General features: G+C 53.9%; 45 protein-coding genes and 1 rRNA gene (1 of these 46 running past the window's edge). 31 read left to right on the forward strand and 15 right to left on the reverse strand.

All coding sequences use genetic code 11. From position 1 onward, the window contains the following. Positions 1–218 precede the first annotated feature (218 nt). The 7 genes from rrf (at position 219) to IE076_RS20400 (ending at position 10,632) form a co-directional block, all read left to right on the forward strand. Positions 219–333: ribosomal RNA gene (gene rrf / locus IE076_RS20370) — 5S ribosomal RNA — on the forward strand. A gap of 685 nt (positions 334–1,018) precedes the next feature. Continuing rightward, complete coding sequence (locus IE076_RS20375) at positions 1,019–3,532, forward strand: cation:proton antiporter (RefSeq protein WP_189438642.1); 2,514 nt, start codon at positions 1,019–1,021, stop codon at positions 3,530–3,532. A gap of 343 nt (positions 3,533–3,875) precedes the next feature. After that, a complete protein-coding gene (locus IE076_RS20380) occupies positions 3,876–4,910 on the forward strand; it encodes an LLM class oxidoreductase (RefSeq protein ID WP_189438643.1) in 1,035 nt (344 codons plus the stop codon). Between the two features lie 180 nt (positions 4,911–5,090). Continuing rightward, entirely contained in the window at positions 5,091–5,660 is a 570-nt protein-coding gene (locus IE076_RS20385) for an ImuA family protein (protein ID WP_209009345.1), read from the forward strand. Continuing rightward, a complete protein-coding gene (locus IE076_RS20390) occupies positions 5,650–7,086 on the forward strand; it encodes a Y-family DNA polymerase (RefSeq protein WP_244649742.1) in 1,437 nt (478 codons plus the stop codon). Before IE076_RS20385 ends, IE076_RS20390 begins: the two co-directional genes overlap by 11 nt. After that, positions 7,083–10,406, forward strand: a complete 3,324-nt coding sequence (locus IE076_RS20395; RefSeq protein ID WP_189438645.1) for an error-prone DNA polymerase — start codon at positions 7,083–7,085, stop codon at positions 10,404–10,406. The genes IE076_RS20390 and IE076_RS20395 overlap by 4 nt, the downstream gene beginning before the upstream one ends. Positions 10,407–10,452: 46 nt before the next feature. Then, positions 10,453–10,632 (forward strand): hypothetical protein, encoded by a 180-nt coding sequence (locus IE076_RS20400; RefSeq protein ID WP_189438749.1) that lies wholly within the window; start codon positions 10,453–10,455, stop codon positions 10,630–10,632. A gap of 591 nt (positions 10,633–11,223) precedes the next feature. Here IE076_RS20400 and IE076_RS20405 read toward each other — a convergent pair. Further along, the gene (locus tag IE076_RS20405; protein WP_189438646.1) at positions 11,224–11,943 is read right to left on the reverse strand and encodes a LuxR family transcriptional regulator; all 720 of its coding nucleotides are present in this window, start codon (positions 11,941–11,943) and stop codon (positions 11,224–11,226) included. A 1,073-nt stretch (positions 11,944–13,016) separates the two neighbouring features. Between IE076_RS20405 and IE076_RS20410 the strand changes: the two genes are divergently transcribed. The 5 genes from IE076_RS20410 to IE076_RS20430 all read left to right on the forward strand — a co-directional run bounded on the left by IE076_RS20410 (position 13,017) and on the right by IE076_RS20430 (position 19,235). Further along, positions 13,017–13,913 carry a LysR family transcriptional regulator gene (locus tag IE076_RS20410; RefSeq protein WP_189438739.1) on the forward strand — a complete coding sequence of 299 codons (897 nt, stop codon included), beginning with the start codon at positions 13,017–13,019 and terminating at the stop codon, positions 13,911–13,913. Between the two features lie 104 nt (positions 13,914–14,017). Beyond that, entirely contained in the window at positions 14,018–14,494 is a 477-nt protein-coding gene (locus IE076_RS20415) for a formate dehydrogenase subunit gamma (RefSeq protein ID WP_189438647.1), read from the forward strand. Then, positions 14,494–16,050, forward strand: a complete 1,557-nt coding sequence (locus tag IE076_RS20420) for a formate dehydrogenase beta subunit (RefSeq protein WP_189438648.1) — start codon at positions 14,494–14,496, stop codon at positions 16,048–16,050. The genes IE076_RS20415 and IE076_RS20420 overlap by 1 nt, the downstream gene beginning before the upstream one ends. 4 nt (positions 16,051–16,054) lie before the next feature. Further along, complete coding sequence (fdhF, locus tag IE076_RS20425) at positions 16,055–18,925, forward strand: formate dehydrogenase subunit alpha (RefSeq protein WP_189438649.1); 2,871 nt, start codon at positions 16,055–16,057, stop codon at positions 18,923–18,925. A gap of 91 nt (positions 18,926–19,016) precedes the next feature. After that, positions 19,017–19,235 (forward strand): formate dehydrogenase subunit delta, encoded by a 219-nt coding sequence (locus IE076_RS20430; RefSeq protein WP_189438650.1) that lies wholly within the window; start codon positions 19,017–19,019, stop codon positions 19,233–19,235. Positions 19,236–19,313: 78 nt separating this feature from the next. Here the strand turns inward: IE076_RS20430 and IE076_RS20435 are convergent, their stop codons facing one another. From IE076_RS20435 to IE076_RS20445, 3 genes are all read right to left on the reverse strand, one after another. Beyond that, a complete protein-coding gene (locus IE076_RS20435; RefSeq protein WP_189438651.1) occupies positions 19,314–20,111 on the reverse strand; it encodes an enoyl-CoA hydratase-related protein in 798 nt (265 codons plus the stop codon). Between the two features lie 73 nt (positions 20,112–20,184). After that, a complete protein-coding gene (locus IE076_RS20440) occupies positions 20,185–21,036 on the reverse strand; it encodes a carbon-nitrogen hydrolase family protein (protein WP_189438652.1) in 852 nt (283 codons plus the stop codon). A 22-nt stretch (positions 21,037–21,058) separates the two neighbouring features. Beyond that, positions 21,059–21,937 carry a MurR/RpiR family transcriptional regulator gene (locus tag IE076_RS20445; protein WP_189438653.1) on the reverse strand — a complete coding sequence of 293 codons (879 nt, stop codon included), beginning with the start codon at positions 21,935–21,937 and terminating at the stop codon, positions 21,059–21,061. A 607-nt stretch (positions 21,938–22,544) separates the two neighbouring features. On the opposite strand from IE076_RS20445, the gene dctP reads away from it, so the two are divergent. The 16 genes from dctP to IE076_RS20525 all read left to right on the forward strand — a co-directional run bounded on the left by dctP (position 22,545) and on the right by IE076_RS20525 (position 40,474). Beyond that, entirely contained in the window at positions 22,545–23,579 is a 1,035-nt protein-coding gene (gene dctP / locus IE076_RS20450; protein WP_189438654.1) for a TRAP transporter substrate-binding protein DctP, read from the forward strand. An 80-nt stretch (positions 23,580–23,659) separates the two neighbouring features. Next, positions 23,660–24,262: a TRAP transporter small permease gene (locus IE076_RS20455; protein ID WP_189438655.1), complete on the forward strand. Its 603-nt coding sequence runs from the start codon at positions 23,660–23,662 to the stop codon at positions 24,260–24,262. Next, the gene (locus tag IE076_RS20460; RefSeq protein WP_189438656.1) at positions 24,259–25,548 is read left to right on the forward strand and encodes a TRAP transporter large permease; all 1,290 of its coding nucleotides are present in this window, start codon (positions 24,259–24,261) and stop codon (positions 25,546–25,548) included. Before IE076_RS20455 ends, IE076_RS20460 begins: the two co-directional genes overlap by 4 nt. 547 nt (positions 25,549–26,095) lie before the next feature. Further along, positions 26,096–27,460, forward strand: a complete 1,365-nt coding sequence (locus tag IE076_RS20465; protein WP_189438657.1) for a TolC family outer membrane protein — start codon at positions 26,096–26,098, stop codon at positions 27,458–27,460. Positions 27,461–27,718: 258 nt separating this feature from the next. Further along, positions 27,719–28,627, forward strand: a complete 909-nt coding sequence (locus IE076_RS20470; protein WP_189438658.1) for an alpha/beta hydrolase family protein — start codon at positions 27,719–27,721, stop codon at positions 28,625–28,627. A gap of 370 nt (positions 28,628–28,997) precedes the next feature. Next, positions 28,998–30,230, forward strand: coding sequence for a branched-chain amino acid ABC transporter substrate-binding protein (locus IE076_RS20475; protein WP_189438659.1), 1,233 nt, complete (start codon positions 28,998–29,000; stop codon positions 30,228–30,230). Positions 30,231–30,300: 70 nt separating this feature from the next. Continuing rightward, on the forward strand, positions 30,301–31,233 hold the full coding sequence (locus IE076_RS20480) for a branched-chain amino acid ABC transporter permease (RefSeq protein ID WP_189438660.1): 933 nt from the start codon (positions 30,301–30,303) through the stop codon (positions 31,231–31,233). Beyond that, positions 31,230–32,507, forward strand: coding sequence for a branched-chain amino acid ABC transporter permease (locus IE076_RS20485; RefSeq protein ID WP_189438661.1), 1,278 nt, complete (start codon positions 31,230–31,232; stop codon positions 32,505–32,507). The genes IE076_RS20480 and IE076_RS20485 overlap by 4 nt, the downstream gene beginning before the upstream one ends. Further along, entirely contained in the window at positions 32,504–33,274 is a 771-nt protein-coding gene (locus tag IE076_RS20490; RefSeq protein WP_189438662.1) for an ABC transporter ATP-binding protein, read from the forward strand. Before IE076_RS20485 ends, IE076_RS20490 begins: the two co-directional genes overlap by 4 nt. 20 nt (positions 33,275–33,294) lie before the next feature. Further along, positions 33,295–33,990, forward strand: coding sequence for an ABC transporter ATP-binding protein (locus IE076_RS20495; RefSeq protein WP_189438740.1), 696 nt, complete (start codon positions 33,295–33,297; stop codon positions 33,988–33,990). Positions 33,991–34,062: 72 nt separating this feature from the next. Further along, positions 34,063–34,899, forward strand: a complete 837-nt coding sequence (locus IE076_RS20500) for an IclR family transcriptional regulator (protein WP_244649743.1) — start codon at positions 34,063–34,065, stop codon at positions 34,897–34,899. Positions 34,900–35,061: 162 nt separating this feature from the next. Continuing rightward, the gene (locus IE076_RS20505) at positions 35,062–36,258 is read left to right on the forward strand and encodes an acyl-CoA dehydrogenase family protein (protein WP_189438663.1); all 1,197 of its coding nucleotides are present in this window, start codon (positions 35,062–35,064) and stop codon (positions 36,256–36,258) included. A gap of 9 nt (positions 36,259–36,267) precedes the next feature. Continuing rightward, positions 36,268–37,404 (forward strand): acyl-CoA dehydrogenase family protein, encoded by a 1,137-nt coding sequence (locus IE076_RS20510; protein ID WP_189438664.1) that lies wholly within the window; start codon positions 36,268–36,270, stop codon positions 37,402–37,404. After that, on the forward strand, positions 37,404–38,180 hold the full coding sequence (locus IE076_RS20515) for an oxepin-CoA hydrolase, alternative type (protein WP_189438665.1): 777 nt from the start codon (positions 37,404–37,406) through the stop codon (positions 38,178–38,180). The genes IE076_RS20510 and IE076_RS20515 overlap by 1 nt, the downstream gene beginning before the upstream one ends. A 349-nt stretch (positions 38,181–38,529) precedes the next feature. Beyond that, positions 38,530–39,159 (forward strand): hypothetical protein, encoded by a 630-nt coding sequence (locus IE076_RS20520; protein ID WP_189438666.1) that lies wholly within the window; start codon positions 38,530–38,532, stop codon positions 39,157–39,159. Positions 39,160–39,259: 100 nt separating this feature from the next. After that, a complete protein-coding gene (locus IE076_RS20525) occupies positions 39,260–40,474 on the forward strand; it encodes a multidrug effflux MFS transporter (RefSeq protein ID WP_189438667.1) in 1,215 nt (404 codons plus the stop codon). Positions 40,475–40,596: 122 nt separating this feature from the next. Here IE076_RS20525 and IE076_RS20530 read toward each other — a convergent pair whose 3' ends face one another. Beyond that, positions 40,597–41,994 (reverse strand): glutamine synthetase family protein, encoded by a 1,398-nt coding sequence (locus IE076_RS20530; RefSeq protein WP_189438668.1) that lies wholly within the window; start codon positions 41,992–41,994, stop codon positions 40,597–40,599. A 359-nt stretch (positions 41,995–42,353) separates the two neighbouring features. On the opposite strand from IE076_RS20530, the gene IE076_RS20535 reads away from it, so the two are divergent. Next, the gene (locus IE076_RS20535) at positions 42,354–43,745 is read left to right on the forward strand and encodes an aspartate aminotransferase family protein (protein ID WP_189438669.1); all 1,392 of its coding nucleotides are present in this window, start codon (positions 42,354–42,356) and stop codon (positions 43,743–43,745) included. A 57-nt stretch (positions 43,746–43,802) separates the two neighbouring features. Here the strand turns inward: IE076_RS20535 and IE076_RS20540 are convergent, their stop codons facing one another. From IE076_RS20540 to IE076_RS20565, 6 genes are all read right to left on the reverse strand, one after another. After that, positions 43,803–44,660 carry a carbohydrate kinase family protein gene (locus IE076_RS20540; protein ID WP_189438670.1) on the reverse strand — a complete coding sequence of 286 codons (858 nt, stop codon included), beginning with the start codon at positions 44,658–44,660 and terminating at the stop codon, positions 43,803–43,805. Beyond that, on the reverse strand, positions 44,657–45,715 hold the full coding sequence (locus tag IE076_RS20545; RefSeq protein WP_189438671.1) for an ABC transporter ATP-binding protein: 1,059 nt from the start codon (positions 45,713–45,715) through the stop codon (positions 44,657–44,659). Before IE076_RS20545 ends, IE076_RS20540 begins: the two co-directional genes overlap by 4 nt. A gap of 4 nt (positions 45,716–45,719) precedes the next feature. Next, positions 45,720–47,207, reverse strand: a complete 1,488-nt coding sequence (gene argH / locus IE076_RS20550; RefSeq protein ID WP_189438672.1) for an argininosuccinate lyase — start codon at positions 47,205–47,207, stop codon at positions 45,720–45,722. Beyond that, positions 47,204–48,082, reverse strand: a complete 879-nt coding sequence (locus tag IE076_RS20555; protein ID WP_209009349.1) for a carbohydrate ABC transporter permease — start codon at positions 48,080–48,082, stop codon at positions 47,204–47,206. The genes argH and IE076_RS20555 overlap by 4 nt, the downstream gene beginning before the upstream one ends. A gap of 1 nt (position 48,083) precedes the next feature. Further along, on the reverse strand, positions 48,084–48,977 hold the full coding sequence (locus tag IE076_RS20560; protein WP_189438673.1) for a carbohydrate ABC transporter permease: 894 nt from the start codon (positions 48,975–48,977) through the stop codon (positions 48,084–48,086). 176 nt (positions 48,978–49,153) lie between these two features. Continuing rightward, the gene (locus IE076_RS20565) at positions 49,154–50,407 is read right to left on the reverse strand and encodes a sugar ABC transporter substrate-binding protein (protein ID WP_189438674.1); all 1,254 of its coding nucleotides are present in this window, start codon (positions 50,405–50,407) and stop codon (positions 49,154–49,156) included. A 235-nt stretch (positions 50,408–50,642) separates the two neighbouring features. Between IE076_RS20565 and IE076_RS20570 the strand changes: the two genes are divergently transcribed. Both IE076_RS20570 and IE076_RS20575 read left to right on the forward strand, forming a co-directional pair. After that, the gene (locus IE076_RS20570) at positions 50,643–51,770 is read left to right on the forward strand and encodes an ROK family transcriptional regulator (protein WP_244649744.1); all 1,128 of its coding nucleotides are present in this window, start codon (positions 50,643–50,645) and stop codon (positions 51,768–51,770) included. Between the two features lie 9 nt (positions 51,771–51,779). Next, positions 51,780–54,173 (forward strand): PIG-L family deacetylase, encoded by a 2,394-nt coding sequence (locus IE076_RS20575; RefSeq protein WP_189438675.1) that lies wholly within the window; start codon positions 51,780–51,782, stop codon positions 54,171–54,173. Between the two features lie 52 nt (positions 54,174–54,225). On the opposite strand, the gene IE076_RS20580 is transcribed toward IE076_RS20575, so the two are convergent. The 4 genes in view from IE076_RS20580 to IE076_RS20595 are tightly spaced (each overlapping or abutting the next) and all read right to left on the reverse strand, a layout consistent with a single transcriptional unit that may run on beyond the window. Next, positions 54,226–55,356 carry an ABC transporter permease gene (locus tag IE076_RS20580; RefSeq protein WP_189438676.1) on the reverse strand — a complete coding sequence of 377 codons (1,131 nt, stop codon included), beginning with the start codon at positions 55,354–55,356 and terminating at the stop codon, positions 54,226–54,228. Then, a complete protein-coding gene (locus tag IE076_RS20585) occupies positions 55,353–56,270 on the reverse strand; it encodes an ABC transporter ATP-binding protein (RefSeq protein WP_189438677.1) in 918 nt (305 codons plus the stop codon). The genes IE076_RS20580 and IE076_RS20585 overlap by 4 nt, the downstream gene beginning before the upstream one ends. After that, positions 56,267–57,217 carry an HlyD family secretion protein gene (locus IE076_RS20590; protein WP_189438678.1) on the reverse strand — a complete coding sequence of 317 codons (951 nt, stop codon included), beginning with the start codon at positions 57,215–57,217 and terminating at the stop codon, positions 56,267–56,269. The genes IE076_RS20585 and IE076_RS20590 overlap by 4 nt, the downstream gene beginning before the upstream one ends. Beyond that, a protein-coding gene (locus IE076_RS20595) for a CerR family C-terminal domain-containing protein (protein ID WP_189438679.1) crosses the window boundary here: on the reverse strand, positions 57,210–57,671 show its 3' portion. Its footprint extends 246 nt past the window's final position; 462 of the gene's 708 nt are visible here — the last part of the coding sequence; the start codon falls outside the window, past its right edge; its stop codon occupies positions 57,210–57,212. The genes IE076_RS20590 and IE076_RS20595 overlap by 8 nt, the downstream gene beginning before the upstream one ends.

Here is a 57,671-nt window from a genome sequence, read left to right on the forward strand (position 1 = left end):
GGGTGGTAACATCCGAAGCTGAGCCTTACTAATAGCTCGATCGAGCTTGATCACTCCCATTAAGCTATAATCATAAAATGACACTTTGAAAAAAGTGTCAGAAACAATAAGCAAAACAAAGCTTCAACAAAGACCAGTTCATAAAACATACTCAGATCAACCTGACGAGCGATAGCGAGACAGATAAGTTGACCTGACAAATATGTGCTTTATTCCTGCCCGGTGGCTATGGCGGGGCGCCCCCACCCGATCCCATCCCGAACTCGGAAGTGAAACGCCCCTGCGCCAATGGTACTTCGTCTCAAGACGCGGGAGAGTAGGTCACCGCCGGGCATGAATAATGCACATATCTCCTCAAAAATACGCAGAACATAAGACACAAACAAAAGCCCCCGATGCTACAAAGCACGGGGGCTTTTGGCGTTTAAGCATCATCCCCTCAAACAATCTAAATGTGCCGCGCTCAATCGAGTGAACGCGTTTGCGTTGCTTTGTGCTAGTTTGCGTTTGTTACGTGAAAACTGAGCTGCTTTGCGTTGCTATGTGCAGAATCTGGAGACCGGCTGGAGTTGCGGGGCAGCTCCCCAGAATTTGAGGAGGGGGATATCTTTTTCTAGTGAAGAACGTAAAGAAACAAATCCCCAGGTTGACGCGGAACTCTGTTAGAGCAATGCAAAAAGTTACTCTCCTTAAAACACCATTCCGAACCTAATCGGGCCGATATGTTTGATGTGAGCCCGGCATATCATCCAAGGCTGCCTACGACGGTCTATCTGCCCAGTGCGTCGTCCTTGTTGTAGGAGAGGAAGACAATTTTCTACTTAGGTGCTCAAGAAGTTTGAGAACCCGTGGATGCAGAAATTTCTTCCAGATGCTGCGGCTTAAGACGATAGTCAGCAGTTTGCTTAGCGTTTTTTCTGCGTAAACGACACCCTCTCCATATTTTCCGCGTCAACTCTATTTGCAATTTCAATTCATAACTGTTCCAGCTTTGGAAAAACTAGGGTACATGCGTGTCATGGATATCGTTCTAATCACCACGGTCATCGCATCGCTATTCCTTATTATTGGTGCAGCAGAGCCGCTTTCGGTGCGCCTGCGCTTGCCCTATACTGTGATCCTTGCAGCACTTGGGATATTGATTGGGTCTGGCGCGATTTTTTTCTTGCGCACAAACCTCACCGATGCGCTCAATCCCGTGGCCGAGGCCATTCTCGCGCTGCCCATACGCTCGAATGTCTTTTTGTATGTTTTCCTTCCCACGCTCCTGTTTCAAGCAACTTTGGGAATGAATCTGCGACGGATGCTGGATGACTGGGTTCCGATCATCGTTTTGGCCGTCGTGGCCGTCATTGTGGCAACCTTGAGTGTCGGATATGCTTTGTCGTGGGCCACTTCTTTGCCTTTGGCGGCGTGTCTATTGATTGGTGCCATTGTTTCAACGACAGATCCTTCGGCAGTTGTTTCGATTTTTCGATCTATCTCGGCTCCACGCAGGCTGTCCCGTATCATCGAAGGCGAAAGTCTCCTGAACGATGCGGCGGCGATTGCCCTTTTCGGCTTGTTCATGAGCTTTGTCATGGTTGGCGTGCCAAACCCACAGCTTGGTGGTGCACTCGCTCAGTTTCCATTTCTCATTATAGGCGGTGCACTGACCGGCTGGTTGGCAGCACGCATTGCAGCCTCGATTATGGCTTTGTTCAGTTCGCATGAACTTGCGCTTATTTCGGTCTCTGTTGCCTTGCCCTACCTTGCATATATTGGGGCCGAACAAATCGTTGGGGCATCCGGTGTCATAGCTGTCGTCGCGGCGGGCATTACGTTGAATTTGGCTGGTCCAGGCCGTTTTCCGCCCCAATCCTGGGTCAACCTACGCGAAGTTTGGGATTTGCTGGCGCATTGGGCAGGCGCACTCATCTTTATCCTTGCGGCACTGCTGATCCCACGTCTGCTTGAAGGTGTCGAACTCAGCGATTTCATTTTGATTGGTGTCGTTGTGATTGCAGCGGTGGCGGCGCGGGCGCTGATGCTTTATGGGCTTCTGCCACTCCTGTCGCTGCTGCGGGTATCACCAGTTGTCGAGCGCCCTTATCGAACTGCTATTCTATGGGGAGGATTACGGGGAGCCGTCACCCTAGCATTGGCGCTCGCTGTGACCGAAAGTATCCTCGTGCCGGCCGAGGTAAAGCGCCTTGTCGGTATTCTGGCCACCGGTTTCACATTATTCACACTGCTTGTGCAGGGCTCGACATTGCGCCTGGTCATTAAATGGCTGGGGCTTGACCGGCTTTCACCGATTGACCAAGCTATGTCGCGGCAGGTGGTTGCTGTTGCACTACAAACAGTGCGTGAAAATGTGGCGCGCACGACTGATGAATACGCCCTGACTCGTGACGTCGTCCGCACCGAGGCTAAGAGGTTCGGCAGTCGACTGGATGAGGCCGTGAATAACGCCGAAGGCAGCGATGATATTCTCGACCGGGACCGCGTCACTTTAGGCTTGATTGCGCTTGCTGGCTTCGAGCGCGACATGATCCTTCAAAAAGTACGGGAACGGACAATATCCGCCCGCATGGCAGAACAGACATTGCTTGACGCGGACCGGCTGATTGAAGGTGCGCGCGTTGGTGGGCGTAGTGGTTATCAACGCGCGGCACGGCAGTCCGTGGCTTATGGCCGTGCCTTGCGTAGCGCTGTGGCGCTTCACGCGCGGTTTGGTCTGTCGTCTCCGTTGGTGCGGATGACCGCAGACCGTTTTGAGCGGTTGCTGTCGCAGCGGCTCATCCTGCGCGACCTTGATGTCTTCATTGACGGCCGAATACGTCGTATTCACGGTCGCCGCATTGCCGCCATGCTTCGCAACTTGTTGTCGCGCCGCATTGAAATGGTAGAGACGGGGCTAGATGGCTTGCGACTGCAATACCCGGGATATGCAGAGGAATTGGAGCGCCGCTTTATCCGTCGTACAACATTGCGACTGGAAGAGCGGGAATACGTATCCATGCGCGAAGACGGTTTGATTGGGGAAGAGGTTTTCACCACGTTGATGCAGGACCTGACCAAACGCCGTGCGGCGGCAGAAGGCAGACCATCACTTGATATCACCCTCAAACGTTTAGAACTCGTTAGACAATTTCCTTTGTTTGCGGACCTTGATGATAAGGCAGTACGGCAGCTGGATCGCGCCTTAAAGTTCCGGTATGTCAGTCCGGATGATATCATCGTGGGAAAAGGGAACCCGACGAAGAATGTGTTCTTTATTGCGTCCGGTGCAGTCAAGTTGCAGAGTGCTGGCCAAACATGGTGGCTGGGCAGGGGGGAAATGTTTGGCCAAGTGAGTATTCTCATGAAGAATGCCCGCCGGGCTCAAGCGCATGCGATTGCACCTACCACCCTGCTTGTCCTCGATATTGGACGGTTTCGGGCGCTCCTGAACAAGAGTGCTGCATTGCAAAACGCTGTACGTGAAAGCGGCGAGAAGCGAGGGATTGATCCTGAAGTGCTGCTGGGTGACGTTAAGAGAACCGCCTGATGACAAACAGGCGTTACTACTGAGCCATAACTGAATTCAGAAACCAAGCATCATCCATGCAACGGTTACGGTGCCTTTTTCAGCGTTTTGAGAAACAGCCCGGAAGCCGACGTTTGCATTGTGCTTTGGATTGCGGGCTTTGAGCTCTGCGCTAACATTGTGCTTGGCCCTTTGCATCCGAAACAACCATAAACATATCCAGATTTTCGCGTCATAAAAGAATGGCCGTTTTGTCCGACATTTGTTCGCCATATAAAGCCTCAAGTCTTCCTCTAAGGAACTTTTGTTCATTTCCAAAGGCTCTTTGGAATGCAGGGTTCATTAGAGTGAAGGCATTGATACTATGGGACGTTCGGAAGTTGACTTTGATTTACCTAGCTCATTGAAATCACACCCCGGTTTCAGGCGTCTCTTTTCTCCGGGCAAGATGACAGTCGGGCTGATGTTTCCCATTGAACCGTTATATGGGCATCTCTTCCCGCGCATGATTGAAGAAATCAGGCTCGCCAAGGCAGCTGAGGATGCCGGGTTTGGTGCCTTATGGTTTCGCGATGTTCCGCTGCATGATCCCAATTTCAAGAATATCGGCCAAATCTTTGATACCTGGATATGGCTAACAACGATCGCTGCCCATACCAATCAGATCGCTCTTTGTACTGGTGCGCTTGTGCTTCCCTTGCGCCATCCGATTCATACGGCGAAAGCTGCTGCCTCACTGGACATTTTATCTGGTGGGCGGTTTGTTGCCGGGATGGCATCTGGTGACAGAGAGATCGAATACCCAGCCTTTAAGATAGACTATGACAAACGCGGGGAATTGTTCCGCGAACACGTGGCTTATTACGAGCATATGTTGAAAGAGCACTTTGTTGAGTTTGAAAATGGCTATGGTCATTTAAAGGATGCGGACCTCATACCAAAACCGCAAAGTGAGAGAATACCATTGCTTGTGGTAGGGGAAGCGCGCCAGAAAGTGGAGTGGACTGCTGCTCACGCTGATGGTTGGGCCATGTACTTTCGTGAGCCAGAGGTGCAACGTGAGCGTGTTCAGATGTGGAAGGATGCCTGCCACTCAGCAGGTGTGAGCGTTTTTAAACCCTTTGTGCAAGGTCTAAATTTGGATCTCGTGGAGGATGCAGATGCCACGCCGGAGCCCATCAATGGCGGCTGGAAAGTGGGGAGCAAGCACCTTTTGGAGAAGCTGAAGGCCTGTGAAGCCGCAGGAGTGAATCATACATTTATATATTGCTGGGATTGTAATCGGCCGACGCACGACATTATTGAAGAGCTTACGGAAACTATTCTCCCACATTTCCCTGTAGACACTTCAGTACCAACACGAAGCATGAAGGCCTTTGATCCTGACAGTGGGTCCTAATGGAAAACAGGTTGTCTGGCTGAGCTAGATGGGAGCTGGATACTTTCCCGATATTGTTTCAAGACCTTAGGTTTTTGGGATGAGTGCGCGACCTTGTGGTCCTTTGGATTGTGAGTGAGTAGTTTACGCTGGTGAATTTTTGTTCTTGATATGTTCTCATTGCTGCGGGATAATTGCAGGATGATGACAGAGTTCAAGCAGCTTTTTCCGCTTCAGGTTGGGCGGGTTCATGAAGCGTGTGGTTCCGGAGCCATTGCATTTGCGGCGATGGCGTGTGGGCAAGCGGGGCTGCGTGTTTTGTGGCTTCAGGTGGGGTGGCAGAGCGAGCAGCTTAATCCAATGGGATTGGTGCAGTTCATGTCTCCTAAGAATCTGATTGTGGCTCAGGCGGAGAACCACACGGATTTGCTGGCATGTACAGAAGATGGCTTGCGTTCCGGTGCCGCAAATCTGGTGGTTGCCGAGGTTACTCAAACGCTGGATTTGACGGCGGGCAGGCGTTTGCAGCTTGCAGCTGAACAAGGCGGCTCCACGGGAATTCTGGTTATTCCTGAAGGGGCTGGCAGCAATGCAACGCAGACGCGTTGGCACTGTTCTCCTATATTCCGGGGAAACCATAAAACAGAAGAGAACTTGACTCTTCAGCACTGGCAGCTCATTAAGAACAAAACAGGAACATTGAATAATTGGAAGGTGTATTGGGATGCCAAGGCGCATCGTGTCATTGTGGTTTCCGAGGATGGCCAGTGATCGCATTTTGCGCTCGCATCCTATATCTGCGCCTTTTGCTGTGACCTCTTATGAGAAGAGTACGGAACGATTATATTGCCTCAACAGCAAAGCGATACGGTTGGGGTTGGCTCCGGGGATGGGGCTGTCAGATGCGAAAGCCTTGTGTCCTGATTTGCTTACCCGAGCAGCGGATCATTATGCGGATGACAGGTTTTTAAAACTGCTGGCGAGATGGGCAGATCGGTACTGTCCCTGGGTCGGTTTTGATGGGCATGATGGCTTACTGCTTGATGTTACGGGTTCAACCCATTTCTTCAGCAGTGAAGCTGACCTGCTGGATGATATTCACGACAGACTCTACAGTTATCAGCTCAACGTGCGCTCCGGGCTGGCTGGCACCATTGGAGGGGCGTGGGCTGTTTCTCACTTCAGCAAAGGGGTTGTGCCAAACGGGCAGCTCAAGGCAGCTCTGAGCCCGCTTCCTGCGGCTGCTTTAAGGCTGGATGAAACAACTTGCGCCACTTTGCAGCGCCTTGGCCTGCGCACCATTGGGGATCTGCTGGCGACCCCGCGCGCCACATTAGGGCGCCGGTTTGGGTTGCCCTTGATGCGCCGTCTTGATCAGGCGCTTGGTGATCAGGCCGAGCAGGTTAATGCTGTTGCTCCGGATGTCTCTTATGCTGCGCGGTTGAATTTTCCTGATCCTATCGGCCTTTATGATGATGTGGCGGCGGCTCTGGAGCGATTGCTGCACCGTATTTGTGAGAAGCTGAAGACGCAGGAGATGGGTACGCGGGTGCTGCTGATGACGTGTCAGCGTGTTGACCGGGCCAGCGTGCAGGTGGAGCTTCGCCTTGCCCGTCCCATGCGCGATGCGGCGACTATTCTGCCACTGTTTGAACGCAGTGTGCGGGAGATTGATGCGGGGTTTGGGATCGACCAGATCCGGTTGGAGGCTTTGTCTGTTGAGGCTTTGCCAGCCAAACAGCTGGATGTTGGGGGCGCTCAGGTCAAACAAAATGATGCGCTTAGCGATCTGATTACGCGGCTCGGCAGCCGTATTGGCCTGGATAAAATCAAGCGCTTTCAGGTGGCGGACAGTCATATTCCTGAACGTAGTTTTATCGTTTCGCCTGCAGCTTATTGTGAGGCTGAGGGGGAGTGGGAGGTTCAGAGTGGGCGTCCTTTGCGGTTGTTTTCGCCAGAGCCCATAGACGGTCGGGAGAAGAGCCCGCCCACTGCCTTTCGCTGGCGGCGGATGCGGTTTTCTGTTGCGCAGGCAACGGGGCCAGAGCGGATCTGTCCGGAATGGTGGTTGGATGATCCTGACTGGCGTTCAGGTGTACGGGATTACTGGCGGGTGGAGACTAGGCAGGGGCGTCGGCTCTGGATGTTTTTTACGCCGCAAAACCCGGCGTGGTTTGTGCAAGGAGAGTTTGCATGAGCTATGCCGAGTTGTGCGTCACCTCCAACTTCACGTTTCTTACGGGAGCTTCTCACCCTGAGGAGTTGATTGTGCGGGCGGCTGGTTTGGGGCTGTCGGCGATTGCCATAACGGATCGCAACTCGCTGGCGGGGGTGGTGCGGGCTTATTCTGCGCTTAAGGAGCTGACCCGGAAGAGCGAGGAGGCTTTGGAGGTGCGCTCCAGTCATCGGACTGATCCGAGCAGTCGTCAGGATATTTTGGAGGGGGCCAGTGATCTTCAGGAGCCGGTGATTTCTCTGCCTCGGTTGCTGGTGGGATGTCGGTTGGTATTGGAGGACAGTCCGGTTGATTGGGTGGCTTTGCCTCAGGACCGGCCTGCCTACGCGCGTTTGTCCAGGCTGCTGACCAAAGGCAAACGACGGACGGAGAAGGGGGAGTGTCAGTTATTCCTTCAGGATCTGCTGGAAGGTGCCAGTGGCATGGTCCTGATTGCTTTGCCGCAATGCCTTTTGGAGGCGGCTGAGGTGAGTGAACATATTCAGCAGGTGGTCCATGCTTATCCGTCCCATGTCTTTTTGGGCGCGGCGCCTCGGTATGATGGGAAGGATCAGGCTCACTTTGATGCTTGCGCCAATATGGCTTTGCGTCTTGCAACGCCCATGGTGGCTGTGGGCGATGTGCTTATGCATCATGGCCGTCGCCGTCAGCTGGCTGATGTGCTGACCTGCATTCGGGAGGGGGTGACTATTGACCAGATTGGTCGCCGTGCTTTGCCAAATGCGGAGCGACGGCTCAAAGCGCCTTTGGAGATGGCTCGGCTTTTTCGTGCGCATCCTGCTGCTGTTAAAAGAACGCAGGAAATTGCGAACCGGTGTTCCTTTTGCCTTTCTCAGCTTTCCTATGAATATCCGCAGGAAGGCAATGAAAAGGAAACGGCGCAGCAACGATTGGAGCGGCTGACGTTTGAAGGTGTTAAGCGGCGGTACCCAAAGGGGGAGACAGAGCGTGTGCGGGCGCTTGTCGAGAAAGAGCTGGCGTTGGTGGCAAAGCTTAAGTTTGCGGCTTATTTTCTGACGGTGCATGACATTGTCAGCTTTGCCCGCTCGCAAGACATTTTGTGTCAGGGGCGGGGGTCTGCGGCCAATTCCATTATTTGCTACGCGCTTGGGATTACGGATGTGGCGCCGGAAACCATCTCTATGGTGTTTGAGCGTTTTATCTCGGAGCATCGCGGAGAGCCGCCGGATATTGACGTGGACTTTGAGCATGAGCGCCGTGAGGAAGTCATTCAACACATCTACCGTAAGTATGGTCGCCATCGGGCTGGGCTGTGTGCAACTGTCATTCATTTCCGGTCGCGGGCGGCTATTCGCGAAGTGGGCAAGGTTATGGGGCTGTCGCAGGACCTGCTGGCAAATCTGGCAGGGCAGATGTGGGGCTCTTCCAATCAGGGGGTGCCGGAAGGGCGGTTGAAAGAGCTGGGGCTGTCCGGCTCGGATCATCGTCTTGCGCTGACTATCCGTCTCATCAAGGAGATCATCGGGTTTCCCCGGCACTTGTCCCAGCATGTGGGGGGCTTTGTTATTACGCAGGGCCGTTTGGATGAACTGTGTCCCATTGAAAATGCGGCGATGGAAGATCGCACTGTTATTGAATGGGACAAGGATGATATTGATGCGCTGTGCATTTTGAAGGTGGATGTCTTAAGTCTCGGCATGCTTACCTGCATCCGCAAGTGCTTTGATCTGATTGAAGAGAAGGGTGGGGATCTGCTCACCATTGATACGGTGCCGCAAGATGACAAACCCACCTATGACATGCTGTGTGCTGCGGATGCGGTTGGGGTTTTTCAGGTTGAAAGCCGGGCACAGTTGAACTTCCTGCCACGGATGAAGCCGCGGGAATTTTATGATCTGGTGATCGAGGTTGCTATTGTGCGGCCCGGACCAATACAGGGCGGTATGGTTCATCCATTCATTAAGCGGCGTCAGGGTATTGAAAAGGTCTCGTACCCTTCCCAAGAGCTGAAAGAGGTTTTGGGGAAGACCCTTGGTGTACCGCTGTTTCAGGAGCAAGCCATGCGCATTGCAGAGGTGGCTGCCGGGTTTTCTGCGGAAGAAGCTGACCGTCTGCGGCGCTCTCTTGCGACTTTTAAACGGATGGGGACCATCAGTTCGTTCAAGGCTCGCTTTATCAACGGTATGCTGAAGCGCGGTTATGAGCCGGACTTTGCCGAGCGATGTTTTTCCCAGATTGAAGGGTTTGGCAACTACGGCTTTCCGGAGAGCCATGCGGCGGCGTTTGCCATGCTTGCCTATGTGTCTGCATGGCTCAAATGCCATCATCCTGCAGCTTTTGCCTGCGCACTTTTAAATTCTCAGCCGATGGGATTTTATGCTCCGGCGCAGATCATAAGAGATGTCCGCGAGCATGATGTGGAGGTGCGGCCTATTTGTGCAAACCGCAGCCAGTGGGACAATACGCTGGAAAGGCGCAGTGACGGGCAGCTTGCTGTTCAGCTTGGGTTCCGTCAGATCAAAGGGTTTAAAGAGGACGATGCGCGCTGGTTGGTGGCTGCCCGTGGCAACGGGTATCCGGATCCACAAAGTATCTGGCAGCGTGCCAGCGTGGCTCCGGCAGCGCTGGAGAAACTGGCGGAAGCTGATGCCTTTGTCTGTATGGGGCTCAATCGCCGTGATGCACTGTGGCAGGTGAAAGCGATTAAAGGGACCAAACCTTTGCCGCTCTTTAACGACCCGATTGATGGTGAGGTGGTACAGGAACCAGATGTGCGCTTGCCAACGATGCATCTGGGAGAAGAGGTGGTGGAAGATTATCTTTCAGCGCGCTTTTCGTTGCGTGCACACCCGATGGAGCTGCTGCGTCCTGACATTCCGGGCCTGACGACACATGCTGCTTTGCAGGAGGCTCCGCTGAAGCGGACGACTGTTTGCGGGGTTGTGATCACGCGCCAACGTCCGGGCACGGCTTCCGGTGTTATTTTTGTGACGCTGGAAGATGAAACCGGGGTGTGCAATGTGATTGTGTGGCCGAAGGTCTATCAAAAATTCCGCAGGGAAGTGATTTCTGGTCGTTTGCTTTATGTCTCAGGGTATCTACAACGGGAAGGGATTGTTGTTCATCTCATCGCGCAGGAAATAAGAGATTATTCAGAGCGCTTGTCGTTGCTTGGGCATCCGCTGGATGAGGTGATTGGCCAAACATTGCCCGCAGCAGATGATGCTCCGCGCAGACCACTCGTTCCACGCAGTACCACACGGGCACGGCACCCGCGGGAGCAGGCCAAGACGCTGTTTCCAAGCCGGGATTTTCATTAGGAGGTGATCCTGCAAAAACTCCTGAGGTGCGCGTATTTGCAGGTGTTTGTCGTCGCCTTCTCCGGGTGCGGCGGAGCTCTATCTTGCCGGGGCTTTCGAGGCGAACATAGGCGCAGTGTCTGCATTGCGCGAAACCTTTGTGATCTTGGCGGCGCTAGTCGGTTTTGTTGTGCTGGCTGAAGGTAATCCGGCTCGTCGTCTACTGGCGGCTGTTGTGGGAGCGTAATAAACTCTCATGCTGACAGGCCCCACACTTGCGGAAGTAAGACGATACAGCACGCACAGTAGAAAATTAAGTTGCATACTGACGGCTGTATAGGCCCATTCAACGACGACTTTTTAAGTATTAAAGTTTTATACCGAAGAAATGTAATCCCACCTAAGAACTGGCTATCGCGTGTCAAAGCGACAGGCCGACTGGAGCCCATTGCGAACCTTCATCGGTGCGTGAGCTTTCGCAAATGCAGCATGGCGCTTAGTGACTAAAGCTGCCATACGACTTGGTGTAGGGCTCACACCGCTGGAACATTTTGCTATTTACGCATGTGTGCGTTTTCAGCATGTCCGGATAATGGGACGAACTTCAGAGGAGCCTGGCATGACAATCTTTTCATCCAGCTGTTCTAGCGCACTATCAAGCATCAGGAGGTCTACCTCAAGGGCAACGCAAGCGTGCGAGAGGCCAGAAAATCCATTAGGAAGTAAATCATTCCACGTAATGGCCAAATGCTGAAAATCGGGGGAATGGCGTACACGTGCAAACGGCAGGGTTCGCGGTGCTTTCCCTGCCGTGAGCATGAATCGGTGTCGTTTAGACTTATCGAATAAGGCCGAACCGGAAACCCTCAGCCACTGCGTGTGTTCTATTTGATGCATGCAGCTTTCTGGCAGCCGAAGCCAAATACCAGTCCGCAGTATGCTGAGAGATATTTAGGATCTGACTGATCTCCCAACTTGTTTTGCCTGCAGCAGCCCACTTCAAACACTCAAGTTCACGCGGTGTAAGGCGATGGCGGGGACGGGTGGTGCTTGAACCAACCAGTTCACGCACCTTATTACTCGCATAAATACCAACCAGATGAAGCACACTGATTTCGCGTTCATTCAGTCGCACTTCTGGTCCACCAAAAGTCAGCATGCCTTGATAACCATGAAGGCCACGCACTGGGACACAAACGCCGTCATACATTTCGAAATTGCGGGCTTCTGATAGAACTTGCTGTTCATCTGAAGTGAGATCGCGATCGCGGGCAATGCTTGACCAAAGGAATGGTCGACTTGCGGTACGCGCTTTTGCGACAATCGGATCGTTTTGTACGTAATCTCGGTCGAGATAGCGTTGTTGCCATTCAGCCCGCCAGCCGCTCAACATAATAGAGCCATCAAAGGATGCGCCAGCTTCGGGGATCGCAGCGAGACAAAAACTTGTAAAGCCAAAAGACTGACCAAGTTCAGCAATACGCTTAGAAATACCGTCAGGCGTCTCTTCGTTATTAACAGATTCAACAAATTCTAGTGCAGCAGTCAACGAATTCATTTTATACGCCCCTACATATTATGCCTCCAACAACCTTACCTTACGAAAGATGCACCTAATATATAAGGTGTATCTATTGCTTATCGCCTACTCGAGGCTGATTAATTTCAAAACAAGAAATAAATATATTCAATTTAACTTAGTCTCCATTATAAATACGCCCATACATATTGATATTGTTGAACTGCACTATGTCTTTTCTTGAAAACTCATGTATAAAAACTTCGAACTAGAATGAGAAATATGTTTGTTTATAAAAAATCTATTGATAGGAGTGAGTTAGCGCTTAGTTAACTTGATGTTACTTTCATTTCAAAACGCCTCCGGATTCAGCCCAGAGAAAATGACGATCATTTCACACGCGATAGAGATCAGGTTTATCGTTTCCATTTACTCTGTATAGATGCAAAAAACTAAACGACATGTCTGAGGGGAAAACTAGGATAACTCCACTCCGGAGTTGCTTGGAGCTCAAAATAAGCACCATGGATAAGGTAATCCCCCATTATTAGATGAGTTCTCAGTAGAGCTAGTGCGCGCCTACGATGTCAGCACAAGATCAAATAGGAGCCACATGACGCTTTACGCTGCGCCGGATGCTAACCAGAAGCCTTCGGGTGGGGCAAGGTTCAACTCTTAAGGGAAACGCTCGAGTGACCGCAGTTGGCCCACCGCGCCAGCTATGGCTTGGTGTCGGCCTAGATTTTTGCACTGCAGCGAAGGACTGCTTTGTCCCGCACTCTGGCTGTTCGAGTGCATCAACGTGGCAAACAGTTTAGGCTCGGAGGACGTCGATCCAGTATGAAGCTTTATCATTGAGTATGAGACTTTATTAGTTTGCTAAAGCTGTGTTGATGGTTGCTGGGGGTGCTTCGGGCCGTTTGCCATGATTTTCCAATTGGGCCGGATTTATCCAAGTCCAGCGGCACTCACTGCCTTGCGCGTTATGGTTCTTGCACTGAATATGCTAGTTCATTTGTGAGCTAAGAAAAAATATCTACGGGATTACCTGCGGGAGGATGCAGGCAATCCTGTTGGCAGATGTTGGTGCCGGATCGTTTGCGAGGGAAGCCATGATCGACAAGCTGGAGATGTTTATTGCGCTGGCGCGTGAGAAGCATTTTGGAAAGGCGGCGGAAGAGTGCAGCGTGACGCAACCGACACTGTCTGCCAATATCAAACAGCTTGAAGAGCAACTGGGTGTTCTACTGGTTTTGCGCGGCTCGAGGTTTCAGGGGCTGACGCCAGAAGGCAAGCGGGTGTTGGAGTGGGCGCGCAAGCTGGTGGCCGATACGCGGACCATGAAGCAGGAGCTGAAGGCGGTTAGTGATGGTCAGTCAGGTACACTGCGCATTGCCTCGATTCCAACAGCGCTGACCTACGTTCCTGAACTTACCACCTGCTTTAGTCAGGATAACCCCGGCGTTGATTTTGCGGTATTCTCGCGTCCGTCCTCTGAAATTCTGGCACAGCTGGAAAATCTGGAGATTGATGTGGGGCTGACCTATCTGGACAACGAGCCGCTGGGCCGTGTTTTGCAAGTTCCACTTTACCGGGAGCGGTACTGTTTTGTGGTTGCTGAAGGCGGGCCACTGTCTGGCCGTGAGCAGGCGACCTTGCAGGATGTGAGCCGGGTTCCGCTGTGCTTGCTGACCAGCGACATGCAATGTCGGCGGATCATCAACAACATCCTTCATGACAATGACGTAGTGGCAAAGCCGGTGCTGCAGTCGGATTCCATCATGTGCCTGCTGGCTCATGTGCGTACGGGGCGCTGGGGGACAATTATCCCGCAGGCGGTGGCGCAGACGATTGCTTCGGATCATCTGGAAATCATTCCGATTACCGACCCCTATGCCAGCATTATGGTGGGTCTGATTGCGACACAGCGCGAGCCTCGTGCACCGCTTCTGGACGCCTTTTTAAAGCGCGTTGCGGGAATTTCGCAGGGCAAATCACTCGGTACGTGATTGTCTTGATAGGGATGTGCAATCGCCCGACGGATATATCATATTGATTGCCTGCGACATATTGTGCCTATTCGAAGCATTGACGTGCGAGGAGGGAGGATCTTATGGCCTTGCAGACGCAATCGCAGGATATAGAAAAAGATACGGCCGCGATTATTGATGTGCACGCACATCAGGAAGGGCCGCTCCTGCCAATCCTGCACGACGTGCAGGCGAAATTCGGCTACGTTCCCGAGGCTGCGCTGTTACAGATCGCAGATCGGTTGAACCTGAGCCGCGCTGAAGTTCATGGAACAATGAGTTTTTATCACGACTTTCGCACGGCGCCTGCGGGCCGCCGTGTGCTGAAAGTGTGCCGCGCTGAGGCCTGCCAGTCTATGGGTGGTGAGAAGCTGGCGGAAGATATTCAAAAAGACCTTGGCATCACATGGCATGAGACGACGCCTGATGGGAAGGTAACGCTGGAACCGGTCTTTTGTCTTGGGCTGTGCTCATGCGCTCCTGCTGCAATGATGGATGGCAATCTACACGCGCGCCTTGATGAAGCTGCTGTGTTGAAGCTGATTGAGGAGGTAAAGTAATGGGTGTTGTTCTTTACGTTCCTTGCGATGCTGCAGCGCTGGCGGTGGGCGCAGATCGCGTTGCGCAGACACTGGCAGAAGAGCTGCGCGCACGAAATGTGGATGCGAAGATCATCCGCAATGGGTCGCGCGGCATGCATTGGCTGGAGCCGCTGGTTGAGGTTGAAACCGAAAAGGGCCGGATTGCTTATGGTCCAGTAAGCCCGTCTGATGTTGCGGGTCTTCTGGATGCCGGTCTCATGGAAGGGGCGGACCATGCTTTGTGTCATGGCCTGACCAAAGAAATACCCTACCTCAAGCGACAGACGCGTTTAACCTTCTACCGTTGTGGCATCATCGATCCGTTGTCGCTAGAGCACTATAAGAAGAACAAGGGCCTTCTTGGCTTGCAGCGCGCGCTTAACATGACGCGTGCCGAGATCATTCAGACAGTGACTGATAGTGGCTTGCGTGGCCGCGGCGGGGCTGGGTTCCCGACCGGTATCAAATGGAACACTGTGCTCAAGGCAGAGGGCGATCAGAAGTACATTGTCTGTAATGCAGATGAGGGCGATAGTGGCACGTTCTCTGACCGAATGATTATGGAGGGCGATCCGTTCGTCCTTATTGAAGGGATGGCGATTGCCGGTATCGCGACGGGAGCGACCAAGGGGTATATCTACACCCGCTCTGAATATCCGCATGCGGTTGCTATCATGCAAGATGCGATTGAGATTGCGCGGGGGGCTGGAATTCTTGGCCGTTCGGTGATGGGCTCCTCCCATGCGTTTGACATGGAGGTGCGCGTTGGTGCGGGCGCTTATGTGTGCGGAGAGGAAACGTCGCTGCTCAACAGCTTGGAAGGTAAGCGCGGTGTTGTGCGGGCCAAGCCTCCACTTCCTGCCATTGAAGGTTTGTTTGGTTGCCCGACTGTGGTCAACAACGTGATGTCGCTGGCCTCTGTGCCGATTATTCTGGATAGGGGCGCGCGGTTTTATCGGGATTATGGCGTGGGCAACTCCCACGGAACCATTCCGATCCAGCTCACGGGGAACATCAAATACGGCGGTCTCTACGAGACAGCCTTTGGTCTGACGCTGAACGAGCTGATCTATGACATTGGCGGTGGCACCATGAGTGGCCGTCCAGTGAAGGCGGTTCAGGTTGGTGGGCCGCTTGGCGCATATTTCCCACCTTCACTGTTTGACACGGTCTTTGATTATGAAGCCTTTACCGAACGTAATGGTATGATCGGGCATGCTGGGATCGTGGTGTTCGACGATACGGTCGATATGCTCAAACAGGCACGGTTTGCCATGGAGTTTTGCGCTATCGAGAGCTGCGGCAAGTGTACGCCATGCCGTATCGGGTCTGTACGTGGTGTGGAAGTGTTGGACCGGATTGCCAGAGGAGATGAACCTGAGCAGCAAGTTGAGCTGCTGAGCGATCTTTGTGACACGATGAAAATGGGCTCGCTCTGCGCCCTTGGCGGATTTGTGCCTTATCCTGTGATGAGTTCTGTAACGCATTTTCCGCAGGACTTTCGTGTGAAGCCATTAACAGATGCTGCGGAGTGAACCTATGACGCTGATTAAAGAGAAAGACTACGGCACTCCCCAATCCAGCTCTGACAAGACGGTCACGCTCAATGTGGACGGGTTTGATGTGACGGTTCCTGAAGGGACGTCAGTGATGCGAGCATCTATGGAAGCTGGCATTCAAATTCCCAAGCTGTGCGCGACCGACATGGTTGATGCGTTCGGCTCCTGCCGGTTGTGTTTGGTGGAGATTGAGGGGCGCCGCGGCACGCCTGCTTCCTGTACCACTCTGGTGGAAGAGGGAATGAAGGTGCGCACCCAGACAGAGCGCCTCAAGGGGCTGCGTCGCGGGATTATGGAGCTTTACATTTCCGATCACCCTCTGGATTGTCTGACGTGTGCGGCCAACGGTGACTGCGAGTTGCAGGATATGGCCGGTGTGGTTGGCCTGCGCGAGGTGCGATATGAGGGTGACGGGCTGAACCACTTTAACAAGCGTGATGGTGGCGGTGAGGTGAATGCTTGCTGGATGCCAAAGGACGAGAGTAATCCCTATTTCACCTATGATCCTGCCAAGTGCATTGTGTGTTCGCGCTGTGTGCGGGCGTGCGAGGAGGTACAGGGAACCTTTGCGCTGACTATCTCGGGGCGCGGCTTTGACTCCCGTGTGACTGCCGGTATGGCGGAGAGCTTTCTTGACTCCGAGTGTGTGTCGTGTGGTGCCTGTGTGCAGGCGTGTCCGACAGCGACGCTTCAGGAAAAATCTGTCATCGATATAGGGCAGCCGGAACATTCTGTTGTAACGACTTGCGCTTATTGCGGTGTCGGGTGTTCGTTCAAGGCCGAGATGCGCGGTGACGAGCTGGTGCGCATGGTTCCTTACAAAGATGGTAAAGCTAACCGTGGTCATTCCTGCGTCAAGGGACGCTTTGCCTATGGTTATGCAGCGCACAACGACCGTATTCTGAACCCGATGGTGCGCGAGAGCATTGATGAGCCTTGGCGTGAAGTGTCGTGGGATGAGGCTTTGAGCTTTGCCGCTGACAAGATGAGGGGCCTTCAGCAGACCTATGGTAAAGAGTCTGTGGGGGTGATTACATCATCGCGCTGTACCAATGAGGAAACCTATCTGGTTCAAAAGCTGGCCCGTGCAGTGCTTGAGAATAACAATACGGACACCTGCGCGCGCGTGTGTCATTCTCCGACTGGTTATGGCCTTGGTCAGACTTTCGGCACCTCTGCTGGCACGCAGGACTTTGATAGTGTTGAACACTCTGATGTGGTTGTGGTCATCGGGGCGAACCCGACGGATGGTCACCCGGTGTTTGGTTCACGCCTGAAGAAGCGTCTGCGCCAAGGGGCGAAGCTGATTGTGATTGATCCGCGCCGAACCGATCTGGTGCGGTCGCCACATGTGGAAGCTTCACACCATCTGGCTTTGCGTCCGGGAACCAACGTTGCGATTGTAACTGCGCTGGCGCATGTGATTGTGACCGAGGGGCTGTTTGATGAGGCCTTTATTCGCGAGCGTTGTGACTGGGATGAGTTCCAAGACTATGTAGAGTTTGTGTCCGATCCGGCCAACAGTCCGGAAGCAACCGAATTGCTGACCGGTGTTCCGGCGGCGGAAGTGCGCGGCGCTGCGCGGCTTTATGCATGTGGCGGGAATGGTGCGATCTACTACGGGCTTGGGGTGACCGAGCACAGTCAAGGGTCGACCACCGTTATCGGCATTGCGAACCTTGCCATGCTGACCGGCAATATCGGTAAGGAAGGTGTGGGGGTTAATCCTCTGCGCGGTCAGAACAACGTGCAGGGATCCTGCGATATGGGATCGTTCCCGCATGAGCTGCCGGGGTATCGCCATGTGAAGAATGCTGGCGTGCGCGATATCTATGAGCAGCTATGGGGTGTGACCATCTCTGATGAGCCGGGCCTGCGGATTCCGAACATGCTGGATGCGGCTGTTGAGGGCACGTTCAAGGGCCTTTATGTGCAGGGCGAAGACATCTTGCAGTCCGACCCAGACACCAAGCACGTTGCGGCTGGTCTTGCTGCTATGGAATGTGTGATTGTTCATGACCTGTTTTTGAATGAGACCGCGAACTATGCGCATGTGTTCTTGCCGGGCTCTACCTTCCTTGAGAAGGACGGTACCTTCACCAATGCGGAGCGGCGTATCAACCGCGTGCGCAAGGTGATGGCACCGCGTAACGGTTATGCGGATTGGGAGGTGACCCAGCTGCTTGCCAATGCCATGGGTGCGGAGTGGAACTACACCCATCCTTCCCAAATTATGGATGAGATTGCGGCGACGACGCCAAGCTTTGCCAATGTGAGCTATGACCTTTTGGAAGAGCAGGGCTCTGTGCAGTGGCCTTGTAATGAGGCGAACCCGGTAGGAACGCCGACCATGCATATGGATGGGTTTGTTCGCGGAAAGGGCCGTTTCATCCGCACCGATTATGTGGCAACGGATGAGAAGACCGGACCACGGTTCCCACTGTTGCTGACCACGGGCCGCATTCTGAGCCAGTATAATGTGGGTGCGCAGACACGGCGTACGGACAACGTGATCTGGCATGAAGAGGATACGTTGGAGATCCATCCGCATGATGCTGAGGTACGCGGGATTAAGGACGGGGATTGGGTCAAGCTCATGAGCCGGTCCGGTGAAACCAGCTTGCGGGCGGATGTGACGGATCGTGTTTCGACCGGTGTTGTTTATACGACGTTCCACCATCCAACTACGCAGGCGAATGTGGTGACGACCGATTATTCTGATTGGGCGACGAACTGTCCTGAGTACAAGGTGACGGCAGTGCAGGTCTCTCTGTCCAACGGTCCGACCGAGTGGCAGGAAGAGTATCAGGAACAGACAGCACGGTCACGGCGGATTGAGGCTGCTGAGTAAGCGGAATTGACGCTGGGCTGCATGGGCGTTTTGTGTCTGTGTAGTTCGCGTTTTGGGGAATGGAACTTTTTACAGGGAGGAGAGCTGGAGCATGGCGCCGGAAAAGCTCACCTACATGGCAAACCAGATTGCAAACTTCTTCAAGCATAAGCCGCATGATGAAGCTGTTGCGGGCATTGCCAATCATATCAATGATTACTGGGAGCCGCGTATGCGGTTGCAGCTGTTTGATATCGTGAAGAATGGCGGAGAGGGGCTCAATCCGTTGGTGGTTGAAGCTGAACCTTCTATTCGCAGGCCCGCGCAATAAGTTATTGCTGAGCTTAGTAGGAGCGCTGCACGATGCTGGGAAGTCTCAGCGACGTGCGGCGCTTCCTTTGTCTTGTGGCTATTTCATCTTGGCCATGAAGGCGTGCACGGCTTCCAGATGTTCAGGTTCGTTGTGGCTCATGCCCTGGAAGCAGGCGGAGAGGTCGAGGAAGTCTTTTAGCTCCATGCGCTGGGCTGTTTTTAAGAGGCGCTTGGTGAGACGGGTGGCCTTTGGTGGCTGGGAGGCAAACTGAGCGGCCATCTTTTGGGCTTCTGCCATGAGTTCTTCCGGCTCGTAAACATCCAGAACAAGACCGTACTCCTTGGCTTGATGGGCGTCGATGACACGACCGGACAGTGTGAGTTCGGCGGCGCGTTGATAGCCGATCAAGCGTTGCATGAACCATGCACCACCGTCGCCGGGGATGATACCGAGATTGAGGAAGGTTTCGCCGAACTTCGCTTTGGTGGAGGCGAGGCGGATGTCGCACATGTTGGCGAGATCAAAACCTGCTCCAATAGCCGGACCGTTGACGGCTGCGATGATTGGCACTTCCACGTTTTGCAGGGCAAGTGGGATGCGTTGGATGCCACGGCGGTAGTGGTTCTCAACTTCAGCGACATTGCCAGCAAAATCACCGCCGCGCTCTGCCATATCCTTGATGTTTCCGCCGGAGGAAAAGGCTGAGCCTGCTCCGGTGATGAGGAGGACAGACACGTCCGGACAGGTGTTGACCCACTCTGCGGTTGCCACGATGTCGTCGATGAGAGCGGAGCCTGTCAGTGCGTTGCGCAGGTCGTGGCGGTTCATAGTCAGTGTCGCAACGCGGTTTTCGAGCGTTAGCGTGGCATCAGTGAGCTTTGGCAGGTCTGTCATTGCTTGTTATCCCTCCAGTAAGGTGCAGTGTTGCGCGAGATACTAGAGGGAAAACGGATGTGGGCAGAGATAGCTATTGGTTGAGTGGTGTAGGTTCCAGATGTCTGAGCTGCGTGTAGTCGTCCAGTCGATCTTTGCGGAAGGTGTAGGCGTCACGCACTTGAGCGAGCGTTGCGGTGCCCAGCTCGATGCTGGCGAAGTGTTCTGCCGTGTCCGGGAAGGTCGTGCGCGGGGTGTTCTCATCTGTCCAAGGCGGGCAGAAGGTAGAGTTGCCGAAGTTCTCGCCTGCGCGGTTGAGGCTGAGGAAGAAGACCTGATTTTCGAGCGCGCGGGTTACCACGAAGTCGTGCCAGCTGAAGAAGCTTTCATCACGGGCGTATGCTCCGCTGTGGAGGATCAGATCCACACCGTGTTGCAGGGCAAGGGTGCGGCTTAGTTCAGGAATGCGGATGTCGTAGCAGATGATCGGGGCCACTTTGACACCCTTGACTGAGAAGGAGAAGAGATGGTCGCCCTTCTCGAAATATTCCTTCTCCATTGATGCGCCGTACTGGCAGATGTGGAGTTTGTCGTAGTGGCCGATCACAGTTCCATCGGGTCCAACAGCGACCTGCGAGATTTTGAAGTGATCCTCGGTCCTGCACGGCATTCCGAAAACGATGGTGGTGTTATGTTGTTTCGCTAAGGCACCAAACGCTTTGACGGAGGGACCGTTTAGGTCCTCTGCAAGTTCACCGAGCGCGTTGAACGCTGCTCGGGAATAGTCGATGGTGGAAAGCTCAGGCAGGACGACCAGATCATGGGGCTTTGCTGTGAGTTCCTGATCCAGCTTGCTGATTACAGAATGCAGATGGGCGTCTCTTTCCTGCGCTGTGGTCATAGCAGGGATGTTGATCTGGCCAGCAAGGAGCCTGAGTTTCGTCATGGGATATTCCAGTAGTCGTGAATTATTGATCAGGCCAGTATTCGCCAAGTTCGTTGCGCCTGCGCTCCAGCCTTGAGATGTTGTCGATGGCGAGCTGTTCGCTGTCTGCCATAAGAAGGCCAAGGATCATTTCAACAAGCGCGGCGATGGCGACATAACTTTCGAAGAAATGCGGGCTTTGCGCGGATGTTAAGAGGAGGTCGGTTGAATAGGTGGCAAGTGGGGCTGTTCTGGTGTCCGTGATGCCAACTACTTTTGCTCCTGCTTCATAGGCAAGTTTTGCAACGCGCACTGTATCTGCCGCGCAAGGGGTGGGGGAGATCGCCACGACCACATCATCTGCGTTGATATGCTCGACCTGGTGTGCAAGTTCACCATTCTTGTGCGTGATGAGCTGCCAGTTGGGGAAGGATGTGGAGGCGACATAATGCAGGTAGTTTGCAAGAGAATGCGAGGCATGCATGCCTACGACGAACACCTTACGAGCTGTTGTGAGTGATAAGATGATTTGTTGAAGGTGTTGGCGATCAATGGTGTCAAAGAGGTGCGTTAAGCTGCCGAGCGTGGTGTTTTTGAAGCTTTGCAGGGAGGCCTCAATATCTGAGGTGCCGTTGGTGATCTGAAGTTCACCGGCTCTGGAGGAGTGGTTGGAGGAGAACTCCTCGATTGCACCACGGTACACATCACGCATGGCGTTGTAGGTTTCAAACTCCAGAGATTTTGCAAGCCGAGTCATCGTCGGGGGAGGGACGTCCGCACGGGCAGCAACCTGGCGCATGGACAATGTTGCAACATCCCCCGGATGCTCCAGAACATGGGCTGCGCTCTTCTTGAGTTGCTTGCTTAAGCTTGGATAGGCCTTCGTGAGCTGGCCAACCGTCTCCTGATAGCTTTTCGTCATAGTTTCCCCCTCCCAAACGAAACATGTTTCAAAATTTCTACATAAATGAATCAAATGTATCAAAGTTGCAGAAGTATCGATTCTTGGGCGCATCACTACAACTTTTGTTCTAGTCTTGATGAGCTCCAAGAGTCAGTATTTTGATATATCAGTGTCTTTTTTTGATTTGAAAAAATGTTGTTTCCAACCGATTTTCCTATTTCATTTTAATTTGAAAAGATTTCCGCCCAGAATATCTTCAAATTAAGTACATATGACTAGATCATAAGGTAACAAATGGTCAATAGTAAAAAAAATATGGATCATTTGAATTATATCTAGTATGTTTGTTGGGTTAGTAAAAGTATGGATACGGAACGAACTGCGCAAGATTGCCGGTTGTTCGCATCTATTCGGGCATTAGGGGACAAGCACTTACCGGGACATCACTCATCAACAACAATGAAAGATGTTTTTGGTCGCGGCCCCTGAGCTGTAGCAATCCAAAAAATAACTTGAGCGGCGTGATCTGACGCAGGTCGTCGTGCTGCGCGAGGCAAAGTGGGCCATCCGGGAGCTAATGATAAGGCAATTGATGCCTGTCTGGGTGGTCATTAGGGAGACAATAATGAACAAACCAAGCCTTAAATCTGTATCAAAGGGTTTCCGTCGCGCTCTGAGCGTGGGTGCAGCAAGTGCAGTGGCTTTGACACTGGCTTCTTCTGTGTACGCGGCAGACCTTCGTTTGAAGATTGCTGGTACAGTTCCTGTCGATCATGAAGGCACCAAGATGCTGAAGCAGATCGAGAAGGAAATTGAGGCTGCAGATGTTGGACTGAAAGTTTCTGTCTTCCCTGCAAGCCAGCTCGGTTCTGGTGAGTCTCTGGTTGAAGACACGATCCGCGGTAACGTGGACTTTGTGATGGCGTTCATCTACTCACACAAAGACCCTGTGCTCGACATCATGTCCATGCCTTACTTGTTCACCAGCTGGGACGATCTGGAAAACGTAATGTTGAACCCAGATTCTGAGTACAACAAGATCATCAACGAGCGTCTTGAAAATCTTGGTCTGAAGCTGTTCAACCACAACCCTGAAGGTTTTGTTGGCGTTGTTGCTAACAAGAAGCCTGAAGACTATGCAGGCTTTGGCGACAAGGGCATGAACATCCGCGTTTGGTCTTCTGCTGTTGTGAAAGACATGGCTGAAACCCTGGGCTACAACACCACCACCATGGCGTGGGGTGACATGTTCCCAGCTATGCAGTCCGGTATTGTTGACGGCACCCTGTGCTGCACCAAGCAGGCTGCTTACACCATCTTCGCAAAGTCCAACGTTGGTAAGTACTTCGTAGAATACAACGCGATTTCTGAAATCAACTCCTTCTACGGTTCCATGAAGACCTGGAACAAGATGAACGATGAGCAGAAAGCTGTTGTAACTGCTGCGTTTGACAAAGCTTCCAAGCAGTACTTCCAGTTCAACAAAGAGAACGATGCGAACTTCAAGCAGAAACTCGTAGACTCCGGTTATGAAGTGCTGAGCTTCACCCCTGAGCAGGAACAGGCTCTTGCGACCCGTGTTCGTGAAGAAGTATGGCCTGCAATGGCAGAAGTTGTTGGTCAGGACACCATTGACCGTCTGAAGAAAGACTTCCAGTAAGCCCTTCTATCTAAGGCCGACGCATATCCTGCGTCGGCCTTTTCTATGAGTTTCTTGTATTCATAACGAAGGGCATTCAGATGAGTATTCTGACAAGCGAACTTTCAAAGCCAGTGGCTAAGCCGCTGAACGGCCTGATTAAATTGATGAACTTCATGATTACAGCAGGCGGTGTAATCATGGCGCTCACATTCTTTTTCGTGGTGATCGTCCGTTATGGCTTTGGTGGCAACCTATTCGCCTATGAAGAATGGCTGATGACTGTCAGTTTTTGGATGTTCTTCATGGCTGCTGCTGTCGCCTCAGCACGCAAAGAGCATGTCAACGCAGACGTGCTCGGCTTCCTGATCAAGAACCCGCGCATCATCTGGTGGCGTGAAGTTCTTGTTGAGGTTATTGAGATCGGCGTTCTATCCGCCGTGACTTATTGGGGCTACCTGATGCTTCACGAGGAGCTTGCCTCCTATCCAATGTGGCAAACGACTGTTGCGTTGAAAATCCCGTTCTTTGTGCCGCGTCTTGGCATTTTCCTCGGCTTCCTGTTCATGACTCTGTTTGCTGTGCTGCACTTCTACCTGCTGCTCAGAAACGGCCCGAAATGGCCTGAGCGCGAGCCGCGCGAGGTTGCGGAAAAGGTCGAGCCTGAAGAAGAAAAAGTAACAGTACAAGGGGCAGCGCAATGATTATCGTAGGATCTATCGCAATTTTATGCGGCCTGCTGCTGCTGGGCGTGAGCGTTCATCTGGCGTTTGGCGCTATTCTGGTTTACCTCGCCTACATGGGCGGCCACGACGTGGCGGGCTATCTGCCAACCGGCCACTGGAAAATGAACTCCGTGGTGTTGCTGGCTATTCCGCTGTTCATTATCGCAGGCGGCATTATGGAGAAGGGCCGCATTGCTGCACCTCTTGTTGCGCTTGCCGAGCTGTTTATCGGTCATATCAAGGGCGGGCTGTCTGCTGCGACCGTGCTGGCTTCCGGTGTGTTCGGCTCCATTTCCGGCAGTGCGAATGCGACGCTGACCTGTATCGGTGGCATCATGATGCCGCATCTGCGCAGAGCAAACTATCCGCAGGGCCAGTCTGCTGCGCTTATCGTTAGTGCTGCACCGCTGGGTTTGCTGATCCCGCCGAGTGCTTCTCACATCTTGTATGCTTGGGTTGCTCAGCAGTCCGTGCTGCGTGCGTTCCTGTCCACGGTTATTCCGGGCCTGATCCTGATTACGCTTTTGATCATCGTGAACCAGATCATGCTGCGCAAGCACAAGGACATCAAGCTGGAGCAGCGTCCTGAGAACTTCAACTTTGAGTTCAAGAAGCGTGGCCTGAAGGCGTTCCCGGCGCTTATGATGCCGGTGATTATTCTTGGCGGCATCTACGGCGGTGTGATGACCCCGACTGAAGCTGCTGGTGTGGCTGTGATCTATGCAATCCCGGTTGCGATCTACATCTACCGTGGGCTCACCTGGAAGACCTTCCGTGAGACTGTGCTGAACTCCGGTATCACCATTGGTGTGGTGATGGCGATGATCTTCATGGTGCTGATCGTTAGTCGCTTCCTGATCTTTGAAGACATTCCGGCGATTGCAGAAGAGTTCGTCTATTCCGTTTCTGATGATCCAATCATGATCCTGCTAATGGTGAATCTGGTGATGATCATTATCGGTATGCTGATGGATGACATCTCCGGTATCTTGCTCTCAACACCGCTGTTGCTGCCGATCGTGCAGGGCGTTGGTATGGACCCGATTCACTTTGCAGCTGTTCTGGGTGTGAATCTGGGTATGGCGAACATTACGCCACCAACTGCGCCGCTGCTCTATCTGGGCTCCAAGGTGACAGATACATCGGTCGACAAGATGCTGAAGCCGACGTTGATGTTCATCTTTTTCGCGTGGCTGCCAACTTTGATCCTGACCACCTTCATTCCGCAGATGGCACTGTTCGTTCCGAACCTATTGCTGAACTAAACAGTTCGCGGAAAGTAACTTGAAAATTGATAAGGCGGGTGTCGGTGGCATCCGCCTTTTTTGATGAGCAGGTTCAGGTATCTGGTGTGCGTTGGTCTTCTTGCAGGGCTATGGAAGGTGCTGTTGGGGGTGCAGGATATCCCCATAAGCTACTCTGTTACTTCTGACTGGTAGTTCACTTGGGTTTGCTTGTGACCCCTCGTTTCTTATAGGTGTATTCTCGTTGTTCGCTCTAATAAGTGCTGGATGTTCTGTTGTTTGTTTCTGAAATTAAGTTTTTAACTGAGGGCTTTGGCGGGTTCTCAAGAAAACAACCTAAAATCTACCTCTGTAAATCATGGTATTATTTGTGACTGTGGGACCTATATTGATATAAATCGCAGTGCATGATTTGATTGCCTGACATTTTCTTCTTGTTTTTCCCATGAGTGAGATATCGGGGTGATGTGGCTCTTCAGCTGCAGTGCTTCTGGTTGTCTGCGGCTAATTGCGTTCCTTTGCGCGTCATCAGGCTGGCTTTTGGGGGGAAGTCATTGGGGTGTAGGCAATGCTATTTCGAGGTTCTTCTGTTGCACTGATACTCTGGGCACTTGGGGCAACCTGTGCCCATTCCGCCTCCTTAAGGGATGCGGTTGAAACTGCTGTTCTTACTAATCCGGATATTTTGGAGAGTGCTGCTCAAAGACGGGTGCGCGATTTGGAACTGCGTGCCTCTCAAAGTGCGTTCCTGCCGAAGCTGAGTCTCAATGCTTCCTTTGGTGCGGAGCGGTTTCGTAAGACGCGATCCACTTTGTCTGACCAATGGCGGGCGGGGAAGCAACTGCGTGTTGAGGCTGAGCAGTTGTTGTATGACGGCTTTGGCTCGGTGAATGAAATCTATCGTCAAAGCGCCCGCGTTGATGGGGCGGCTTTGCGCGTTCTGGAGCGCTCCGAGGCGGTCGCGCTTGATGCGGTTGAGGCGTATATTGATGTTTTGCGTCATCAGGAAATCCTGAAAAAATCGAAGGACAACACTGCGCTTCATGAGCGTCTCGTCCAGGAGGTGAAAGAGCGGTTTGAGGGTGGACAAACCGGTTCTTCAGACCTTGCGCAGGCGCAGGAGCGCTTGGCGGCTACACGTATGATTACTGCAAGTGTGAAGAAGTCCCTGCTTGATGCGATGGCAAAGTACCGCCGTGTTGTCGGGGAAGCTCCCAATAATCTGAGCGCTGTGTCTACGGCGAGTGCCGGGGCCGTCAAAAGCCTGTCTTCTGCACTTGCTCTATCGCGTCAGAACAATCCTTTGGTCCTTTCGGCGCAGGCTGAAACGGATGCGGCTGGGTTTGAGCTTGAGAAAAGCAGGTCTTCCTTTTTGCCGCGTGTGACACTGAATGGGTCAGCCAACTTCGGTGATGATCTGAATGGGTATGAAGGACGCAGTGATGATTACCGCATTATGGTTCGTGTGAGCTGGAACCTTTACAACGGCGGGTATGAAACCGCGATGCAGGGCCGTGCGGCTGCACAGTTGACCGAAGCGCAGGCACGTACTGATCGTATACGGCGCCAGACGGATGAGGCTGTTGAGCAGGCATGGGCGTCTGTGCAGACAACGAAAGAGCGCATTGTTGCGCTGCGCCAGACTGTTGCTGCTAACGAGCGTGTGGTGAGTGGATACCGGCAGGAGTACAGCATTGGCCAGCGCTCACTTCTGGATGTGCTGAACGCGGAAAATGCCCTGTTTAACAGCCATATCGATCTGGTCTCTGCAGAATATGTGTTGAAGTTCTCAACCTATCAGCTGCAAGGAACCACGGGCAATCTGCTGGCGATGTTTGGTATCGTGCCACCAGCTGAAGCGCGTGCAGACCGCCGTGTGACTGCATCAATTCTCCCTCAGTCGGACGGGTTTGCGCTTGAACCCTTGCGCTAAGACTGTAGGGCGTTTGCGTCGAAGAGGGGTGCATTTGAATGAGGGAGCCTACTTGGCTCCCTCTTGTCGTTTTAGGTGATGCAGCTTCGGCTGCGCTGTGCGCCGCTTGTGAAAGGGCACCTGACCTGAGCTTACGGTCCCAGATCACTCCTCGCGCCTGTGTTTGTCTGGTTCGAAAAATGCAACTTGCGGCAATTTACGAATCGTGCAACATATGAACTTGTTTTGTAGTTCAAATGTAATTCGTATGAGGGCATAATGTATTTTACGCGACGTGTTTTTCAGATATTAATCTCCGGTCTGGCCGTTTTGGTGGGCCTTTCTTTCATGCAGCCATCTGTTGCAGAGACCTCTCGTTATGAGGTTGGGCCGATTGGTGAGCCACTTGGTGAGTTGAACATGCAGGTTTGGCGGGTTCCGGTTGATCTTGAAGATGGCGGTGGGACGATCACTCTGGAGGCAACTGTTTTCCGGCCCGATGGGGATGGACCGTTTCCTCTGGCAATTTTTACCCATGGAGCAGAACCGAATGCTCCGACTGATGGACCCTATGATTTTCGTCCTGACACTGCAATCAGATGGTTTATGTCAAAAGGATATGCGGTAGCTGCGCTTGTGCGCAGAGGTTACGGGCGCTCGGAAGGTCAACGTTCGGTGCTTGATGGTTTGGGCTGGCCGGAGCTGCTGACGCCGCATAGAGAACGGGCGAATGACATTAATAGTGCTGCAAAATACTTTCGAGATCAGCCGTTTGTGGAAGGTAACCGCATGGTCATGGTTGGTCTTTCTGCTGGCGGGAACGGTGTGCTTGCTGCCGCAAGTGAGAATCCAAAGGGTGTTCAAGGCGTTATCGCCTTTGTACCCGGTGGGGGGGCTATCAATCGGAATGAGCTGGAGGACAGGGACCTTACGGAGCGCGCCTTCCGGGCGTTTGGGGCAACCAATAAGCTGCCTGTTCTTTGGGTTTATCCTGAGAATGACCAGTTCTACAGCCCAAAGCTGGCGCGGATCTTCTTTGAGGCTTACGCCGCAGAGACCAGTGCAGAGCAGGAATTGGTCATACTGCCACTTGAGGGCGAAGATGGACATGACATTCTTCTAAGGGATGATGGTCCGCAGATCTGGGGTGCTGCTGTTGATGAGTTTCTTGATCGAGTGATGCCATAGACGTTGCAGTTAGGGCGGGCTGGACGTGACGATCAGGTGAGGCGAGGGGGCAGGAAAGTTCTCTCGCCTTGTTGTTTTCTGCAATGGGAAATGCATTGAACGAGTCTGAGATTCGCCTTCAGACTTTTGAGACCGCCTGATCCAGTGTCAGGCGATCTGAAGCAAAGATTTGTAGGCCGCATACAATGCTGGTGGGGGATCTCGTTCATGATGGTATTGGGCAGGTAAGTCAGGGTTTGATGAGCTCAAAAACCGCTTAAGTCACTATGCGGAATTGTGTTTTACTTATTACTTGACAATAGAACATGATGAATATCTCATTACCTTAATAAAAATAATGAAAAATTATTTCTTTGGGGGGAGAAGTTTTATGTCTAAAGGTGTTGTCTGGAAAGCTAATTTAACTGCACTTCTGTTGTCTGCCAGCGTTATCTCTGCGGAAGCTGATGGCGTCAAGATTGGATACATTGATCCGCTATCAGGTCCGTTTGGGAGTACGGGAGATGCGGGGCTGAAGCACTTCCGTTATGCGGCAAATGAAATCAATGCTGCTGGTGGCATGGGTGGTATGCAGGTCGAAGTGATTGGTTTTGATAATAAACTCAATCCGAAAGAGAGTCTTGTTCAGCTGCAGAAGGCGATTGATCAAGGGGTTCGTTTTGTTGTTCAGGGGAATGGGTCGAGCGCTGCGAATGCGTTGACTGATGCGATTGCCAAGCACAACAAACGTAATCCTGGGGAAGAGGTACTTTTCCTCAACTATGCGGCGGTTGATCCGGCTCTGACCAACAAAAAATGCAACTACTGGCACTTCCGTTTTGATGCCCACGTGGACATGAAAATGGCGGGTCTGACGGACTGGCTGCAGAATCAGAAGGACATCAAAACAGCTTACATTCTGGCGCAGGACTATTCCTTTGGTCGTGCCTTTACTGATGCTGCGAAGTCGATGATCACCGAGAAACGTCCGGATATGAAGATCGTGGGGGCGGAGCTTCATCCTATTGGCAGGGTTAAGGATTTCACGCCGTATGTACAGAAGATGATGAGTGCAAAAGCTGATGTTGTGCTCACCGGAAACTGGGGCACGGATATGACGCTATTGGTGAAAGCGGCCAATGCGTCCGGTCATCAGGTTCCGTATCTGACGTTCTATGGTGGGGGTCTTGGTGCGCCGACTGCGATGGGACAAAGTGCCGTTGGTCTTGTAAAGCAGATCACCGAGTTCCATGAAAATATTGAAGCTTCAGACGAGCAGATGGCTCGGGTGGATGACTTTGAGGAAGTCAATAATCTTGATTACTATTATGAGCGTGTTTTCACCTTGATGAACATGCTTGATAAGGCGATTGATGGTGTTGGCTCTGTGGATGTGCCGAAGATTGCAGCAACTCTGGAAGGCATGACTTATGAGACACCTTATGGCGAGGTGACTATGCGGGCGGACGATCACCAGTTGATCCAACCTCTTTATATCTCAACATTTTCTGAGGGCGTGGAGCGCGATGTGGAGAACACCGGCTTCGGGTTCGAGACAGATATTGCCATTCCAGCTGCTGCAACAGAACTACCGACTACCTGCAAGATGCGGCGGCCTTCCTAACGATCTTTCTTGATCATTTGCATGCTCGGGCAATCGGGCCTGAGCATGCGCGCTTTTCTTGAGGGATGTTATGGAGACGGTTGTTTTTGCTCTGCTCAACGGGCTGATCTACGGCTTGTTGCTGTTTATGTTGTCCAGCGGATTGACGTTGATTTTCAGTATGATGGGCGTTCTTAATTTCGCTCATGCCAGTTTTTACATGCTGGGTGCGTACTTTGCTTTTACCCTTGGACAGCACACCGGTTTCTGGTTTGCGTTATTTCTGGCGCCGATTTGCGTTGGAGCCGCTGGAGCCTGCGTTGAAAGGTGGGGCCTGCGCAAAGTGCATGCGCGCGGGCATGTGGCCGAGCTGCTTTTCACGTTCGGGCTGGCTTATGTCATTGAGGAGCTGGTGAAGATCATCTGGGGCAAGTTCGCGGTTGCCTACGAGATTCCTCCGGAACTCAATTTTTCACTCTTCAAACTTTTTGGTTCGCAGTATCCGGCCTACCGGATTTTCATGCTGGTCGTTTCCATCGCGATGCTGGCGGGGCTTTGGTACCTGCTGAAGCGAACCCGTATTGGGCTCATCATTCAGGCCTCTTTGACACACCCGAATATGGTGGCTCATCTGGGGCATAACGTGCCGCGAATCTTTATGCTGGTGTTTGCAGCCGGGTGTGCGCTGGCGGGACTGGCCGGAGTGATCGGCGGAAACTATCTGGTGACCGAGCCGTCCATGGCGTTCTCCATCGGGCCGATTGTCTTTGTGGTTGTTGTGGTTGGCGGTATGGGCAGTCTGGAAGGGGCGTTTATTGCCAGCTTGCTGATTGGGTTTCTGCAAACCTTCGCCATTTCAATTGATAGCAGCTTTGCCGAGATCTTCTCGTTTGCCGGTTTGAGCGCGGATGGTGATGTCGGGCGCATCACGATTGCGTCTCTTGCTCCCATGTTGCCGTTTATTCTTTTGGTTTTGATGTTGATGCTGCGCCCGCGTGGCCTGATGGGGGAGCGTGAGTTTTGACCGACTACAGTCTTGACCGGGTGCCTGATCTGGCCCCAAGTGCACGCTACAAGTTTGCGACGCGGGTTCTGCCGTTGTTGCTGCTTGCTTTGATCCTCCTGAGCATTCCGTTATTCGAGCCTTCCAGAACGTGGTTGTCACTGTTTAATGCTATCGGCATTAATATGGTTTTTGCGCTGTCTTACAATATGTTGCTGGGGCAGGCGGGGCTTCTTTCGTTTGGGCATGCTGTTTACTTTGGCCTTGGCGGTTATGCAGCTATGCATGGGATGAATGCGATTGAGAATGCCAGTTATGACGGTGGTATCTGGGCGGCGTTTCCTATGTTTGGTTTGCCCCTGGTGGGCTTTGCTGGTGGAGCGCTCGCTGGGGCGTTGATTGGCTTTCCGTCTTGTCGCCGTTCTGATGTGCCGTTTGCCATGATCTCGCTTGGCATTGCTGAACTTGTTGCCGCTGCTGGTTTCATGTTCATCAGCGTGTTTGGCGGTGAAGAGGGCATTACGGGCGACCGGATGAACGGCATTGAGCTGTTTGGGCTTTCTCTTGGTCCGCTGGGGGATGTGTACTGGTTTATCGCGTTCTGGACCTTTGTTGGGGTCGCATTGATGTACGCCTTCACCCGAACGCCGCTTGGCAAGATGGCGCAGGCGGTTCGGGATAATCCGGAACGGGTGAAGTTTGTTGGCTATAATCCCAACCGGGTGCGCTATCTGGTGTTTATCGCAGCTGGGGGCTTTGCTGGATTGGCGGGCGGTATGTCTGCGGTCAACTACGAGATCTTCACGCCGGAAAGCCTGAGCGTCATTCCGTCAGGTCTGGTGCTTCTGATGGCATTCATTGGTGGTGCGCGTTATTTTGCTGGCCCTATCCTCGGGGCAGTGGTGCTGACCTATATGCAGTCCAACCTTTCTGACTATTCAGAGGCGTGGCTGCTTTATCTGGGACTGTTGTTTATCGGAATGATCCTGTTTGCACCGGGCGGTCTTGCGGGGCTGTTGCTGAGCGGGACAGCTGCCTTGAAGCATTCGCTTTCGGTGAAAGGGCTTTTGCGGGTCGGGGCTTTTGCCAGTTCGGCTCTGCTGGCTGCTGCGGGTATCATTGTGTTGGTAGAGCTTGCGGTGCGGTACTCCAACGGGTTTGGAGAGGCGTTTGAGCCGTTTGGTTTGCATCTGGCACCTGACCAGATGATGTCCTGGGTGGTTGGTCTCGTGCTTGCAGGCGTTGGCATAGGCGCACTCAAAGTGCTTTCCAAGCAAGGGGGTATGGGCTCATGAGTGCACTTGCTTTACAGCTGAAAGACCTTCGCAAAAGCTTTGGTCCGGCGAAGATCATTGAGGGGGTGTCGCTGGACATCGCGCGCGGCGAACGGCATGCAATTATTGGTCCCAACGGGGCTGGCAAGTCTACACTGTTCAACCTCATCTCTGGCCTGTTCCCGCCAAGTTCGGGGCAGATCAGTTTAGGCGGCAAACAGATCAATGGCCTCAAACCTCACCAGATCAACCGGCTCGGGTTGTCGCGCAGTTTTCAGGTCTCCAACATTTTTGCCAATATGTCGGTGCGCGAGAATGTTCGCTGCGGGGTGTTGTGGTCGCTTGGGTATGGGCACAGTTTCTGGCGCAATATCGGGAACCTAAAGGAGGTGCAGCATAAGACTGCTGAAGTGCTGGAAAAGGTGGGGCTGACGGAAAAGGCGGACGTGCCTGCGGTGCTGCTGACTTACGCGGATCAACGCACGCTGGAGATTGCCATTACCATTGCTGGCGGGGCAGATGTGATATTGCTGGATGAACCGACAGCGGGCATGAGCCATTCTGAGACGGCCCGAGCGATCGAGCTGATCGAGCGGGCGACGGAAGGCAAAACCCTTTTGATTGTGGAGCACGATATGGGGGTTGTGTTTGGTCTTTCCGACCGGATCTCCGTGCTCGTTTATGGGGAGATTATTGCAACGGGAACGCCGGAGGAGATCAGAGGCAATGCGCGTGTGCGTGAGGCGTATCTTGGAGATGAGACTGACATGGCGGAGGTGACAGCATGAGCGGTCCTGTTGCAAATGAAATGCTGAAAATTCGCGATCTGCATGCGTATTACGGCAAGAGCCATGTGCTGCGCGGTGTTTCCATGGATGTGCCAAGGGGCAGTGTCACGGCGCTTTTGGGGCGCAATGGCGTGGGGCGCTCGACCACGGCCAAAGCGATTATGGGGGAGGTGGCTCCAAAAGGAGACATTTGGTTTAAGGGCGAGAATATCTCTGGCCTGCCAAGCCATGCCATTGCCTGCAAGGGCCTTGGGTATGTGCCGGAGAACCGGGATATCTTCCCGCTTATGAGTGTGCGGGATAATCTTTTGCTTGGCATCAAGGATATGCGTAAGCCGGGCAAGTGGAGCATCGAGCAGATGCTTGATATGTTCCCTAATCTCAAGTCCCGTGCAGATACGCCAGCGGGTGTGCTTTCCGGTGGTGAAAAGCAGATGCTGACCATCTGCCGAACGCTGATGGGAGACCCGGATCTTATCATTATCGACGAGCCAACCGAAGGGCTTGCGCCGAAGATCGTCACACAGGTTGGGGAGCTGATTGCGCAGATTGCTCAGGCGGGGGTTTCGATCTTGCTGGTGGAGCAGAAGCTTTCCATTGCGCTGAAGATCGCCCAGCAGGTTTACGTGATGGGCCATGGCGAGATTGTTTATCACGGCACGCCGGAGGAGTTTCGTGTGCGTGATGATATCCGGCGGGAATGGCTGGAGGTGTGAAGCCTTTTTCTTGGAGAAGTGCGGTGGCACACTTTGCTGGTGTTCTTTGAGGCCTGTGATGTGTGCTAGCAAGTGACTGCACAGGATTGGAATGGGGTTGGAACGTTGACGGGAAGTGAAGAGAAAGACCGGCGGTTTGCAACAACGCTGGCGCGCGGATTGCAGGTTTTGCGGGCGTTCCGGGCTTCTGATGACGGGCTTGGCAATCAGGAGATCTCGCAGCGTACCGGCATTCCCAAGTCTACGGTTTCCCGCTTGACCTTCACACTGCAACAGCTGGGCTATCTCAGCCATGCGCGGCGTCATGACCGCTATCGGTTTGGTCCGGCGGCGCTGGCACTGGGCAATATTGCCAGTGCCTCGGTTTCCTTCATTGAGACGGCCAATCCCATGCTGCAGCAGCTTGCCGATGAGACGGGCACGCTGGCTCTGCTGGCGGTGCTTGACGAAAACAAGATGCTTTTGACCAAAACCTGGCGGCCACAAGGGGCACCTGCCATCTGGCTGGAAGTGGGGCACCGCATTCCCATCACCGGCTCTTCCTCCGGTCTTGCCTATCTGGCAAGTGTGACGGAGCGCGAGTTTGCGCGGGTGTGTGAGCGTGTGCCGGATCACGGTCTTTCTGACGAGGCGCTGGAGGCGGCCAGAGCTGCCGGTTATTCCCAGTTGCTTGCTCAGGGCTTTGTGATTGTTGATGAAGACAAGCGCTATGCTGAAAACATCAATGCGGTTTCGGTGGGCTTTCGCTCGCAGGATTTTGGTGAGCCGGTTGCGATCAGCTGCGGGGCAACGCCGGACATGCTGAGTTATGAGCGCATGCATGATGAGGTTGGGCCCAAGCTGCGCGACCGGGTGAAAGAGCTGGAGCGGGCGCTGGGCTTGCCCTCTGTTCTGGTGAACCGCGGTTGAGCTTCGTGCGGGATTGGCTCTAGTTCTGCATAGTGGAATTATAAATTACATATTGAAATAATATCGGGGAACGATACTCTGATCTTAGGATGGGGATGAGCTGGGTCAAGGTGCTTCAAGCTCTCCCGACAGTTATGTCCAATGAAGCGGGGAGGGCGGCATATGGACTTGAACTATTCAGCTGATGAGCTGGCGTTTCGTGATGAGGTTCGATCCTTTTTAGATAAGAACCTATCGTCGGCGCTTTCGGAAAAAGTCAGGTTAGGTAAGCGCCTTTCCAAGGCGGATCTTGAGGAGTGGCATGCAACGCTCAACAGGCGGGGCTGGCTGGCGGTTAACTGGCCGGTGGAGCATGGTGGGACCGGCTGGAATGCGGTCTACCGGCATATCTTTGAGGAAGAGCTTTGCCTTGCCCATGCGCCACGCACCATTCCCTTCGGCCTTTCCATGCTGGCGCCAGTGCTGTTGAAGTTTGGCAGCAAGGCGCAGCAGGATCACTTTCTACCGCGCATTCTGGACGGCACGGACTGGTGGTGTCAGGGGTACTCTGAGCCGCAGGCTGGTTCTGACCTTGCTTCTTTGAAAACCCGTGCTGTGCGTGATGGGGATCAGTATGTTGTCAACGGTCAGAAGACCTGGACGACACTTGGACAGCATGCCGACTGGATCTTCTGCCTTGTGCGTACGGACCCTGCCGCCAAGGCGCAGGAAGGCATCTCGTTTCTGCTAATTGATATGAAGACACCGGGTGTCACTGTGCGGCCTATCACGCTGATTGATGGCGGGCAGGAAGTGAATGAGGTGTTCTTTGAGGATGTGCGGGTTCCGGTTGGCAATCTTGTTGGCGAAGAGAACAAGGGTTGGACTTACGCCAAGTATCTTTTGACCCATGAGCGTACGAATATTGCTGGTGTGGGCTTTTCAACGGCGGCGCTGGCGCATTTGAAGGACATCTGTGGCAAGCAAACGTCTGGTGGCAAATCTCTGCTGGCGAACCCTTATTTTGCGGGACGCGTTGCGCAGATCGAGATTGATCTGATGGCGATGGCGACAACGAATCTGCGCATGATTGCCAAAGCCGCAGCGGGACAAGCGCCGGGGGCTGAGAGCTCCATGCTGAAGATCAAGGGAACCGAGATCCGGCAGGCGATCAATGATCTGACACGGCGAGCGGTTGGGCGCTATGCCATGCCGTTTGTTTCTGAGGCGCTGGACAGTGGTGCCAATGCGCAAGGGGTTGGGCCGGAGTATGCGGCAGCTGCGAGTCCGAGTTACTTCAACAACCGCAAGCTTTCCATCTTCGGTGGGTCTAACGAGATCCAGCGCAACATCATCAGCAAAGCTATTCTCGGCCTTTAGGAGCGTTCCATGGATTTCAATCATAGTGACGAACGGCGGATGCTTCAGGAGACTTTGCATCGCTACCTCTCTGACAACTACGGTGTCGAGCAACGGGCAGCTTCTGTTGCCCATTCGCAGGGCTACTCGGAGAAAGTCTGGGGCGACTTTGCAGAGCTTGGAGTGATTGGAGCGCTCTTTGAGGAGGCCGATGGCGGATTTGGCGGCAGCGGCTTTGACATTGCCGTGGTGTTTGAGGAGTTGGGCCGTTTTGCCTGCGTGGAGCCTCTGATGGCCTCCGGCGTTATGGCAGGCCGGTTGTTGAGTGCGCTTGGGTCTGATGAGCAGAAGGCGCTGATCGGGGATGTGATCGCAGGCCAGCTGAAGGTGGTGCCCGCACTGGAGGAGCCGCAGTCGCGTTACGATTTGGATGCGGTGGAGACAACTGCCGAACAGGTTGACGGCGGCTACCGGCTCAACGGCACCAAGTCGGTTGTCATGGGCGGACCGAGTGCGGACAAGCTGATTGTGAGCGCGCGTTGTGCTGACGGGCTCATGCTGTTTGTGCTGGATGCCAATGCCAACGGAGTGGAGCGGTATTCCTATCCCAATTTGGATGGGTATCATGCCAGCGATGTTGCATTGGTGAATGTGGAGGTGCGGAGTACTGCGGTGCTTGGAGCATCAGAGGCGGTTTTGCCTGCACTGGAAGCTGCGCGGGCGGCAGGTGTGACTGCGCTGTGCGCCGAGGCCGTTGGGGCGATGGAAGCTGCGAAGGATCTGACCGCTGAATACCTGCGGGTGCGGACGCAGTTTGGCCGCGCGCTGGGCAAGTTCCAGGCGCTTCAGCACCGGATGTCGACGGTCCTGATTGAGATAGAGCAGGCACGTTCTGCGCTGATCAATGTGGCTGGTCATCTTTCTGCTGAGCCTTTCCTGCGGGACAAGCACGTAAGCGCTGCCAAGAACCTGATTGGCCGAGTGGCCCAACTGGTGTGCGAAGAAAGCATCCAGCTGCATGGCGGTATTGGTATGACCGAGGAATATGCTCTGGGGCATCACGCCAAGCGGCTCATGATGATCGATCATCAGCTTGGTGATGTGGACTATCATCTGGAACGCTTTGTCGGGGTAATGCAGAGTGAAGCTGCACAGGAGCGCGCGTGATGAAGCGCGCGTCTCTTGTGAGTGTGGTGCGCTCTGGCGACCGGCTGGTCGTCACCAACTGCAACTCCTCGCGCCGAAATGCGCTTTCGGCCGAGTATTACGAAGGTCTTTCACAAGCCTTGGATCAGGCCAATCAGGACCCGGAGATCCGCTCTGTGATCCTGCGAGGGGAAAGCGGGTACTTTTGTGCCGGTGGGGATCTGAATACGCTGGTCAAGCGGCGAGAAATGACGGTTTCGGAGCGCAGGCATAATATCGAAAAGCTCCATAATCTGGTGAGGCAGGTGCGGGGCTGTTTGAAGCCGGTGATTGCGGCGGTTGATGGGGGAGCTGCCGGGGCCGGAGTTTCTTTGGCCTTGGCTTGTGACTTCCTGGTGGCGGAGCAGCAAGCGCAGTTTTCGCTGGCCTATGTGAAGGTGGGGCTGGTGCCTGATGGCGGAGCAACGGCGTCGCTCTCACGCCTGTTACCCCGGCAGCTGGTCTCAGAAATGTGCTTGCTCGGGCAGCCTGTGTCTGCGGAGCGTTTGCACCAGTTGGGTGTGGTCAATGTGCTAACTGACAGGCCAACCCTGCCTGATGCCCATCTCCTGGCAGACCGCATCGCGCAAGGCCCGGCAGGGACTCAGGCGTCAATCAAGCAGTTGGTGGACGCCGCTGATCGCAACAGTTTTGAGGTGCAGATGGACTTGGAGCGCGACACCATGGCGGAGGCGCTCGGAAGTGATGAGGCGCAGGAGGGGATCAACGGGTTCTTGGAGAGGCGGCGGGCTGGTTAGGCTTCGGGGGCGGACTTATAACCAGTGACCGATCAATGCTACGAGGCAAAGTGCAGGTGGGAAACTTTGGTGGTCTTTATTAGATCTGCTTTCAGCTCTGCAGAAGTCATTGATCTAGGTTGGGTCCCCTAGGCGGGAGTGGGGAAAGGTTGAATAAGTTTTGTTTTAAACCTACCGTATTTATGTATGCTTTTGCAGGAAACCATAATCTTGTTTCGGGGCAAGAATCGTACGAGTGCTGGTACAAAGGAATGGAAATCAAATGAAGAGCCACTGAAGAGATTGTGAATCTAAGTAATTTTCAAATGTTTATTAAATAATTAAGTGAAAATGTACAATTGGGTAGTCAATGATTCGGCGCGCTGTATATATATTTCTATCAGTTGTGTTAGTTGTTATTGCTATTATGATTAGCGGGTTGCTTTATATTGTTGAAGGTGTTCGTCAGAATGCAGTGATGTCAGCAGTTGGTAACTTTTTCCCCCGTATCGTTTCTTTCGCCATTCAAGAGAGATCTCTAGGCTATATCGGCGTACCCAAAGAATTTAGGAACAGGCATTCGACACCTCCCCCGAAGCAACTATTAGAGACAGCTCTAGTTCTGAGGTCTATGTATGGCGATGACGAAGAATTTGACTGTCATATCAATATTGCGATGGAACCCGTTGATTTATACGAGCATTGGCCTGCCGACGGTTCGATGCTGTCACTGAACCCCTTGCGCTACCTTGTCGTTTTTGATGGACCTCCTCCTGATATCTCAGATTTTTTGGATCTAGGCAAAGCATCAGGGCGCCTAAAAGAAATCTTACCTTTGGAAAATCCATCGCCTGTCTTTAACCAGCATGGCGACTTGGTGAATGGGATAGATTTATTGTTTGCGATTCGAACAATTAGTCGTGCATATCCCAATGGAATCTCCTGGACAGCTAAAGAATGCACGAGATTTACCTACATTATGTTTGAGGAGAATAGGTAGTGGGAGAAAGTGCAGTCACCGTAGTTCATAGGTAGACGAGATACCTCGACCTCGCGTTTAATCTACTCTGCAGAAAGTAGTGTGACGGGGTAATTGGTCGATGTCGGAGCTGGATCAGGGAATTACCGAGATAAACCGAAACCGGGCATTTTACTCCATGCTCATTATGGTCCCACTCGGTGGCGCCGCTACGGACATTTACATTCCCTCTTTGCCAGCCATGGAAAGCTATTTTCAAGCCGACCGCTTTGCCGTCCAGTCGACGCTGCTGATATTTATGGCAGGTTATGGTGTTGGGCAGATTATCGCGGGTCCGCTGACGGATTCCATGGGCCGCCGCATCCCCATATTGCTCAGCACAATCCTGTTCGTGATTGCGAGCGTCGGCATTGCGCTGGCGCCGCCGCTCTGGATGGTTATTGCCTTGCGGGCGGCGCAGGGCATCCTGGTGGCCTGTTCAGCTGTCGGCGCCCGTGCCATCGTCGCTGATTGTTATCAGGGCAGCGAGCGGATCAAAGTTGCTAACTGGATGACGATCGCCTGGGCAACGGGGCCGATCCTGTCTCCGGCGCTCGGCGGATATCTGCAGATCTGGTTCGGCTGGACCGCGTCATTCTGGTTCCTTGCGGGCTGGGGTGCAATTGTTGTCGTTGTCGCCGCCGCATTACTACCGGAGACACGGGTTCACGCACACCGGCAGCCAATCGGCAAAGCGTTCGCGGTTTATCGGAGGATGGCCATCGACAGGGTCTATCTACCAACGGCATTGGGCATGGCATGTCTGATTTCGGTGATGTACGGCTTCGAAGTCCTTGCGCCATTCTACATTCAGACTGATCTGAAACACAGCCCGGTTTTTTACGGCCATCTGCAACTGCTCCTTGGTTGCCTGTGGCTCGGCGGAAATTTCTTCAATCGTGTCATCAGCACCCGGTTCAAGGTTATCCGGATCATCACCGCCGCAGCCGGGATATCTCTGCTCGTCAGCATAGTGATGTTGTTGCTCGATCTTTCCGGTATATTCAGCGTTGCAGCTCTGGTCGTGCCTGCTGGCATCATCTACTTCCTCATGGCGATGATCTGGCCGAATGGCTATGACAAATGTCTTGCACGGTTTCAGCATGCGGGCGGCAGCGCAAATGCACTCGTCAGCGGGCTATTCATTATCGTCAGTGCGGTCTTTACGGCTGTCGCATCGCTGCTTGAATCGCCAACGGCCTGGCCGATGTGGGTGCTCTATATCTTCGTCACGGCAGCGACGTTGCTTTTCTTCGCAGGCTTCTTGCGGAAGGAATTCGACTACGTCGTCAAATAGCGCTTTATTGGATACCACTCTCGCGCTAACTCAAATCCCAGTCGTTGTTCCGATGGATGGTATTCCCCCAATTATGGCATGCAAAATCAAGGACAACTCCGTGTCTCAGCCGTATAGAATAGTCAGACCTTTTTGGCGTAGGTCCGGCATTCAAACTCGGTGATGGTTGTTGCAAAGATCTCGTATTCGGCTTTTCGGCTGATGGTGTACATTTCGTGGAAGTCTGGGGTGCTTATCTGTTGTGCGGTTTGGCTTACTTGCCATGTGTGGATTGCGGTTTCCCAGTTTCCGGTCAGGTGTTTGTATTGGGTGAGGTCAGCATCTGGGGGGATTGGTGCGCCGGGATCACTCTGGTTTTCCAGGCCCTGATGGATGCCTTCGAGTATGGCTGCAACGACGAGATATGGGTTGGCATCAGCGCCTGCCACACGGTGTTCCAGTCTTGCGCCTTTGCCGTGGGTGGCGGGAACGCGGATTGCGGCGGCGCGGTGGTCATAACCCCAGCAGCAGGTGATGGGGGCGTAGGAGCCGGGTTGCAGGCGGCGGTAGGAGTTGGCGTGGGGTGCAAACAGGATTTGCATGTCCAGCATTGTCTCCAACAGTCCGCCGACGGCGCTGCGCAGGGCCGGGTTTGCCTCCTTTGCGTTTCCACTGAAGATGTTGCTACCCTTTGCATCCAGAAGGCTGGTGTGCACGTGAAAGCCGCTGCCGGTTTCTGTGCCGTAGGGTTTGGCCATGAAGGTGACATCCATGCCGTGTTTGCGGGCGATCTGGCGAACGACGCGTTTGAACAGCAGGCAGTGATCAGCGGCCTCAACGGCGCTTGGCACATGCAGCAGGTTGATCTCAAACTGGCCGTGGCCGAATTCGGAGATAGTGGTGTCAGCCGGGATGCCTTGTATTTTGCAGGTGCGGTTGATCTCCATGAGGATCGGCTCAAACTGGGCCATCACATCCAGATCGTAGATCTGCGAGGCGTCGAGGCGTTGCTCCGTGCCGGGGATGCAAGGGGGCAGCGGCATGCCGGTCGGGCCGGACCCCATGTCGATGAAGTAGAACTCCAGCTCGGTGGCGACAACCGGGGTCAGGCATTGCTCGCGGAACTTTTGCTCAACGGTTTCTAAAACGTATCGCGGGTCCAGCACTGTTGGTTTTTCGTCGTCCACTTCATAGAGCGTGACGAGCACTTGTGCAGTTGGGACCTTGGCCCATGGCACCAGCTTGAGCGTTCCGGGAACGGGCACGCAGATGCCATCCGGATCGCCGCGTTCGATGGCGAGACCACTTGCGGGGACATCCACACCCCACACATCCAGAACCACGGTGGAGAGCGGAAGGCGCACGCTGCCCTCAATGAGTTTTTGCAGCATGTCTGCCGGCAGCCATTTGCCTCTTAAGGGACCACAAAAGCCAGCGTAGAGGATCTCGATTTTTTCAAGGTCCGGGTGCTGTTTCAGGAAGGTTTCTGCTTCCTGCCGAAATTGCTCTAGGTGAGGCTTTGCAGCGATGCGTGTTGGCATGCGAACTCTTCTGGTCGTGGTCTGAACGGTTGTCTTGTCTGGTGCTCTGGTTGACTGCAGCGGCGCAGATGCATCATCAAACCAAAGGCGCATGTGTCTGCATAGCAGGATTTTACTATGGTTCGGTAAGCAATGAGTGGGTGTCGCTCATATTTGTGTGGGTGCCTTTGTCTGATGCAGGCGGTTGTTCTCTGTGATCAGGTTGCGAGAGATATTTTCTCTTAACCCTTTGGGAAAACCAGTGGTTCCTCTTTTGAGGCAGAGATTGACTCTTGTTTGCTTGTGATCACAAAGTAATGGATCGCTTGCTTCTCCTGCCCGGTTTGCGGGGCAGGTGTCATTTGGAAGGAATGCCCCCCATGGACTATATCGCCAATCTTCCGCCCACTGATGTTTTGCAGGAAAAGGATGCCGCTCACCACTTGCATCCGTTTACGGACACCAAGGCTCTCAATGCCAAGGGAACGCGGGTGATCACGCGGGCTGAGGGTGTTTATCTTTGGGATTCTGACGGCAACAAGATCCTTGACGGGATGGCGGGGCTTTGGTGTGTGAATGTTGGGTATGGCCGCAAAGAGATTATTGATGCGGTTCAAAGGCAGATGCAGCAATTGCCGTACTACAACACGTTTTTCCAGACATCGCATCCGCCAGCCATCGCGCTTGCAGAACGGATTGCAAAGCTGGCGCCGGCTGATCTGGATCATGTGTTCTTTGCTGGGTCTGGCTCAGAAGCCAACGATACGATGGTGCGTATGGTGCGCCATTATTGGGCCAGCGAGGGCAAGCCGACCAAGAAGACCATCATCTCGCGCCACAATGCCTATCACGGCTCGACCATGGCTGGTGCTAGTCTCGGTGGCATGAAGGCGATGCATGCGCAGGGTGGGTTACCGATTCCTGATATCACCCACATCAACCAGCCTTACTGGTATGGCGAAGGCGGGGATATGGACCCTGCCGAGTTTGGTCTGATGCGGGCTCGGGAGCTGGAAGCGGAGATTGACCGGCTCGGGGAAGACAACGTGGCGGCGTTTATCGGGGAGCCTATTCAGGGGGCGGGCGGTGTTGTTATTCCGCCGGAGACCTACTGGCCGGAGATCCAGCGCATTTGCCGGGAGCGGAATATTTTGCTCGTTGCCGATGAAGTGATTTGCGGGTTTGGCCGTACCGGCAACTGGTTTGGGTCACAGACTTTCAACTTCAAGCCGGATCTGATGCCAATCGCCAAGGGACTATCCTCCGGCTATCTGCCCATTGGGGCAATTGTAGTGAGTGAGAAAGTTGCCGCAGGCTTTATTGCGCATGGCGGGGAGTTCTATCACGGCTTTACGTACTCGGCGCACCCGTCAGCGTGCGCTGCGGCGCTTGCGAACCTTGATATTGTGGAGAGTGAGCGGCTTCCGGAAAAGGTCGGAGGTGATACCGGGCCGTATCTGGCGGAGAAGTGGAAGACGCTGGCGGATCATCCGCTGGTGGGTGAGGCACGCACCTGTGGTCTGCTCGGGGCGCTGGAGCTTTCGCCTGATAAGGCACGCCGTGCTCCGTTTGAAGCGGAAAAAGCTACGGTTGGAACCATTTGCCGTGACCACAGCTTTGCAAGCGGTCTGGTGATGCGCCATGTGGGTGACACCATGGTGATCTCGCCTCCGTTGGTGATCTCGCGCAGTGAAGTGGATGAGCTGGTTGAGAAGGCGCACCGTGCGTTGGACCTGACGGCTGCGGATATTGCGGCTCAGGGCATTAAGTAGGCTTTGCGGAAATACATCGTGGAAGGGCGCGGTTATCTTGTGATCCTTGGTGCCTGATCAGGGCGCGCCGCCAATGCGTGTGACCGCAGCGGCGCCGCATTTGTTGCCGTTTTGCAGGCAGGTCTGGATATCCGCACCGCGGAGCCAGGAACTTAAGAAACCAGCATTGAAGGCATCACCTGCGCCAGTGGTATCAACGACCTTGACTGGCTCTGCAGCAACGGTGAGCTCACCGTTTGCAGTCAGAGCGGTTGCACCTGCCTTGCCCTTTTTTACGATTGTGAGTGTGGGGCAGTTGGCTGGGTCTGTCAGGTAGCCCAGATGTTCGGCTTCCATCTCATTGGGGAGGAACAGGTCAACCTGAGCGATCAGGTTTTGCACCCTGTCGTCGAGAAGGCAGTTTTCATCCCAGGAGCAATCCAGAGAGATTGTCATGCCTGCTGCTTTGGCGATCTCCAGCAGTTCGGGAAGTTCCTGCAGTGTTGCCAGTTCGCCGATGTGGAGGTGTCTGGCGTTTGACGTGCTGAACGTTTGTAGCATGTCTCGTGGCACGGCGGTGCCATTGCGCTTGGTGAGGAAGGCGCGGTCGTCCCTGCAGCCAATAACGGCTGTGACCTGCGCGCCGTTGGAGTGATCAAACGGAGACAGGCTTAGATCAACGCCGCTGCGCTGCATCTTTGTAAGGATTGCTGAGCCAAACGGGCCGCCCGGCATGGAGGCCAGCAGCATGGTTTTGTGGCCCAGTGCAGAAAGGTTGGCGGCGGTTATGAAACCGCCGCCTCCGGGTTCAACTGCCAGATCCTTGGCGTAGGTTTCCTCGCCCAGTCTTGGTAGTTCGGTGAGCCCTGTAAAGATAAGGTCGCAATAAACCCGTCCCGCACAGACGATTGCCCCATCGGTTTCTTTTAAGCTCACCGGATGGCCTCCCCGGTGTCTGCATCAAACAAGTGAATGGCTTCAGGTGCTGCATGCAGGTTGACTACGTCGCCAACGGCAGGTGGTGTTCTGCCGGAGGCTTTGGCAATGACTTCCTTGTCGCCCACCTTCACGTAGGCGAGGGTGTCTGTGCCCAGTGGTTCGATCACGGAGACCTCGCCGGTAAACAGGCCTTCGCCTTCCCCAACCAGAAGAGCGTCCGGGCGCAGGCCAACGGCGACCTTCTGGTCTTCACTGAGCTTGGTGGTTGGCACCTGAATGGACGTGCCATTGTCCAGCGCAACGGCCTCGCCCTTCACTGTGCCGCTCAGCATGTTCATGGAAGGGGCGCCGATGAACTGGGCGACGAAGATGTTGGCGGGCTCGTAAAAGACCTCGAAGGGCGTACCGACCTGTTGGATGTGACCGTCTTTCATGATGACGATGCGGTCTGCCATGGTCATGGCCTCCACCTGATCGTGTGTCACGAAAATAATCGTGTTTCCAACGCGTTGGTGGAGTTTCTTAATCTCCAGTCGCATCTGGGTGCGTAGCTGTGCATCCAGATTTGAGAGTGGTTCGTCAAATAGGAAGGCTGCCGGATCGCGGACCATGGCGCGGCCAATTGCAACGCGCTGGCGCTGACCGCCGGAGAGCTGGTTTGGTTTTCTCTCGAGCAGGTCGTTCAGTTCCAGAATGCCGGCGACTTCATCAATCCGGGCGTTTTTTTCGTCCTTGGAGAGCTTTGAGGTGCGTAGTCCGAAGCCGATGTTCTTACGTACGGACATGTGTGGGTAGATTGCATAGTTCTGGAACACCATGGCGATGTTGCGCTCTTTGGGCTCCATGTCGTTGACCACATCTCCGCCGATGCGGATGTCGCCAGCGGAGACCTCCTCCAGCCCTGCGATCATGCGCAGGGTGGTGGACTTGCCGCAGCCGGAGGGGCCGACAAGAACAACAAACTCGCCGGACTGGATGTCGAGATTGATGCCATGCAGGACCTGTGTTTTGCCGTAGGACTTTTTGAGGTTACTGAGGGATACGTTGGTCAATGGCTCACTCCTGCACGAGCTTTGCGAATGCTGCGCTGCGCACCTTGGTGGCTTGCGCGCTTTGATCGACATAGGATTTGTTGCTGGCTCTGAGCGCTGTGGCTGCTTGCTTGTAGGTCGCCAGTGCGGCGTCCAGTGCGCTTGGCGCAGGTCCGCCGGGGCGGGTGCGAATGGCAACGAAATTTTCAGCACTGACAGCGTGCATGAACTGATCTTCGCTCATGCTGGATACCCTTTGGGCGTGTGCCTCAAAAGCCTTACCGAAGGGGTCAAACCCATCACGGAGTGGCTGCTGTTCTGCGATCACTGCCTTGGCGGTGTCTGCTGCAATTTCGTGGGCTTGGCGGAAGGAAAGGCCTTCCTCACGCACTAGTGTATCGGCCAGCTCTGTGATGGTGATGCAGGATGCGTCGGTATTCTTTGCAACGCGCTCCTCATTGATGGAGCTTGCTGAGATGAGGGCTGCAAAGAGGTCGAGCACTCGGCTGCCGCTTTCAAACGCTGCATAGCCAGCTTGTTGCACTTCACCTTCGCTGTCGTTCATATCGGTGAACGGGGTGTTGTGCATGGTGCCGACAATGGCATCACACCTGCCGACTGTGATGGAGGCCAGATGGCGCAGGTGTTCAATGGGTACCGGATTGCGCTTTTGTGGCATGATGGAGGAGATCTGCACCAAGCTATTGGGCACATAGAGCTGGCCGACCTCGAACGCGCTCCAGAACTGCATGTCCTGAATGACGCGGCCCAGATGCAGGAACATGAGCTTCATGGCTGAGTAGAGGCCCGTCACATAGTCCACCGAGGCAATGCAGCCGTAGGAGTTGAGCAGAGGCTCACTGAAGCCCAGCAGCTCTGCCATGCGTTCCCGGTTGATGGGGAAGCCAGAGGTGGTGATGGCCGCTGCGCCCATTGGGCAGTGGTCTATGCCAGCTCTTGCCAGCTTCATACGCTCCAGATCACGCAGCAGGACTTCCAGAGCGGCGGACAGGTAATGGCCGAAGGTGGAGGGCTGCGCTGGTTGCCCGTGGGTGTAGGCAACAATCAGCGTTTCCTTCTCGATCTCGGCTTTCTTGATCAGTACATCACAAAGGTGCAGAGCCTGTTGGGTGAGGGTGTCACAGCGTTTTGCGAGTGCCAGCTTGAAAACGGTGTGGTCCATGTCATTGCGCGAGCGGGCGGTGTGCAGCATACCTGCAATGTCTGGCCCCAGGCGCTTCTTAAGCTCGGCTTCTACAAGGAAGAAGTAGTCCTCGTATTCGCCGGTGTATTCCGGTTCAGCATCGGCCAGATCTTTCTCGATCTCTACGAGTGCCTTGGCGATCTGTTTGCCGGTTTCCACTGGCACAATACCGGTCTCGCACAGCATCACCAGATGCGCCTGATTGATCTGTGTAATAGACGTGACGTGGTGTGCTTTGACGCCTTCAAATAGAGGAGCGAGCACAGTGTCCTTGTAGACGGGATGGGGGAACGAGGAGCTGTCGATCATCCTTTGAGTCCTGCCATTACTACGCCGCGAATGATGTAGCGCTGGAACACCAGAAATACGATCAGGGTCGGGATGGTTGAGATTGCTGCGCCGGTCATGATGAGTTCCCATTCCACCTGTGCTTCTACCGAGAACGTGGTCAGGCCAACGGGGAGGGTGTACATCTCCTGACTGTTGGTGACGATGAGCGGCCAGATGAAGGCGGTCCAGTTGCCGAGGAAGACAAAGATTGCCAGAGCTGCCAGTGCGGGACGTACCAGCGGCATGGCGACCGTCCACCAGATCTGCAGTTCATTGAGGCCATCAATGCGGGCGGCTTCGAGGAAGTCATCGGGGACGGTTTCAAAGAACTGCTTCATGAGGAAGACGCCAAATGCTGTCATGAGGCCGGGGAACATAATGCCCCAATAGGTGTCGAGCCAGCCGAAGGTGGAGCTCATCAGATACCACGGAATAACCAGCATTTCGGTTGGGATCATCAGGGTGGACAGGATGGCAATGAAGACGATGTAGCGGCCTGGGAATGTGTACTTACACAGCACATAACCGACGAGGCTATCGAACAGCACATTGCAGATCGTTGTAATGGTGGCGATGACCACTGAGTTGGTGAACCAACTGAAGAAGCGGCCATCTTCCAGAACGTAGGTGTAGTTCTCAAGGGTTGGCTCTTCGGGGATGAGGTTCAGATTGTAGACCTCAAACGGGTATTTGAACGAGGTGGACAGCATGTAGATGATTGGCATGACCATGGCGATGCCGCCTGCAAAGAGCAGAAGCCAGCGGATGAGCTGCGCCTGACTACGCTTTCTGCGAGTCGCGCTGCGCAGTGCTGATGCGTTTCTGCCGGTGTCCAGCGTTTCTGAAAAAGCCATATTACCTGTCCCTCATGACGCGCAGTTGCAGCAGGCTGACGACAAGCAGGACGGCGAACAGGACAACAGTCTGTGCTGCCGCATATCCCATGTCAAACGAGTCAAAGGCCGTTTCGTAGATCATCAGAACCAGTGGCTTGGTGGAGTTGAGCGGGCCGCCCGGATCGTTCGAGGTCATGTTGAAGACGTGATCGAAGATGCGCAGGAACCCGATTGAGGAGAAGACCACCAGAAAGACGATGGTTGGCTTGAGCAGCGGGAGCGTGATCTCGGTGAGGGTTTCCCATGCAGAGACGCCGTCAATGCGTGCTGCTTCGTAATAGGTTTGCGGAATGGCGCGCAGGCCTGCCATGAAGATGATGACCTGAAATCCGAGACCTGCCCAGATGGCCGGTGCCAGAATGGACGGCAGGGCGTAGGTGGTGGAGTTCAGGAACGGGATCTGCGGTATGCCGAAGGTCGCCAGCGTGTTGTTGAAGACGCCGATGGGAACGGGCTGATAGAACCAGCGCCAGACCCATGCCATTGCGACCGCGCTTGTCATGAAGGGCAGGAAGTAAAGGGCACGGATCGTGCCATGCATGAAGCGCACTTTATCGAGGTGGAATGCAATCACGAAGGCGACGAGCAGGGACGCGGGCGTGCCGAGGATTAGATAGAGGAAGGTGTTGCCAAACACTTTCCAGAAGGTGGGATCGCTGAATAGCTTTGCATAATTGTCGAGCCCGGCCCAATTGCGGGCGCCAAGCAGGTTCCATTCCTGAAACGAGAGCAGGATGGCGTTCGCTGTTGGGTAAAAGCGCACAACCACATAAAAAACGATCGGGATGGCAAGTAGCCCCCATGCCCAGACAATCTGCTTTTGCGAGATCGTGAGCCTCTTATAAATCCCCAAAACCGCCCCCTGATTATGCCCGGATCTGCTGCAATCTTCTGAGAAATTGATTCATGAGACCGATATAACCCATTGTTATTAGGTGTTTTGTAGCTCTGCTGAAAGAGCCGTTGCCCGAAATTCTGACCTGATGATGTGAGGGCAAGGTGATCGCCCTCACATGCATTTTATGCTGCTTAATTGTAGTAGTCGTCGAGTATCTTCTGCTCTCCGCTTGCAGCTTGAGCAAGAGAATCTTCTGCAGACTGATCTTCAAGACGCATACGTGCAACCATGTTCATGAGTGCCTGACGCTGACCACTTTCGTTGGCAAAGATTGTTGTCTTTGCGTAGCCGAGGCCTTTGATGAAGGGGCCGTATACTTCGTGTTCAGCATTGGCTTCTGTCATAGCTGCAGATGGTTTTGCCGGAAGCTCGCCAACGGTGTCGAGCCAGACCTGCATGGCCTCATCGGAAGTTACGTATTTCATGAACTTGACGGCTGCGTCGTACTTCTCATCCGTGGCTTTGGATGTGATGCCATTAACCCAGTAGGAGGAGTAGTTGGACTGGGTGCCATCTGCGGCTGCGGGCAGTTCTGCCACGCCCCACTTGAGGCCGCGCACTTTGTTGAGTGCGCCGATGCGGAAGGAGCCGTCAATGTGCATGCCTGCGCGGCCTGCCTTGAATGCTGCTTGCGGCTCGTCCATGAAGCCTGCGGCGGTCACGTTGTGGGTGAACTCAAGATCGGAGTAGAACTTCAGGGCAGCTTTGCCTGCGTCCGTGTTGTAGTTCACCGTCCGGTAGTTATCCGTGTATGGATCGCCGCCGAACTGGCGCACGAGCACTTCGCGGAACCAGTGGTGGTCCTGAGCGTTCATGCCAGTGGTGATACCAACGGTGGAGAGGTTGCCAGCCCCGTCTTTCTGGGTGAGTTTCTTGGCGGTTTCGACCAGCTCATCAAGTGTCTTTGGTGGGCCGTCGATGCCGGCTTTGTCAAACAGGCGCTTGTTGTAGAACAGGGCCAGAGAGCGCACTGCGGTTGGCAGGGCCATATATTGGTCGCGGCGCTTCATGGCCTGCACCATGGGGAAGAATTCGGCTTCAATCTCAGCAGGTGGGAAAACGTCGGCTGGTAGTGGCTGGATCAGCTGTGCGTTCACATAATCGTTCAGCCAGCCATAAAACAGCTGCACCACATCTGGGCCCTGACCTGCCGGGATCGCTGCTGCCACTTTCGTGCGGTAATCCGCATACGGGAAGTGGGTCATTTTAACGGTGATGTCCGGATTTGCCTTCTCGAAGTTCTCGATCAGGGTTTCCATTGCTTTCACGCGTGGTTCAAAGAAATACTGCCAGTATTCAATTTCAACTGCCTGTGCGCTGCCTGTCGCAAATAGTGCGCAAGCCGCCGTGGTTGCCCCTAGCATCCACTTTTTCAAATGCGTCATTGACCCTCTCCTCCAAAATAAAGTTGGCGCCGCCCTCTATTTCTCGCCCCAGCTTCTTCTGATAAATTGCGAAAAGAAAATTCTTTCTACTCGTATTTCACAAGGCTGACATATTTAAGTCAATTTAGTTGAATATTCAAGTGTTTTGAATTAATGGATAGTTATGTACCGAGACGCACCGCTAAAAATCATAGGCTCCAACGCCGAAAGAACCCGACTTCACAATAGGAAAGTGGTGCTCGGGCATTTGCGCTCCCAAGGCAAACTTGGGCGTGCCGAACTTGCGCGCCTGACAGGTTTGTCTACACAGGCGATGAGCAACATCATCGCGGAACTGGAGGGGGAAGGCTTGATTCTTGCGGGTGAGCGGCAAACCAAAGGACGCGGCTTACCGGCGGTGCAGTACACTGTGAACCCTCAAGGAGCGGTTGCGCTGGGCATTGAGGTTCGTCCCAATGCGATTTTGTGCGCACTGGTGAATTTTCTCGGGGATACTCTTTATACCAAGCGTACAGATTTAGAGAGCAGTGAGCCTGCGGTGGTTTTGCCTGTGGTAAAGGCGGCGTGTGATGAGGCGCTTTCCTCGTTTGGCGAGCATGTGCCACCTGTTTTGGGTGCAGGCATTGTAATGCCGGGGCCGTTTGGCCGTGTGGGCCTGAGCGGGACAGGGAAGGCAGAACTGGTTGGCTGGGATGATCAAGACCCTCACGCTCTGTTTGAAGAAGCTTTGCAAATGCCGGTGCGGGTTGAAAATGATGCTACGGCAGCTGCGATTGCGGAGCAGACAACCGGTTCTGCGACTGAGTTACAGTCCTTCTGTTTTGTGTATTTTGGCACAGGGCTTGGTCTTGGGGTGATTTCCAATGGCGAGATCCTGCATGGTGCATTTGGTAATGCAGGCGAGTTGGGGCATGTTGTTGTTGAGCGGGGTGGCCGGCTATGCTCTTGCGGCAATCGCGGATGTCTGGAGACTTATACCAGCCGGATGGCTGTCAGTGAGTATTTGCAGGGGCGCGGGAAATCTGCGGAGAGCCAGAAGGACCTCTCGGATCTGTTGGCTGCCAATGATCCTGATCTAGACGCCTGGATCAGTGAGGCCGCTGGTCCCTTGGCGCAGGCCATCGGGACGCTTGAGAACCTATTTGATCCGGAAGCCATTATTTTAGGCGGTGCGATGCCACCGGAACTGCTGGAGCAGCTGATTGAGAGGCTGGACCTGTTTGAGGCAACGGTTTCCGTTCGCGAAGACCGCAAGCTGCCACGGGTTGTGCGGGGCACATCCGGCTGGATGACTGCCGCGCTTGGTGCGGCGGCGCTGATTATTCATGACACATATATTCCAAGTATTTCGAAAGTAGCCTGAGGGGATGAGATGCCGCTTTCAGATCCAGAACGTATTGCCGCGCATGAACAACATGTGCGGATGGTGGAGCTATGGCGTGCGCTACAGCTGCTGAAGTCAACAGTCTCCTTTATGAATACGGGTGCTCATCCCGATGATGAGATTTCTGAAATGCTGGCGGCGATTGGACTTCGCGATGGTATCGCGCTGTCTTATGCCTGTGCTAACCGTGGTGAGGGCGGACAGAATTCTATCGGGACCGAGACCACCGAGAATCTTGGTGTTGTGCGAACCGCCGAGATGGAAAAAGCCTGTGATGTTCTGAACATGCGCCTTTATTGGCTTTCAGAGCATCCAGAGGACAGTATCTTTGATTTCGGGTTGTCAAAGAGCGGTGTTGAAACGCTTGGCAAGTGGGGGCATCAGCGAACGCTAAAGCGGTTTGTGGAGATTATCCGTCAGGAGCGTCCGGATATCATCAGCCCGACCTTCCTAGATATTCCCGGTCAGCATGGTCACCACCGAGCCATGACACAAGCGGCGTTTGAGGTGATGAAGGCGGCGGCTGATCCTGATTTTCCTGAGGTTGATCTGCCGTGCTGGACGGTCAAAAAACTCTATCTGCCTGCGTGGTCAGGTGCGGGCGGCGCATATGATGACGAGGTTCCTCCGCCACCTGCTACACTGGAGTTTGACGGGAACGGTGAGGAGGAAATCACCGGCTGGAGTTGGGCGCAGATTGGGGAGCAGTCGCGTACCTTCCATCGGTCGCAAGGTATGGGGCAGTGGCGGCCTTATGGACAGGAAAATGTCTGGCCGCTGCATCTGGCAGAAAGCGTGGTTGGTACACAGGAGCAGTCGCTTTCTGATAATCTGCCGCGTGACCTTTCCGAACTTGCAAAGTTTGCTGGGGCTCCGACGCTGGCTGGGTTGCTCGATAAAGCCCATGACCATTGCATGGATGCCATAGAGGCGTTTCCTAACCGTGACAGGATTGGAGCTGCTGCGGCGCGGGCGTTGAAGTTGGTTCGCAAGGCTCGTATGGACTGTCCAGAGGTCGCGCGGGATGAGGTCGTGCACCGGCTGGAACGTAAGGAGTTACAGCTCTCGAAAGTGCTTGAGCTGGCGGAGGGTATCGTTGCCTCGCTGCGGCTTTCTCAGGATCAGTTGCGGCATGGGGAGAGCGCTGGGGTTGTGTGGGAATGCAACCGTGATGGTGTGGGCTATGAGCTTGATCTTCCCAAGGGCTGGCATTTGAAGGATGGGTGCGTCGAAGTTGGCGCTGGTGCTGCTGTCAGTGATCCATACCCTGCCGTTTACAAACCTGATGCAGTGCAAGCGCCCTGTGCGCGGGTCCAGTTCAGATCCCACGGGGTGGATGTTGAAACGCGGTTGCCGTTTGAGGTTGAGCCCGTGGTTTTGCCTGCACATGTTGCAGAGCTGGATGATACGGATTTTGTGTTGAACAAGGCGCTGGAAGGGCGCGCCCTCCAGATTCCCGTGAATGGGGGTGGAGCAGGACTGGAGCTGGTAGCACCGCACGGATGGCAGGTTCATCTGGAAGGTGGGGTGTTCCATCTTACGCTTCCCGATAACATTGCAGAGGGGCTCTATGAGTTGCCCCTGCTGCAAAGCGGGGAGCAAGCTTACGGTGTCCACGTGGTGCCTTATACGCATGTAAGCCAGCGCGTGCGGGTGACGTCTGCGGTCGTTCGGGTGTGTGTGCTTGCTGCGAGGCTTGATGCCAAGCGCGTTGGCTATGTTGGCAGCGGCAATGACCGTGTGGGCAAGTGGCTGGGTGATATTGGTGTGGATCTGATTGAGCTGTCCGTGGGCGAACTGAGCGTGCAGCGTCTGCAAGAGCTTGATTGTCTCGTGGTTGGTATCTTCGCGTTCCGCAGCAGGCAGGACCTGCATGATATGATTGATGACATACATGCGTGGGTGAAAGCTGGCGGGCGTTTGATCACGCTGTATCATCGCCCTTGGGATCGCTGGGATGCAGACAAGCTACCTCTCGCACGGCTTGAGATCGGATCACCGAGTTTGCGCTGGCGAGTGACTGATGAGACGGCGCAGGTGCGCTACCTGAATGCGCTGCATCCCTTACTCAACCAGCCCAATGAGATCGGTGAGAGCGACTGGGGCAACTGGCATAAAGAGCGTGGGCTTTATTTTGCCAAGAGCTGGGATGATGCCTATGAGCCTCTCTTGGAGATGGCCGATCCGGATGAGGCGCCGCACCAGGGTATATTACTGGCTGGTCAGTTTGGGCAGGGGCAGCACATCCACACATCACTTATCCTGCATCACCAGATGGAAAAGCTTGTGCCCGGTGCCTTCCGGCTGATGGCCAACCTTGTTTCTTGTGGTTCAGGAGAGGGGGATGCCGTTCGCAAAGAGAAAGCGTTCGAGACGAAATAAAGGAAGACATGAGGCGTTTGACTACGGCGCCTCATATTATATCGCGTGTTTGCTAATCCAGCGTGCGCTTGAATCTCTTGAGCGCGAGTATGAGGAGCACGCCGACGAATACAAAGAGTGCATAGACACTTGACGATACTTCGCTCCAGTCTGCGCCTTTGAGCATGACAGCGCGCACCACTCTGAGGAAATGCGTGAGCGGGAATATCTCTCCCAGTTCCTGTGCCCAGCCCGGCATTCCTGCATAGGGGAACATGAAGCCTGAGAGCAGCAGGGATGGCAGGAAGAAGAAGAAGGTCATTTGCATGGCTTGCATCTGGGTGCGGGCGATGGTTGAAATAAAATAACCCAGCAGAATTAATGCAACGACGAAGACAAGAATGGCGCCGATGAGTAGCGTCAGATCGCCTTGAAACGGAATGTGGAACAATATTCGGCCAGCAGTCAACACCACGGCCACCTGAACGGCTCCCACAACCAGATAGGGCAGAACCTTTCCGCACATGATCTCAAAGGGGGAGGCGGGCATTGCCAGCAGGTTCTCCATGGTCCCGCGTTCTGTCTCACGGGTCAGGGAAATGCTTGTCATCATCACCAGAGTGAGCTGAAGGATGACGCCCAACAGTCCGGGCACAATATTATACTGGGTAATGCCTTCCGGATTGTATTTCCGGTGTATGATTGTGCTGGACCTCAAAAGATCTTGTTTCAGGCTCGGGTTCTTTTCTTTGACGGAGGCAACAGCGCGTTCAATGATTACTGGAGCGGAAGCGACTGCAGCGCCGGAGGCTGCGGGATCAGTTGCATCTGCCTCGATCAATGCGTTTGGCCTTCCAGCTTCCGCCTGCTTGGCAAAGTCGCTGGGGATGGTGACGACGAAAGTAACGTCACCCTTTCTCATTAATGTGCGTGCCTCGGATGGAGAAAGGCCCGTTGCAGTGAACTTGAAGTATTGGGAGTTTTCCAGAGCGGTGATCGCTGCGCGGGAGTACGGGTCATTTGCCAGTGCGACCAAGGCCGTTGGCAAACCACGCGGGTCGTTGTTGATGGCGTAGCCAAACAACACCAGTTGGATTAACGGAATGCCGAGCATCATGGCGAAGGTGATACGGTCGCGGCGCATCTGGATAAACTCTTTGATGAGCATGGCAAAAAGCCGCTGAAGTGAGAAAACGCTACTCATTGCATATTGTCCGTACTGTCGCTCATAAACTTGATAAAGACATCCTCCAGATTTGTTTCTGCTTGTTCGATCCGGATGTCATTGTGTTGCTCAAGTGGTTTGAGCGCGCGTTTCAGAGCTTGCGGGTCTGTACCCGTGACGTGCAGAGCGTTGCCGAAGGGTGCAATCTGCTGCACACCATCATCAGCTTGCAGGGCCGGGATGAAACCTTCCAGATCAGGTCCTGTGAGCGTGTAGGTGTGCAGGCCGGCGCTTGCGATGACGTCGTGTAATGAGCCATCGGCTAGTAAGTTGCCATAGGAGATGTAGGTGATGCGATGGCAGCGTTCCGCCTCATCCATGTAGTGGGTAGAGACCAGTACAGTCATGCCATCAGCTGCCAGCCGGTGGATCTCCTCCCAAAAATCACGGCGGGCTTTGGGGTCCACGCCGGCGGTTGGCTCATCCAGCAGCAGGAGTTTTGGTTTGTGCATGGTGCAGGCTGCCAAGGCGAGGCGTTGTTTCCAGCCTCCTGAGAGTTCGCCTGCCAGCTGTTTGCGGCGGGACAGCAGGCCGAGTTTTTCCAATGTCTCGGTGGTGTGCTTCTTGATGGGCGCGAGGTTATAGAGGCGTGCAACGAAGCTCAGGTTTTCTTCGATTGTCAGGTCTTCATAGAAAGAGAATTTTTGCGTCATGTACCCGACCTGGCTTTTAATGCGCAGGCGGTCTTTGATCAGGTCGTAGCCAAGTACCTGACCGTGACCGTTATCGGGTTTGAGCAAGCCACACATCATGCGGATGCTGGTGGTTTTTCCGGAGCCGTTTGGGCCCAGGAAGCCGACGATTTCACCTGATTTGACTTTTAGCGAGACATTGTTGACGACGAGCTTTTGACCAAAGCGTTTTGTGAGGCCTGTGACTTCAATTGCGTTCATTGCAGGCTGTCCAGATCAACGTCAAAAATCTGACCGGGTTTGAGCGGTGTCTGACCTGTTATTGGCTTTGCCTCAACCTCATAAACCAGTTTGTCCCGCGCTTCCAAGGAGTAGATGACGGGCGGCGTGAACTCAGGCCCTTCTGCGATATGGGTTATCTGCATGGTTTGCGGGGTGGTGCAGCCGGAACATTTGGCACTGACCGTGGTGCCAAGTTGGAGCTTAGAATACTGCTCTTCTGGCACGTAGAAATGAAGTTTTATGGAATTGACGGGGAGCAGGCTGGCGACTGGTGCTGTGGGACCTGCCATTTCGCCTTTATGGAGGAAGACGTCTGTAACCCTGGCCTGTTCAGGAGCATAGATCTTGCGCTTCTCAAGAAGCCATTCCGCAAGATCCACTTTTGCCTTTGCCATTTCGTATTTGCTTTCAGCGGCGGCAATCTGGTCTTCACGCGCTGGCAGCTTTGCAACCGCAAGCTCGGCTTTCAATTCGGTGATACGCGCTTTTGCGACCACAAGGGCTGTATTGACTTCGTCAAATTTAGCTTGCGAGACAACTTTGTGGGCGAGGAGACCCTGATATCTGTCGAAAACGTTTTGGGATTGTTTGGCCTGCGCTTGTGCGGAACGCAGAGTGGCTTTGAGGACGTCGATCTCCTCAGGGCGTTTGCCAAGCTTGAGATCATTCAGGGAAGAGAGAGCTTGCTGGAGCTGGGCTTTGGCTTCCGCCAATTTCATGTTTGCGTCGGAGGAGACCAGCTCAGCGATGAGCTGGCCTTTTTTTACCAGCTCACCTTCTTCTACTTTTACATCGGCAATCTCGGAGAGTTCCACCGGTGCGAGCTTGAGGTACTCTCCTTCAACATACCCTGCTGCGAGATTGGTGTCAGGCGCGCAAAACGAGAGCCAGCCTGCCACAAGAGGAATTGTGCAGATATCAAGCATCTTTCTGACCTTTCGATAGGTCATCAAGAAGTGCGTTGATGGAGCGGTGCAGGACCGACTTAATCTGCTCCAACTCTTCCGGGCCAACGGATTGCCAGTTCATGCGCTTGAGCACCAGTGGGCGGGCAAGACGGATGTACAGGAGCTGGCCGATCATAGCAAAGATTGCAAGCTTCAGTTCATCCGAGGAGACGGGCTGTCCGGTTGCGCGGCTGAAGAGCACTGTCACACGATCCATCAAAGGCTCAAAAATCAGGTGGTAGAGCGTTTCGATTTCCTCGGGTGAGTGAAGTACCTCTTTCAACATGAAGCCGATCACCAGCTCTGCGCGTTGGTTGGTCTGGGTGAATGTGATCATACGATCAATCATTTCCATGATCTTGTCGCGTGCGTCTTCTGGTGAAAGATGCTCAATATCGGCGAGCTTTTTTTCCATGATGACCGAGAGCACATC

It is taken from the genome of Pseudovibrio japonicus (assembly GCF_014651595.1).
Taxonomy (GTDB): Bacteria; Pseudomonadota; Alphaproteobacteria; order Rhizobiales; family Stappiaceae; genus Pseudovibrio; species Pseudovibrio japonicus.

Bases quoted from the DNA above. Each gene is read 5' to 3' on its own strand.
- IE076_RS20375 (WP_189438642.1), top strand. From the start codon at position 1,019: ATGGATATCGTTCTAATCACCACGGTCATCGCATCGCTATTCCTTATT.
- IE076_RS20380 (WP_189438643.1), top strand. From the start codon at position 3,876: ATGGGACGTTCGGAAGTTGACTTTGATTTACCTAGCTCATTGAAATCA.
- IE076_RS20385 (WP_209009345.1), top strand. From the start codon at position 5,091: ATGATGACAGAGTTCAAGCAGCTTTTTCCGCTTCAGGTTGGGCGGGTT.
- IE076_RS20390 (WP_244649742.1), top strand. From the start codon at position 5,650: ATGGCCAGTGATCGCATTTTGCGCTCGCATCCTATATCTGCGCCTTTT.
- IE076_RS20395 (WP_189438645.1), top strand. From the start codon at position 7,083: ATGAGCTATGCCGAGTTGTGCGTCACCTCCAACTTCACGTTTCTTACG.
- IE076_RS20405 (WP_189438646.1), bottom strand. From the start codon at position 11,943: ATGAATTCGTTGACTGCTGCACTAGAATTTGTTGAATCTGTTAATAAC.
- IE076_RS20410 (WP_189438739.1), top strand. From the start codon at position 13,017: ATGATCGACAAGCTGGAGATGTTTATTGCGCTGGCGCGTGAGAAGCAT.
- IE076_RS20415 (WP_189438647.1), top strand. From the start codon at position 14,018: ATGGCCTTGCAGACGCAATCGCAGGATATAGAAAAAGATACGGCCGCG.
- IE076_RS20420 (WP_189438648.1), top strand. From the start codon at position 14,494: ATGGGTGTTGTTCTTTACGTTCCTTGCGATGCTGCAGCGCTGGCGGTG.
- fdhF (WP_189438649.1), top strand. From the start codon at position 16,055: ATGACGCTGATTAAAGAGAAAGACTACGGCACTCCCCAATCCAGCTCT.
- IE076_RS20430 (WP_189438650.1), top strand. From the start codon at position 19,017: ATGGCGCCGGAAAAGCTCACCTACATGGCAAACCAGATTGCAAACTTC.
- IE076_RS20435 (WP_189438651.1), bottom strand. From the start codon at position 20,111: ATGACAGACCTGCCAAAGCTCACTGATGCCACGCTAACGCTCGAAAAC.
- IE076_RS20440 (WP_189438652.1), bottom strand. From the start codon at position 21,036: ATGACGAAACTCAGGCTCCTTGCTGGCCAGATCAACATCCCTGCTATG.
- IE076_RS20445 (WP_189438653.1), bottom strand. From the start codon at position 21,937: ATGACGAAAAGCTATCAGGAGACGGTTGGCCAGCTCACGAAGGCCTAT.
- dctP (WP_189438654.1), top strand. From the start codon at position 22,545: ATGAACAAACCAAGCCTTAAATCTGTATCAAAGGGTTTCCGTCGCGCT.
- IE076_RS20455 (WP_189438655.1), top strand. From the start codon at position 23,660: ATGAGTATTCTGACAAGCGAACTTTCAAAGCCAGTGGCTAAGCCGCTG.
- IE076_RS20460 (WP_189438656.1), top strand. From the start codon at position 24,259: ATGATTATCGTAGGATCTATCGCAATTTTATGCGGCCTGCTGCTGCTG.
- IE076_RS20465 (WP_189438657.1), top strand. From the start codon at position 26,096: ATGCTATTTCGAGGTTCTTCTGTTGCACTGATACTCTGGGCACTTGGG.
- IE076_RS20470 (WP_189438658.1), top strand. From the start codon at position 27,719: ATGTATTTTACGCGACGTGTTTTTCAGATATTAATCTCCGGTCTGGCC.
- IE076_RS20475 (WP_189438659.1), top strand. From the start codon at position 28,998: ATGTCTAAAGGTGTTGTCTGGAAAGCTAATTTAACTGCACTTCTGTTG.
- IE076_RS20480 (WP_189438660.1), top strand. From the start codon at position 30,301: ATGGAGACGGTTGTTTTTGCTCTGCTCAACGGGCTGATCTACGGCTTG.
- IE076_RS20490 (WP_189438662.1), top strand. From the start codon at position 32,504: ATGAGTGCACTTGCTTTACAGCTGAAAGACCTTCGCAAAAGCTTTGGT.
- IE076_RS20495 (WP_189438740.1), top strand. From the start codon at position 33,295: ATGCTGAAAATTCGCGATCTGCATGCGTATTACGGCAAGAGCCATGTG.
- IE076_RS20505 (WP_189438663.1), top strand. From the start codon at position 35,062: ATGGACTTGAACTATTCAGCTGATGAGCTGGCGTTTCGTGATGAGGTT.
- IE076_RS20510 (WP_189438664.1), top strand. From the start codon at position 36,268: ATGGATTTCAATCATAGTGACGAACGGCGGATGCTTCAGGAGACTTTG.
- IE076_RS20515 (WP_189438665.1), top strand. From the start codon at position 37,404: ATGAAGCGCGCGTCTCTTGTGAGTGTGGTGCGCTCTGGCGACCGGCTG.
- IE076_RS20520 (WP_189438666.1), top strand. From the start codon at position 38,530: ATGATTCGGCGCGCTGTATATATATTTCTATCAGTTGTGTTAGTTGTT.
- IE076_RS20525 (WP_189438667.1), top strand. From the start codon at position 39,260: ATGTCGGAGCTGGATCAGGGAATTACCGAGATAAACCGAAACCGGGCA.
- IE076_RS20530 (WP_189438668.1), bottom strand. From the start codon at position 41,994: ATGCCAACACGCATCGCTGCAAAGCCTCACCTAGAGCAATTTCGGCAG.
- IE076_RS20535 (WP_189438669.1), top strand. From the start codon at position 42,354: ATGGACTATATCGCCAATCTTCCGCCCACTGATGTTTTGCAGGAAAAG.
- argH (WP_189438672.1), bottom strand. From the start codon at position 47,207: ATGATCGACAGCTCCTCGTTCCCCCATCCCGTCTACAAGGACACTGTG.
- IE076_RS20555 (WP_209009349.1), bottom strand. From the start codon at position 48,082: ATGGCTTTTTCAGAAACGCTGGACACCGGCAGAAACGCATCAGCACTG.
- IE076_RS20565 (WP_189438674.1), bottom strand. From the start codon at position 50,407: ATGACGCATTTGAAAAAGTGGATGCTAGGGGCAACCACGGCGGCTTGC.
- IE076_RS20575 (WP_189438675.1), top strand. From the start codon at position 51,780: ATGCCGCTTTCAGATCCAGAACGTATTGCCGCGCATGAACAACATGTG.
- IE076_RS20580 (WP_189438676.1), bottom strand. From the start codon at position 55,356: ATGAGTAGCGTTTTCTCACTTCAGCGGCTTTTTGCCATGCTCATCAAA.
- IE076_RS20585 (WP_189438677.1), bottom strand. From the start codon at position 56,270: ATGAACGCAATTGAAGTCACAGGCCTCACAAAACGCTTTGGTCAAAAG.
- IE076_RS20590 (WP_189438678.1), bottom strand. From the start codon at position 57,217: ATGCTTGATATCTGCACAATTCCTCTTGTGGCAGGCTGGCTCTCGTTT.